Here is a 55,439-nt window from a genome sequence, read left to right as displayed (position 1 = left end):
CCAGGCTCTGGGCGGCTCCGGTGACCAGCCCGTCGTTCGAGAGCACCAGCGCATGTCGTACCGAAGGCATCCGCTGCGTCAGATCGTCCAGCAGCCAGTCCAGCTCACTGCTCAGGGCCATCCCCGATTCCCCCTTCTCATGGTCACGCGGTGCCAGCCTTACCCACGACGGGCCCCGGGGCAACCACCGATCTCGGCCGCCCGCCGCCCGGTCGGAACAGGAAGGAAACCGGAAGCAGGGGTACCGGGATCGGTCAACGGGAAAGGCACCGGCAGTGGACGATGACGACCGTATGACGAAGTACGACGGGACACGTGTGCTGGAGTTCTTCACCGAGCGGGCTGCCGGCTGGGACGCCCGCTTCCCCGACGACGGCCCCGCCTACGACGCCGCCGTGGCCGAGCTGGGACTGTTCCCCGGCGACACGGTGCTGGACGCCGGCTGCGGCACCGGGCGCGCGCTGCCCGCGCTGCGCGCGGCGGTGGGCAGACAGGGCACGGTGGTGGGCGTCGATCTCACCCCGGCGATGCTGGAGGTCGCCGTCCTGGCCGGACGGCACCGCGGCGCACTGCTGACCGTCGCCGACGCCGCCCGGCTGCCGCTGCGCGGCGGAGTGCTCGACGCGGTGTTCGCGGCCGGCCTGGTGTCGCACCTGCCCGACCCGGCCGGCGGCCTGCGGGAACTGGCCCGGGTGGTCCGGCCCGGCGGCCGTCTCGCGCTGTTCCATCCGGTCGGGCGCGCCGCTCTCGCCGCCCGGCACGGGCGCCCGCTCAGGCCCGACGACCCGCGGGCCGAGCCGAACCTCCGCCCCCTGCTGGCGGCCGCGGGCTGGCGCCTGGTCTCCTGCGCCGACGAGGACCACCGCTACTTCGCGCTGGCCGTGCGCGACTGAGCACCGCTCGCGGTCCCCCGGGCTCACGGGCCGAGGAGGGCGCCCCGGTGTGTCCCCGGTCTCTCGACGCCGCCCCCCTGACATGGCTAGGGTGCGCGGACGATGTCCGGAGAGTCCGGAGAGGAGGCCGACGTGGCAGAGGCACAGGACGCGCGCGGCGGGAGCGACGACGCGCTGTACGTGCTGACCGCGGCACTGCTCACCCCCGCACAGTTCCCGAGCGTCCTCGGCGACGACTACCCCGAGGCGTGCGCCGCTCTGGGGCTGGAGCCGTACGCGGAGGGCCACGGCCTCGTTCTCGGCCAGGACGGGCAGGGCGCGCGCTGGACCGTCGTCACGGAGGACGTGTCCCTCGTGGCGTGCGCGATCGCCGCCTGGGACTGCGGCATGGAGTACGACCTGTCCCCGGACGAGCGGACGATCGCCGCCGTGCTGCCCGGCTGGCCGCTGGCGCTGGCGGTTGCCGCGCCCGGTGTCCCCGCCCCCCACGACCCGGAGCCCGATCCGGAACTGGACGGCGGCCGGGCACCGCTGTCCCCGCCGGACACCTCGCGCTGGGGCCCGGCGCAGCGACGGCTGGGCGCGGACGAGATCGCGTTGCAGTGGACGGACTGGCGCGCCCGGGTCGAGGCGGACGTGACGTTCGTCGAGCCGGGTGAGAACCCCGACAGCAGGGTCCGGCACGTTCTGGAGGAGGCTCGCGGCTACGTGCACTCCCCGCCGCCGCCCGGCCGGATCCGTTCCGCCTTCGCCACCGAGGAGGCGCGGACTCTGCGTGCGGACGGGCCCGGCTGGAGCCTGGTGGCGCGCACCGACGACATCGCGTTCGTCCTGCTGGACGACGAGCCCGGCGAGGTGCTCCCGGTGGGCCGCGGTTCGGAGCTGCCGGGGCTGCTCAAGGCTCTGGACGAGCTGGCGGTGCGGCCTGACGCTGCGGTCTGAGTTCCGGCCGGTCCGCGCGGGCCGCCGGCCGCGCCCGGGTCAGCGCCCGAGCTCCTTGCGGCCCACCCGCCGCACCCTGCGCCGCTGCGAGGGGTCGAGGGCCAGGTAGGCGATCGCCGGCACACCGACCACCACCGCCAGTGCTATCAGGAAACTGCCGGTCAGCGCCCACAGCAGCAGCCCCACCGCCACACCGCCGACGGCGGCCTTTCCACGGTTGGTCATCTTCCACGCCTCCTTTGGCGACGGTACGACCGCCGCTCACTTGGGAGAACGTACGTACGGGCCGCCTGGTTCCACGCCTCCGCCGCCGTACCGGAGAACAAGGAGCGGCGCCGGTGGCCGCCCGCGGCTTCCGCGGGCGGCCACCGGCCACCGTTCCGGCCGGGTTCCGGCCGGGTTGTGTCAGGCGTGGATCAGGCGTGGATCAGGCGAGGCCCTCCATCACGGGGTAGTAGCCCCCGGACTGGCCGGCCGCCTTGGGGTGGTACGAGTTGGTGATGTTGAGCCAGTCGACGCTGTGCAGCCACGAGTCGCCGGAGCAGATCTCGTGCCCGGTGAACCTGCCGCGGACGTCGCCGAAGGTGAAGCCGTGGTTGGCGACGCGCTTGGCGATGGTGTCGCTCAGGTGGTCGGACGCGTCGTTGATGGCCGCGCGCGAGGTCTCGCTGAGTCCCGCCCAGCAGCTGCCGTTGAGCTTGTAGAAGCGGGGGTAGTTGAGGACGACGACCCGGGCGTTGGGCGCCTTGCTGCGGATGGCGTTGTAGACCGCGTCGAGCTTCCCGGGCAGGGTGTTGGAGATGTAGGTGCGCGCCTCGTTGATCCGCGCGACGCACGCGTTGGTGCCCTGCAGGACACAGGTGGTCATGGCGTCGGCGAAACCGGCGTCGTTGCCGCCGATGGAGATGCTCACCAGGGTAGTGCCCGACGTCAGGGGGCCGAGCTGGTTGTTGATGACGTCGCCGGTCTTGGCGCCGGAGCAGGCGGTGAAGTGGAAGGAGGCGGGGGCGTTCGCGTTCTTCCACAGCACCGGATACGCCTTGGTGCTGCGCTTGCAGGATCCGCTGGAACTGTCGTAGCTGCCGGCGCCGACTCCGGAGGAGTAGGAGTCGCCGAGCGCGACGTAGGAGGTGGCCGCGGCTTCCTGGGCGGATGCCACGCCCGCGCCGCCGAGTCCGAGTCCGACCAGGGCGGCGAGGGTGGCCGCCACGGACGCGAGACGGGACAACTTCATGAAGTCTCCTGGGTGTGGAGGGAAGAGGGGGGAGGTGCGCCTACTACGTAGTAGCAGCGCGGAGCGCTTTCAGGAAGTGTCCATGCCAAAACTGATCCAACATTCGGTTGAACAACCGCCCCGCGTCGCCGCAGGTAACAGCCTTTTCCCGACAAACAATCAAGTGTGCGGCCCCGGGAGCCGCGAGGGCCTGCCGGCCGCCGGAGGGTGCGTCCCCGGGCGGCTCCCGTCCCACCGGAAGCGGACCGTCAGGTCTGCACCTCCGGCTCGTACGCGTCGGGATGCAGGCCGAACGTCCAGGCGACGCCCTCACGGGCGGTCCGTGTGGACGGCGGCACCCTCAGCCAGTACGTGCGGTGCGTACCGTCCGGCTCGGGAGTGGAGTTGACCACCTCGACCGTCAGCACGGGCTCGTCGCCCTCCAGGTCGATCCGCCACAGCACGCCGGTGGGGTCCCGGTGGACCGGCCGGGCGCCGGACTCGGCCAGGTAGCGGTCGTAACCGTAGTGCTCCAGCATCACGCGGCGCAGTTCGGCGTTCCCCTCCGCACGGATGCGTTCGGGGGTCAGTGCGTCCAGCCCGGCGAGGAAACCCGCCGGGACCGGCATGCCCTTCCAGGCGTACAGGGCGAAGCCGTCGGGGAAGAGCAGTGCGGGGCCGTCGCTCCGGTCGAGCCGTCCGGCCTCGTCCCGGTGGAGCTCCACCGGGCGCTCCGCGACGACCGCCACCCGCTCGTAGGGCCACCACCAGCCCGCGGCGCGGGCGACCGCCGCAAGCCCTCCCAGCGGACCGGTCCCGTCCCCGCCGCCGAGAGCGGCCAGCCAGGGTGCGTCGTGCTGGCCGAGTACCGCGTCCAGCAGGGCCAGCCGCACCGCGGGCTCGTCCGCGGGCGAGGGCGACGACTCCTCGACGACTCCGGTGCGTACCCGCTCCACCAGGAGTCCGGTGGTGTCCCACAGCGGTGCGCCGGTGCGCGCCCAGTGCTCCGCCCACCCCACCGGGCCCAGCCTCCCGTGCAGCCGTTGCCGCTCCGCCGCCCACGGCAGGGTGCGGACCTCCCGCCGTACGCTGCGCCCCGCTCCCCGCAGGGTTCGTACGGCGGCCACGGCCGCGCGCGGCGAGCCGGCCCACACGATGCGCTCGGGCTCGGCGAGCCCGGCCGTGCGGTACGCCAGACGCACCCCGGCCTCCGCGGCGGGCCGGTCGGCCGGGCCGGTCCGTGCCGCGATCCGGCGCCACCGCTCCGTCTCCCCCGTCAGGTCCGCCGTTTCACTCGTCCGAGTGTTCGTCACCGTCGTCATCGCCACTTTCTCCCCGCTCGTTCCCGTCCGGCCCACGACGCTCAGTCGGCGACGATCCGCACGGCGCCCGGGACGTACTCGCGCTGCCGGACCACCCGGTACCAGCCTCTGGGCAGCGGTATCGCGGCGTGCTCCTCGTGCACCACGCGCCCGCCGTCGGGGAGGTGGAGCAGCAGCGGCCCGGAAGGCCCCGCTTCCCGCACGAGCCTGCCCGGTCCCACCACGGCGTGCGCGTGCCCGGTGACCTCGCCCAGGGCCAGCACCATCCGCCCCCGGGCGTCCCGCGGCAGCCCGGACTGCTCCGCGGCGGTGACCGGCACCGCCCCCTCGTCCACCGGCACGATCAGCACGTCTCCCTGGCGGTACACGGAGTTCTCCCCTCGACGTCCGCACCGGCCCGTCCGGCGGCGGTGGAAGAAAAGCTAGGACAGGGGTCTGACAGAGCGCCCCGAAGGGCCCGGGCCCGCACATCGGGCTGTCAGCGGCGGTTGATAGAACGTTCCGTACTGTCGGCACACGTTCGGGGGAGTCTCATGACCACCGTCGACCACCTGCAGGAGCTGTACGCCCTGCCCGCCCACACCTACATGCCGCCCGGCGCGGACGGCGGCCCGGCGGACCCCCTGCCCGCGGCCGCCTCCGTGGCCTGGCGCCTGTCCTACGACCCCTACGACGACGACTTCCCGGCCGAGGACTTCGAGGACGTCTGGCGCGGCTTCCTGGCGGCCGTGGACACCACGGCCGTCCGCGCCCTGATCATCGGACAGTGGGGCGAGGCCTACGAATCGGACTCCGGATTCGTCGTCGAGCTGCTCGCCTCGAACGCGGACCGGTTCCCCGCCCTGGAGGCCGTGTTCATCGGCGATGTGGTGGCGGAGGAGGCGGAGATCTCCTGGATCGAGCAGACCGACGTCACCCCGGTCCTGGAGGCCTACCCCCGGCTGCGCGAGTTCGGGGTGCGCGGTGGTTCCGGCCTGACGCTCCGCCCTCTGCGTCACGAGCACCTGCGCACCCTGGTGTTCGAGGCGGGCGGACTGCCCGGCGGCGTCGTGCGCGCGGTCGCCGAGAGCGACCTGCCCGCGCTGAGCCGACTCGAACTGTGGCTCGGCGTCAGCGAGTACGGGGGCGACGCCACCGTGGAGGACCTGGCTCCGATCCTGACCGGGGAACGCCTGCCCGCACTGCGCGGCCTGGGGCTGAAGAACAGCGAACTGCAGGACGAGATCGCCGCCGCCGTGGCCGGAGCGCCCGTGGTGGCGCGGTTGCGCGCCCTGGATCTGTCCATGGGCACCCTCACCGACAGCGGTGCCGAGGCACTGCTGAGCGGGCAGCCTCTCACCCACCTGGCACGGCTCGACCTCGCCCACCATTTCCTGAGCGACGCCGTGATGGAGCGGCTGCGCGAGGAGCTGGGAAGCGCCGGGGTCGATGTGGACCTCTCCGACCAGGAGGAGCCGGACGAGTACCGCGGCGAGGTCTGGCGCTATGTCGCCGTCTCCGAGTGATCCCGGCGGCAGCGGCCTCGGCGGCGGGACGCCGCGGTTCGCCGTCGTCGGCAACCCCGGAAACCGCCGGGTGGAGTCGTTCGCGGCGGCCGTCACCGGTGCGGGGCTGCCCGCTCCCCGCGTGCTGCCGTGGGCCGAGGTGCTGACCGGCGGCGCGCGGTTCGCGGCGGGCGAGACCGTGCGGATCGATTCGCCCGGCGAGGACCCGCTGGTCGAGCGTCTGCTGCGCGGGGTGGACGATCCGGCGCGCGTGGAGGGCACGGCCCGCTGGTACGCGAACTTCACGGCGGCCGTACGCCGTGTCGCCGGGGCCGCCCGGTCCGCCGGGTGCGCGCTGCTGGACGGCCCGGACGATCTGGCGGTGCTCTTCGACAAGCGACTGTGCCACGGAGCGCTGTCCGGGGCGGGTGTCCCGGTGCCCCCCTCCCCGACCTCCGGCCCCCGCGCCGCGCCGGTGACGGGCTGGGAGGACGTGCGCGCGGCGATGCGCGACACGGGGATGCGCCGGGTCTTCGTCAAACTCGCCCACGCGTCCTCCGCCTCCGGGGTGCTGGCCGTCGAGTCGGGCGGGCGCGGCCGGTGGCGCGCCACCACGTCCGTCGAACGCGCCCCGGACGGAAGCCTGTTCAACTCCCTGCGGGTGCGGCGCTACGACGGCGAGTCCGGAATCGCCGCCGTGGTCGACGCCCTGGCGCCGGACGGCCTGCACATCGAGCGCTGGCTGCCCAAGGCCTCCCAGCGCGGCAGGGCGGCCGACCTGCGGGTGGTCGTGGTGGCCGGGGAGGCGACCCATGCCCTGGTGCGCACCGGCCGCTCCCCCATGACCAACCTCCACCTCGGCGGCGCCCGCGGCGATCTGGCCGCGGCCCGCGCCGCGGCGGAGACGGCCGGAGTGCCCTGGGCGCGGGTACTGGAGGTGTGCGAGCGGGCCGCGGCCTGCTTCCCCGCCACCCTGTGCGTCGGTGTGGACCTGCTGCCCGCCACCGGCTGGCGTCGTTTCGCCGTCGGCGAGGTCAACGCCTTCGGCGACCTGCTGCCCCGGCTGACCGGGCTGGCCGGCGGCCGGGCCGAGGGACTGGACACGTACGCGGCCCAGGTCGACGCCGTTCTGCGCGGTGCGGTACCGGGCGAGCGGGCTGCCGCCCGGCCGGTGACCGGCGGAGCCGGGGAGCAGGAGGAGGTCCATCGTGCGGCGGCCTGAGGACGCCGGGGCCCGCGCGGGTGCCCCGGACATGAACCGGATCGTCGGCAGCCACGACCTGCTGCTGGTCACCCTGGACACCCTGCGCCACGACGTGGCCCGCGACCTGGCGGCCGAGGGCGCCATCCCCAACCTGGCGCGGCACCTGCCGGACGGGCGCTGGGAGGAGAGGCACTCCCCCGGCAGCTTCACCTACGCCTCCCACCAGGCGTTCTTCGCGGGCTTCCTGCCCACCCCCACCACCCCGGGGCCCCATCCGCGGCTGTTCGCGGCCCGCTTCGAGGGCAGTGAGAGCACCGCGGGGGGCACCTGGGTCTTCGACGCGCCGGATCTGGTGACCGGGCTGGCACAGGCCGGCTACCACACGGTGTGCATCGGAGGCGTGGGGTTCTTCAACAAGCGCGGCGCGCTCGGTTCGGTGCTGCCCGGTCTGTTCGCCGAGAGCCACTGGGAGCCGGAGTTCTCCGTCGCCTCCCCCACCTCCTTCGAGGCGCAGGTCGCCCGCGCCGAGGAGGTGGTGGCCGCGCTCCCTGCCGGGAAGCGGCTGTTCCTGTTCGTCAACGTCTCGGCGCTGCACCAGCCCAACTGGTTCCACCTGCCGGGCGCCACGGCCGGGGCCGGGGACTCCCGCGCCACCCACGCGGCGGCGCTGCGCTATGTGGACCGGCACATCGGGCGCCTGTTCGCCGCCGCGAGCAGCCGCCGCCCGTGCTTCACCGTCGTCTGCTCCGACCACGGCACGGCCTACGGGGAGGACGGCCACACCGGCCACCGGATCGGCCACGAGGTGGTCTGGACGGTGCCGTACGCCCATTTCACCCTCGACGCCTGCGAGCCGCGATGAGCACCACGACCGTTTCCGCCGCCGTTCCGTTCCCGGACGGCGCCCCGGGCCCGCACCGGGACCCGCACCGGAGCCCGTACCAGAGCTATGTGTACGCCTATCCGCACAAGACGGCCTACCGGCGGCTGCCGGAGCGGCCCGCGCTGCGCGGGCTGTGGGAGCGGGAGAGGACCGACGCGCTCTCGCTCTATCTGCACATCCCCTTCTGCGAGGTGCGCTGCGGCTTCTGCAACCTCTTCACCCGCATCGGCGCGCCCGACGGGCTGACCGGCGCCTACCTCGACGCGCTGGAGCGGCAGGCGGGTCCGGTGCGCGAGGCGCTGGGCGAGGGCGCCCGGTTCGCCACCGCGGCCTTCGGCGGCGGCACCCCCACCTTCCTGACCGCCGCCGAGCTGGAGCGGCTCTGCGACATCGCCGAGGAGCGGATGGGAGCGGATCTGCGCGCGGTGCCCCTGTCGGTGGAGGCGTCCCCGTCGACCGCCACCGCCGACCGGCTGGCCGTCCTGGCCGGGCGCGGCACCACACGGCTGAGCATCGGGGTGCAGAGCTTCGTCGACGCCGAGGCACGGGCCGCGGTGCGCCCCCAGCGGCGCTCGGACGTCGAGGCCGCACTGGGCCGCGTCCGGGAAGCGGGCATCCCGGTGCTCAACATCGACCTGATCTACGGGATCGAGGGGCAGACCACCGCCACCTGGCAGCGCTCCCTGGACGCCGCGCTCGCCTGGGAGCCGGAGGAGCTCTACCTCTACCCGCTCTACGTCCGCCCGCTGACCGGTCTGGGACGCGCCGTCGCGGACCCCGACACCTCCGGAGGGTCCGACGCCTCCGACGGGTCCGACGCCTCCGACGGGCCCGCCGTGCCCGACCCCCGGTGGGACGCGCAGCGGCTGGCCCTGTACCGCCACGGCCGCGACCATCTGCTGGCACACGGCTACGAGCAGGTGTCGATGCGGATGTTCCGCCGCACCGGGACGACGGCCGCCGCAAGGACGGACGGGGGCACGGCCGACCACGCCTGCCAGACCGACGGCATGGTGGGGCTGGGCTGCGGCGCCCGGTCCTACACCTCCGCCCTGCACTACTCCTTCGACTACGCCGTGGGGATGCGCCGGATACGCTCCATCATCGACGACTACGTCTCCCGCCCGGCCGAGTCCTTCGCCCACGCGGAGGTCGGCCGGTGGATGGACAACGACGAGGCCCGCCGCAGGCACCTGCTCCAGTCGCTGCTCCAGGCCGAGGGGATGGAGACGGCGCACTACACGGACCGGTTCGGTGCGCCGCCCGCCGAGCACTTCCCCGCCGAACTGGCCGGCTTCGCCGAGCGCGGCTGGCTGGACGAGGGCGGGGCCCCCGGGCGGCTGCGGCTGTCGGCGGAGGGCCTGGCCCACTCCGACGCGGTCGGCCCGGCCCTGTTCTCCCCGTCCGTGCGCGCCGCGATGGCCGCGTACGACCCGAGGTGACGGAGGCCGCCGTGGATCTGACCCTGCTCTACCGCGGGCCGCTGGCCTCGTGCGACTACGACTGCCCGTACTGCCCGTTCGCCAAGCGGCGCGACTCCCGCGAGCAGCTGCGCGCCGACCGGGAGGCGTTGGAGCGCTTCGCCGGCTGGGTGGCGGAGCAGCGCGAGGACCGGCTCTCGGTGCTGTTCACCCCGTGGGGCGAGGGCCTGGTGCGGTCGTGGTACCGGCACACCCTGGCCGGGCTGAGCCGGCTGCCGCACGTGGCACGGGTGGCGATCCAGACCAACCTGAGCTGCCGCACCGGCTGGCTGGACGACGCCGACGCGGACACCCTCGCCCTGTGGTGCACCTACCATCCCGGCCAGACTCCCTACGGGCGTTTCCTGGCCAGGTGCCGCGAGCTGGCGGACAAGGGCGTGCGCCACAGCGTCGGAATCGTCGGCCTGCCCGGCCATCTGCACCACGCCCGGCGGCTCCGTGCCGATCTGCCCGAGCACGTCTACCTGTGGGTCAACGCCGCCGAGGGCCACACCTACACGGACGAGGAGGCCGACCGGTGGACGGCGATCGACCCCCTCTTCCCGTACAGCCGCCACCCCCACCGCAGTGCAGGGCTCCCCTGCCGCACCGGTGAGTCCGTGGTCTCGGTGGACGGTGCCGGCACGGTGCGGCGCTGCCACTTCGTCCCGGCCCCGCTGGGCAACCTCTACAACGGCTCCTGGCGTGCGGCACTGCGGCCCAGGCCCTGTCCGCTGGCCGTCTGCGACTGCCACATCGGATACGTCCACCTGGAGTCGCTGCCGCTGTACGACGTCTTCGCGGGCGGTGTCCTGGAGCGGATACCGGCCTCCTGGCCGGGCGACGGGGCGCGGACTCAGCGCTTGACGCCGACCCCGCCGTAGAGCGCCACGCGGCGCAGCTCGCCGGGCTCGGGCACCGGTCCGTCCGGCCGCCACAGCGGAAGCTGCACCAGCCCGGGGTCGGTGAGGTCCCAGCCGTCGAAGAACGACAGGATCTCGGCATGGCTGCGCAGGCTGACCTGGGCGGTGGCGTTCCGGTAGACGTCGGTGCCCTCCTCCACCCGCTGCTTCTCGTGGAAGTCCGAGGTGCCGTGGGTGAGGACGAGGCAGCTTCCGGGGGGCAGCGCGCCGCCGAGCGCGGCCACGAGCGCGGCGGGGTCCTCCTCGTCCTTGACGAAGTGCAGGACCGCGATGAGCAGGAGGGCCACCGGACGGTCGAAGTCGATCAGTTCCCGGACGGCCGGATGCTCGATGACGGCCTCGGGCCTGCGGGCGTCGGCCAGGACGAACTCGGCGTTGCCCGCACCGGTGAGCTTGGCGCCGGCGTGGACGGAGACGATGGGGTCGTTGTCGACGTACACCACACGGGTGTCGGGGGCCGCGGCCCGGGCGAGTTCGTGGGTGTTGGGCGAGGTGGGGATGCCGGTGCCGACGTCGATGATCTGACGGATGCCCAGTTCCTCCACCACCGTCCGCACCGCGCGGCCGAGGAAGTCCCGGTTGGCCCGGGCGCTCACCCGCACGTCCGGGGCCATCCTCATCAGGCGTTCGGCGGCCTCACGGTCCACCTCGTAGTTGTCGCTTCCGCCGAGGTAGTAGTCGTACATACGGGCCGGGTGCGGCCTGCTGGTGTCGATCTGCTCGGGCGTGAAGCCCCCGTGCGCCTGGTGGATCAGGTGGGGCTGGTCAGTCATGCCGTCGCCGTCCTCGTCATCGTCATCGTCATCGTCTCGTCGGTTCTCAACACGTGCTCTGCCTCTGCGCGGGATGTGCGGGGCGCGCGGGCCGCGGTGCGGGACCCGCGCTCTCCTGGACGAGCAGGAAGTCGGCCTCCCCCGCCTTGACGCCCCGGATGAACCCGGCCATCGCGTGGTGGGCGTATATCAGAGCGGGTCCGTCGGGGTCGGTGGACTGGCGCAGCGCCACCCTTCCGTCCGCGAGCCGCATGGCCTCCACGCAGCTGCCCCCGTTGCCGCCGCTCCACGGCTTGCGCCAGCCCTCACTCCCCAATTGCCGGGCGGGCATGCCGTTGTAGACGCGTTTTCCCATGGGGTGGTTCACAGCTCCTTGCGCAGGCCGTCCAGGACGGCCTCGGTCCGTCGCACCGGCGCCGCCTGTGCGCACATCCGGTCCAGCGCCTCCTGGAACGCCGAGACGTCGTCGCGCTGGTCGAAGTAGACGGCGCCCACCAGGCTCTCGCTGTAGGCGACGTCGGGCAGTTCCGGGATGGGGAACCGGAAGATGTGGAAGGGCCCGTACATGGCCGGGTGCGGCCCGGCGTCGAAGGGCATGACCTGCAGGCGCACCGTCGGCATCGAGCACGCCTCGATCAGACGGGAGATCTGCCCGCGCATGACCTCGGGCCCGCCGATGGGCCTGCGCAGCACGGTCTCGTCCATCACCACCCACAGCAGGGGCGGTTCGTCCCGCGTGAGCAGCCGCTGGCGTTCCAGCCGCAGCGCGATGCCGCGCTCGATCTCCTCCTCGGCGACGTGCGGCATGCCCGCGCGCAGCACGGCGCGGGCGTACTCCTCGGTCTGGAGGAGTCCGGGCACGTAGTGCGGCTCGTAGGCGCGGATGACGTGGGACTCGCTCTCCAGGCTGACGAAGGCGCTGAACCAGTCGGGCAGCACGTCACGGTAGCGGTGCCACCAGCCGGGCCGGTTGGCCTCGCGGGCGAGGGAGAGGAAGCTGTCGATCTCCGCCTGCTCGGTGATGCCGTAGGTGCGCAGCAGCTTCTCGACGTAGGGGATCTTCAGACCGACCTCGGCCCGCTCCATCCGGCGGATCGTGGCGTGTGTGACGTCGAGCGCCTCGGCGGCCCGCTCGTAGGTCAGTCCCGCCCGCCGCCGCAGATCGCCCAGCCGCCGGCCGAGCACCACCCGCAGAACCGTGGGGGCGCCGCCCGCCCTGGTGTCAGCCACCGCACCCCTCCCGCACTCCAACTCACTTGTCCGCAGCGGCAGTTTGTCATGCCATCGGATCTTCCCGACAGGGTGGCATGCACGTTTGTGCAAACAACAGATTGATCCTTGCCAGATGTTGCTCACGCCCTTCACACTGAGGGCGTGGCTTACTTTTCCGATGTTCGCCCGCTGGAGCGCGCCGGGGGGTCCGTCGAGAGACCCCTGCGAGACGTGTTCCGCCTCCCGGCCATAGGCGCCTCCGTGGCCGAGGCCCGCAGAAGGGTCCTCGCCCGGCTGACAGAGTGGGACATCGGGGCGGTGGTCCGCGACGACGCGCAGCTGGTCGTCTCCGAGCTCTTCACCAACGCCGTGCGTCACACCGACAGCGAGAGGGTCGACTGCGAGCTGCGCGTCACGGGCGTACGGCTGCGGCTGGCGGTCACCGACCAGGGATCCGGCCCCGCCCGGCACGCCGGGGGCGCGGCGGGGCTCTGCCCGGAGGGCGGCGGCGCGGAAGGGGAGAACGGACGCGGACTGCTGCTGGTCAGCGCCCTGGCCGAGGCCTGGGGGGTACGGCCGGGCGCCGGCGGCAGGGGCCACACGGTCTGGGCGGAACTGGGCTTCGGCACCTCCGCCCCGTGATGCGGGACCGCCCGGCCTTGGCGGGGGAGGCCGGGCGGTCCCGCGTCGAACACGGCGCCGCCGCGCGGAGGAACGCGCTGCGCCCCGCGGGCGGCCGCGGATGGCGTGGCCGTATGACCAACGTGTCCGACGAAGAACTGATCGCCTCCGCCGAGGCGGTACTCCATCCGCACCCCGTCGGCGGCCGGCTCTTCGGCAACGTGGCCTCGACCCTGGTGGCGGAAACGGGCCGCCTCCACTCGGGCGTGTGCATCGACACCGGCTCGGGAACGGGTTTCCGCGCCGAGCACGCGGCCATCGCCGCCATGGTCACGGCGCGCGAGTACCGGATCGCGAAAATCGTCGCCGTATGGCGGGACGACGAGGGCACGCTGCGCGTGGTGCCGCCGTGCGGACGGTGCCGGGAGTTCATCCGGCAGATCGATCCGGGCAATCTCGACACCGAGGTGGTGCCGGGGCCGCGGCACTCGCTCCGGCTGCGGGAGCTGCCGCCGTATCAGGAGTGGCCGAGCGCGTACGGCTGAGCCCGTCCGCACGCCTCCCCGCGAGCTGTGCCACGGGTGTACGGTAAGCGCTTGCTAGACCGCGCCCGTCCCGCCTCCCCGTCCTGGAGCCGCAAGTGAGCACGGACCACCGCCCCGCCCACCCCGGCAGCCCGGCCCCCGGTGAACTCCGCCTGTGGTACCCCCGCCCCGCCTCCGAATGGCTCCAGGCCCTGCCGGTGGGCAACGGCCGTCTGGGAGCCATGGTGTTCGGCGGCACGGACGGCGAGCGGCTTCAGCTCAACGAGGACACCCTGTGGGCCGGCGGCCCGCACGACTACGACAACCCCCGGGCCCTCGCCTCCCTCCCCGAGGTCCGCCGGCTGGTGTTCGAGGGGCGGTGGGACGAGGCGCAGGCCCTGGCCGACTCCGACCTGATGGGCGTCCCCGTCAAGCAGCTCCAGTACCAGACCGTCGGCGATCTGCGTCTGTCCTTCCCCGAGGGCGGCGAGACCACCGGCTACCGGCGCGAACTCGATCTGGCCACCGCCGTCGCCTCGGTGGAGTACACGCGTGGCGGGGTGCGTCACCGCCGCGAGGTGTTCGCCAGCGCGCCGGACCAGGTGATCGTGGTCCGGCTGACCGCCGACTCCCCCGGCGCCATCTCCTTCACGGCCCGCCTCGACAGCCCGCTGCGCTCCGTCTCCCGCTCCCCCGCCCCGCACACCATCGCCCTGGACGGCGCCGGCGACGACGCCCAGGGCATCACGGGCGTGCTGCGCTTTCACTGCCTGGTGCGGGCGGTCGCCGAGGGGGGCGCCGTGCGCTCGGCGGACGGTGAGCTGCGCGTCGAGGGGGCGAACGCCGTCACCCTGCTGGTCTCGGCCGCCACCAACCACCGCGACTGGCGCGGTGTGGAGGAGGATCCCGGCGCGGCCGCCCGCCGCGCCGCCGCCCCGGTGGACGCGGCGGCCGCCCGGCCCTGCGCCGAGCTGCGTGCCCGTCATATCCGGGACCATGCGGCGCTGTTCGACCGGGTACGGCTGGAAGTGCCGCCCACACCCGCCGCCGCGCTGCCGACCGACGAGCGGGTGGCGCGCTTCGCGCGCGGTGAGGACCCGCATCTGGTGGCGCTGTACTTCGCCTACGGCCGCTACCTGCTCATCGCCTGCTCCCGTCCCGGCACCCAGCCGGCGAACCTCCAGGGGCTGTGGAACGACCTGACCGACCCGCCGTGGGGCGGCAAGTACACCATCAACATCAACACCGAGATGAACTACTGGCCGGCCGCCCCCGCCAACCTCCTGGAGTGCTGGGAGCCGCTGTTCGGCCTGCTGGACGATCTGGCCGCCGCCGGCGCCCGTACCGCCCGGGCCGTGTACGGCGCGCGCGGCTGGGTCGCCCACCACAACACCGACCTGTGGCGCGGCACCGCTCCGGTGGACGGGGCGTTCTGGGGAATGTGGCCCACCGGCGGCGCCTGGCTGGCGCTGTCGATCTGGGAGCATCACCGCTTCACCGGCGACGAGGCGAAGCTGCGAAAGCGCTATCCGGTCCTGGCCGGCGCGGCGCGTTTCTTCCTGGACGCCCTGGTGGAGGACCCCGCGACGGGGGAGCTGGTCACCTGTCCGTCGATCTCCCCCGAGAACGCCCACCACCTCGGCCCCGGCGGCTCGCTGTGCGCGGGTCCGGCCATGGACAACCAGATCCTGCGCGATCTGTTCGACGCCACCGCCGCGAGCGCCGAGCTGCTGGGCGTGGACGAGGAGCTGGTGAAGGAGGCGCGGGCGGCTCGCGAGCGGCTGGCCCCGCCGCGGATCGGGGAGCTGGGGCAGCTCCAGGAGTGGCGCGAGGACTGGGACGCGGCCGCGCCCGAGCGCGGCCACCGGCACGTCTCGCATCTGTACGCGCTGCACCCGGGCGGCCGGATCACCCGGCGCGGCACCCCCGAGCTGTTCGAGGCGGCGCGCACCACGCTGGAGCTGCGGGGCGACGCGGGCACGGGCTGGTCGCTCGCCTGGAAGATCAACTTCTGGGCGCGGCTGGAGGACGGCGCCCGCGCCCACAAACTGCTGACCGACCAGCTCACCCCCGAGCGCACCGCCCCGAACCTCTTCGATCTGCACCCGCCCTTCCAGATCGACGGCAACTTCGGCGCCACCGCGGGGATCTGCGAGTGGCTGGTGCACAGCCACGCCGGTGAGATCCATCTGCTGCCCGCCCTGCCGCCCGCGCTGCCCGAGGGCTCGGTGCGCGGGCTGCTGGCGCGCGGCGGTTTCGAGGTGGGCCTCACCTGGCGCGGCGGTGCGCTGGCCGGAGCCGAGCTGCTCTCCCGGGCCGGACGCCGGGCGCGGGTGCGCACGGCCGGCGAGGTCGCGGTGTCCTGCGAGGGGCGGCCGGTGGAGACCGTACGGCCTGAGGCCGGGGTCGTGGAGTTCGGGACGGCTTCCGGGCGCGTCTACCGGCTCGTCCCGGGCTGAGAAGCGCCCGCACGGCGGGAACTCCACGGGGGCCGCCGTCCGTTCTCCGTGACCAGGAGGTGCGCTGTGGGTAGTGGACACGCACGACGGGGAGAGGGCGGCGACGGCGACGACGCCAAGAGAGGCGCCTGGGACGACGTCGTGCTCGACGAGGACTTCATACGCGGTGCCGAGGTGAGCGAGCCGGCCGCGCGTACGCGCATGCTGCGGGCCCGCTGGCGGGACGATCCGCCCGAGCCGCAGCCGTGGCGGGCGGACGAGCCCCCGGCGGGGTGGTTCTGGAGCAGGGGCCGCCGCAAGGGGCGCCGGTGGCGCCGCCGCCGCAAGGACGGCTGACGCCCCCGGCCGCAGCTCTCGCGGCGGCGGACCGTGCGGGGGCGCGGGCCGCCACCCGCGCCCCCGCACGGGGCCTCACCGGCCGGGCCGACCAGGCGGCCCGGGTCGGCCGTTTCAGCCGCGGACGCCCAGCAGGTGCTCCAGCGCCAGCTGGTCCAGCCGCTCGAAGGCCATACCGCGCCCGGCCGCGGCGTCCACGTCGAACTCCTCGAAGGCGGCGGTGTCGGCCAGCAGATCGGCGGCGGTCTCGCCCTCGTTCAGGGTCGGCCGCGCCAGCTCGTCCAGGCGCGAGGCGCGCAGCGCCTCCCGGACCTCGGGGTCGGCGCGGAAGGCGGCCGCCTTCTCCTTGAGGATCAGGTAGTTGCGCATGCAGCCGGCCGCCGACGCCCACACTCCGTCGAAGTCCTCCGTGCGCGGCGGCTTGAAGTCGAAGTGCCGCGGGCCCTCGTAGCCGGCCGACTCCAGCAGGTCCACCAGCCAGAACGCCTGGCGCAGGTCGCCGGCGCCGAAGCGGAAGTCCTGGTCGTACTTGATGCCGGACTGGCCGTTGAGGTCGATGTGGAAGAGCTTGCCGTGCCACAGCGCCTGGGCGATGCCGTGCGGGAAGTTCAGTCCGGCCATCTGCTCGTGACCGACCTCGGGGTTGAGGCCGACGCGGTCGGCGTGCTCCAGCTCGTTGATGAACGCCAGCGCGTGGCCGACGGTCGGCAGCAGGATGTCGCCGCGCGGCTCGTTGGGCTTGGGCTCGATGGCGAAGCGCAGGTCGTAGCCCTGGGAGACGACGTAGTCGCCGAGGAGGTCGAAGGCCTCCTTGAGGCGGTCCAGCGCGACCCGCACGTCCTTGGCGCCGCCCGACTCGGCGCCCTCGCGGCCGCCCCAGGCGACGTAGGTGGTGGCGCCCAGTTCTGCGGCCAGGTCGATGTTGCGCAGGGTCTTGCGCAGCGCGTAGCGGCGCACGTCCCGGTCGTTGGCGGTGAAGGCGCCGTCCTTGAACACCGGGTGCTTGAAGAGGTTGGTGGTGGCCATCGGCACCTTCATGCCGGTGGCGTCCAGCGCCTGGCGGAAGCGCTTGACGATGCCCTCGCGCTCGGCCTCGGAGGAGCCGAAGGGGATCAGGTCGTCGTCGTGGAAGGTGACGCCGTGGGCGCCCAGCTCGGAGAGCTTCTGGACGGTCTCGACCGGGTCGAGGGCCGGTCGGGTGGCGTCGCCGAAGGGGTCGCCCCCCTGCCAGCCCACGGTCCACAGACCGAAGGTGAACTTGTGCTCGGGTGCCGGCTCGTAGCTCATGTCATGCCTCTCGGGTATTTCGTCAGGCCCGTTGACAAATTAGTATGCGCCCAGAAGCCCCAGAGAGGAAGAGGCGACATGGCCGCACCCGAAGGTCCGCTCGTTGTCGGTGTGGACAGCTCGACGCAGTCCACCAAAGCGCTGGTCGTCGACGCCGCCACCGGCGAGGTGGTCGCGCGCGGCCAGGCGCCCCACACCGTCTCGCCCGAGCACGAGAGCGATCCGGAGCAGTGGTGGCAGGCACTGCGGCAGGCACTGGAGCAGTGCGGGCCGGCCGTCCACCGGGCCGCCGCGGTCTCCGTCGGCGGCCAGCAGCACGGGCTGGTGACGCTGGACGGACGGGGCCGCCCCGTCCGCCCCGCCCTGCTGTGGAACGACGTGCGCTCGGCCCCGCAGCGCGACCGCCTGGTGGCCGAGCTGGGCGGGCCGAAGGCCTGGGCCGAACGCTTCGGCAGCGTCCCGGCGGCCTCCTTCACCGTCACCAAGTGGCAGTGGCTGCGCGAGAACGAGCCCGAGGCGGCCGCCGCCGTGAAGGCGGTGCGGCTGCCGCACGACTACCTCACCGAGCGTCTGTCCGGCCAGGGCGCCACCGACCGGGGCGACGCCTCGGGCACCGGCTGGTGGTCGACGGCCGACCAGGCCTACGACCAGGAGATCCTGGGGAAGGTCGGCCTCTCCCCCGAACTGCTGCCCCGCGTGCTGGGCCACGGCGAGGCGGCCGGCACGGTGCGGCCTCAGGAGGGGCTGCCGCTGCCCCAGGGCACACTGGTGGCCACCGGCACCGGCGACAACATGGCCGCCGCCCTCGGCCTCGGCCTGCGGCCGGGCCGGCCGGTGCTGAGCCTGGGCACCTCCGGCACCGTCTACGCCGTCTCCACCCGCCGCCCCGCCGACCCCACCGGCACCGTCGCCGGCTTCGCCGACGCCCGCACCGACTGGCTGCCGCTGGCCTGCACCCTCAACTGCACCCTGGCCGTGGACCGCGTCGCGGCCCTGTTCGGCCTGGACCGCGAGGCCGTCGAGCCGGGCGGCGGCGTGACCGTCCTGCCCTTCCTGGACGGCGAGCGCACCCCCAACCTCCCCTACGCCTCCGGCACCCTGACCGGCCTGCGGCACGACACAGGCGCGGGCCAGATCCTCCAGGCCACCTACGACGGCGCGGTCTACGCCCTGCTGGCCGCCCTGGACCTGGTCCTGGACGAGGACGCCGAGCCGGACGCCCCGATCCTGCTGATCGGCGGCGGCGCGAAGGGCACCGCGTGGCGCGAGACGGTGCGGCGCCTGTCGGGGCGGCCGGTGGTGGTGCCGCGCGCGCAGGAGCTGGTCGCGCTCGGCGCCGCGGCGCAGGCCGCGGCCCTGGTGCTGGGCGAGGACGCGGCGGCGGTCGCCCGTCGCTGGTCCACCGCCGAGGGCCCCTCCTACGAGGCGGTGGAGCGCGACGAGGAGGCGCTGACCCGCCTGGCGGCCACCCTGAGCGACGCCGATACGCTGCTGCGGCGGCACTGACCGGCGGCGCCGTCCCGCACCCCGCCGGCACAGCCTTGCCGCGCGAGCCCCGCCGCGCAGGTCCCGTCCCGTGCCACCACCGTCCGCGGCACCGTCCGCACAGCCCTTGAGGAGTACGCCACCGATGGCAGCACCCGCGCCCAACACCCAGCAGGAGATGCGGCGGCGGAACCTGGCGCGCGTACTGCACGCGGTGGCCGACGGCGGTCCCCAGTCGCGGGCCGCCGTCGCGGCGCGGATCGGGCTCACCCGCACCGCCGTCTCCACCCTCGTGGACGAGCTCCTGGGGGTCGGGCTGCTGGTGGAGCTGGGGCCGGGCCGCTCCGGCGCGGTCGGGCGGCCGGGCACCGCGCTGGCGCTCAGCGACGGCGGCCCCTGCGGGATCGGCGCCGAGATCGGCGTCGACCACCTCGCCGTGTGCGCCGTCGACCTGCGCGGCGAGGTCCGCGCCCGCACCGCGATGGACGCGGCCAACCGCGACAGCGATCCCGGCCCGGTGCTGGAACGGCTGGCCGGTCTGGTCGGGGAGGTCGCGGACGAGGCCCGCGGGCTGGGACTGCGCCCGGCCGGGCTGGCCGTGGCCGTACCCGGCCTGGTCGCCCGCGGCACCACCACCGTCGTCCAGGCACCCAACCTCGGCTGGACGGACCTCGACCTGGCCCCCCGCCTGGCCGAGAAGGCCCTCGGCGGCGGTGCCCTCACCGGCGGCGGTAGCGGCAACGGTGGCGACAGTGGCGGTGTCGGTGCCGGCGGCACGGCCGTGTGCTCCATCGACAACGAGGCCAACCTCGGCGCCCTGGCCGAGCTGTGGCTGGGCGGCCACACCCCGCCGCCCGACGACTTCGTGCACGTCTCGGCCGAGATCGGCATCGGTGCCGCGATCGTGGTGGACGGGGAACTCCTGCGCGGCACCCGCGGGTTCGCCGGCGAACTGGGCCATGTACCGGTGCGCCCGGAGGGCCGCCCGTGCGCCTGCGGCGGGATCGGCTGCCTGGAGCAGTACGCGGGTGAGGAGGCCGTCCTGCGGGCCGCCGGGCTCGACCCGCGCGCCACCGCCGCCGGGCACCCCGGCCCCGGCGCCCGTATCGACCTGCTCGCCACTCGCGCCGAGGGCGGCGACCGCGCGGTGCTGGGAGCGCTGGCCGAGGCCGGAAGCGCGCTGGGCACCGCCCTGACCGGCGCGGTCAACCTGCTCGACCCGCAGACCGTGGTCCTGGGCGGCGCCCTCGCCCGGCTGGCGCCCTGGCTGCTGCCCTCCCTGGAGCACGAACTGGGCCGCCGTCTGGCGGGCCCCCCGCCGGTGTCGGTCTCCCGCCTCGGCGCGGACGGCCCGCTGCTGGGCGCGGCCCACTCCGTCGTCCGCGCGGTCCTGGACGACCCGCTGGCCCACCGCGCCTGACGGGCCGCGGCGCAAGGAGGGCGGGCAGAGACGGCGACGCTCCCGTACACGGTGACTCGCCCCCGCGGACGTCAACACCGACGCCCGTCGTTCATCACTACGGGGGATTCGATGTCCGTTTCACCATGACGGCGGTTCCACCTGCGCAGAGAACCCTCCGTGTACCGAAGGCACAGCAGGTGGGGAGCGGGAGCGGGAGCGATCGCCCTGGTGCTCGCCGCGGCGGGCGGGGCCCGCGCCGACGGAACGGCCGTTCCACGGCCCTCTCCGGCCCTCGGCCCGGGCATCGAGATCCGAACCGACGGCGGGACCGGGATACGGTCGGCCGACGGTGACACGTCGGTGGCGGTCGTGAAGCGCCCCGACTGCCCGAGCCTGTCCGTGGTGATCACGGCCGGCGGCGAGGACGGCATGAGGCTCGACGCGTTCCTGGGGCGCCCGTGCCCGCCCGCGCCTGCCCCGACACCGACACCCACACCCACACCCGTACCGCCACCTCGGGCGTCGCCGTCGCCCGTGCCGCCCGCGGCTTCCGAACCACCGCCCGTCCGGCCCACCGCGAAGCCGCGCCCGACGGCCGGGGCCGTCGCCACGCCGACCGTCCCCGCGCCCAGCGGACCGGTGTCCGCGCCGCCCGCGCGGGAGAGCGCGCCGCCGAAGCGCCCCTCCCCGCCGCCGAGCGCCTTCCCCCTGCCCGCGCACCGCCCCGGGGCCGGGCGCCACCGCTCCGACGCGGGGCTGCCGCTGACCGGACGCGCCCTGCTGATCGTCGCCCCGGCGGTGCTGGCCGCCGCCGCGCTGCGCCCGCGCTCCGGTTCCCGATCCCGCTGACCTCCAGGCCCAAGGCCCCAAGGAGCCCCCGTGACCGAATGGCTCTTCCTGTTCCTCGCCGTCGCCGCCTCCTGCGCCACCGTCGTGACCGTCATCCTGCTGCGGCGGCGCCGGGCGGGCGAGGACGACGACCCGTCCGAGACGCCCGATGTCATCGAGTACATGACCATGATGATCGGCGTGGTGTACGCGATCGTCCTCGGTCTGGCCATCGCGGGCGTCTGGGAGGGACGCTCCGCCGCACAGGAGTGGACGCGCCAGGAGGCTCAGGCGCTGTACGAGGTGCGCGAGCGCGCCCAGGCCTACCCCGCCGCGGTCCGCGACCGCGTCCGCGATGACGTCGACGCGTATGTCCGCCATACGGTCGCGGTGGAGTGGCCCCACATGGCCGAGCACGGCGAGACGACCGAACGTGGCACGGCGTTCCTGGCGGACCTGCGGCGGACCGTCACCGGCCACGAGCCGGTCACCGTGCGCGAGACACAGACGTACCAGGCCCTGGTGGACCAGGTGGCCCTGGCCGACGAGGCCCGTGCCGCCAGGTCGCAGGGCGCCGAGCCGACGCTGCCCGGTGTCGTGTGGCTCGGCCTGGTGTCGGGCGCCGTGATCGCGGTGGGCATGGTGTTCGCCCTGCAGATCCGGCGCTCGGGCCGGGAACTGGTGCTGGCCGGTCTGTTCACCGCGCTGATCGCGTTCCTGCTCTTCCTGGTCTGGTACTTCGACTCGCCGTTCACCCGCGGGTTCGCGGACTCGGTCGAGGCGTTCACCGCGCTCTTCCCCGGCACCGCGGGCGACTGAGATCACACCGCGCACCCCGGGCTGCGCACGGCCGGATGGGTAGGCACCCTGGAGACCGACCGCACGGCCGTGAACCAGACGAGGAGCCCCGGGTGCCCGCACTCTTCCCCAGCCTGTACCAGGCGCCGGACAAACCCGCGCTGCACTTCGGAGACCGGGTGATCGACTACGGCCGGCTGGCCGGGGCCGCGCACGCGCTCGCCCTGGAGATCGCCGACACCGGGCGGGTGGCGGTGTGGGCGACCCCCTCGCCGCACACCTGCGTCGGCGTTCTGGCCGCCCTGCTGGCCGGGGTCCCCGCCGTCCCCGTCAACCCGCGCATCGGCGAGGAGGAACTGGCCCACATCCTCGGCGACAGCACACCCACCCGGGTACTGGCCGCCTCCGGCGACGAGCTGCCCCCGGCACTGGACGCGCTGCCGCGCACCGATGTCGCGCTGGAACCCGCGGCCGACCCCAGCCCCGACGGCACCACGGCCGCGCCCGACGAGAACGGCCCGGCGCTGATCGTCTACACCTCCGGCACCACCGGACCGCCCAAGGGCGTGGTGGTGCCGCGCCGCGCGATCGCGAGCACGCTGGACGACCTGGCCGACGTCTGGCGGTGGACCGGTGACGACGTACTGGTGCACGCGCTGCCGCTGTTCCACGTGCACGGGCTGGTCCTGGGCGTGCTGGGTCCGCTGCGGCGCGGCGGCACGCTGCGCCACCTGGGCCGCTTCTCGCCCGAGGCCGTCGCGGCGGCGCTGGAGGAGGGCGGCACCATGATGTTCGGGGTACCGACGATGTACCACCGGCTGGCCGAGGCCCTGGAGATCGGCGGCGGGGCAGACCACGAAAAGGACGGCGAGGAGGACGGCGGCCGGCTGGCCGAGGCCCTGCGCGGGGCCCGGCTGCTGGTGTCCGGCTCGGCCGCGCTGCCCCTGCACGACCACGAGCGGATCACGGCCGCGACCGGGCAGCGCGTCGTCGAGCGCTACGGGATGACCGAGACCCTGATGATCACCAGCGTCCGGGCGGACGGCGAGCGCCGCGCCGGCACCGTGGGCGTCCCGCTTCCCAGCGTGGACGTACGGCTGGTGGACGACGAGGGGCGGCGCATCGAGGGCGGCGACGACGAGACCGTGGGCGAGGTCCAGGTGCGCGGACCCAACCTGTTCACCGAGTACCTGCATCGGCCCGACGCCACCGCGCAGGCCTTCGCGGGCGGCTGGTTCCGCACCGGCGACATGGCCACCCGGGACGCCGACGGCTTCTACCGGATCGTGGGCCGCAGGGCGACGGACCTGATCAAGAGCGGCGGTTACCGGATCGGCGCCGGGGAGATCGAGAACTGTCTGCTGGGCCATCCCGGCGTCGCCGAGGCGGCGGTCATCGGCGAGCCCGACCCGGACCTGGGCGAGCGAATCGTGGCGTGGGTGGTGCCGGCCGGTGGGCGGCCGCCCACCGAGCAGGAGCTGATCGACCATGTGGCGCAGCGGCTCACGCCGCACAAGCGGCCCCGTGCCGTGCGGTTCACCGACGCCCTGCCCCGCAACGACATGGGCAAGGTCATGAAGCGGGAGCTGGGCCGTGACTGAGCGGCCGGCCGGCGAGGGGCCGAAGGGGCCGGGCGGGCGGCTGCCGGCCCGTGCGGTGATCGACGCGGTGGCCGACGGCTTCACCGAGCTGCCCGGCACCGGCGTCGGCGGTGCCTACGGGGACGGGCCGATCGCCTGGGAGGGCTACGGCCGGGCGCTGGCCCGCGCGCACGAGCGCACCGGCGAGCACGAGTCGGTGGTGTGCGGCACCGGCACGGTCGGCGGTGTCCCCGCGGTCCTGATCGCCTTCGAGTTCGCCTTCCTCGGCGGCTCCCTCGGGCAGCGCACCGGCGACCGGATCGAGGCCGCCCACCGGCACGCCCGCGAGGCACGGCTGCCGGTGGTGTCCCTGACGGCGACCGGCGGCAGCCGTATGCAGGAGGGCATGCGGGCCCTGGTCCAGCTCCAGCGCGTGGCGCGGCAGTCGGCGCTGACCCGGGCGGCGGGCCTGCCGCAGATCGCCGTCGTACGGGACCCGACGACCGGCGGCGGCTGGGCGACGCTGGGTGCGGGCTCCGACGTGGTGCTGGCCCTGCCGGGCGCCCAGGTCGCCTTCGCCGGCTCCCGGGTGCGCCCGCCGGACGCCGATCCGGCCGCGTACGGCGCCGAGGAGAAGCTGGCGGCCGGGCAGGTCGACCGGGTCGTGGCGCCGGAGGAGCTGCCCGGCGTCCTGGGCCGCTGGCTGTCCCTGCTCTCCTCCCCCGACGGCTCCCCCGGTGCCGCGGGCGGTCCCGCCGAGCCGCCGCGCGCGCTGGGCGGCGCGGGCGCGCCGGGCCTGCCGGAGACGGGCTGGGAGGCGGTGGAGCGGGCCCGCTCCGCCCGCCGGCCGCGCGCGGACGCCTATCTGGACGCGTACTTCGAGGTCCGCGAGGAGATGTCGGGCGACCGCTGCGGCGGCACCGACCCGGGGGTGCGCTGCGGTTTCGGGCGCAGGGACGGCCGCACCGTCGCCTACGCCGCCCAGTGCGGCACGCCGACCCTGCCGGCGGGCTTCCGCACCGCCACCCGGCTGATCCGGCTGGCCGACCGGCTGGGCATCCCGGTGCTCACCCTGGTGGACACCCCGGGTGCGGCCAACGACGAGGCGGCGGAGCGTTCCGGCGCGGGCACGGCCATCGCCGATCTCTTCGCGGCGGTGGCCGAGGCCCGGGTCCCGGTGACGACCCTGGTCGTCGGCGAGGGCGGCTCGGGCGGCGCCCTGGCGCTGGCCGCGCCGGAGAACACCTGGGTCACCCCGGACTGCTACTTCTCCGTCATAGCCCCGGAGTCGGCCGCGGCCATCCTCAAGCGCGGCCCGGAGCACGTCCGCGAGACGGCCGGCGAACTGCGGCTGCGCCCGCAGGACCTGGTGGATCTGGGCGTGGCGCGCGGCATCGTGCGCACGTAGCGCCGGCGGTCATGGCCTTCCCGGCGCGGCCTTCCCCCTGTCCTGCCCGGTGGTGCGCAACTGCCGCCGGCCGGCCGCGCGGACGGCCGCGGTGATGCGGTTCAGCCGCTCGGACTCCAACGACCAGGTCTGCCAGTGGAGCGCGACGTCGCGGTGGGCCTGCTCCTCGAGCAGGATCAGCGTCCCGTCGGCGAGGTCCGTGTCCAGCTGGAGCTCCGGGATCATGCCCCACCCCAGGCCGGCCCTCAGGGCCGCGAGGAACCCCTCGGAGGACGGGATGGTGTGGGTGGGCGGAGTCCGGTCGACGCCTCGGGAGCGGAGCACCTGGCGCTGCAGGTCGTCCTTGGCGTTGAACTCCAGCATGGGCATGCCCGCCCAGTCGACGCCGGCTCCGTTGGTGAAGCGCCGGTGCAGCGCGGGGGCGGCCACGGGCACGTAGCGCATGAAGCCCAGCCGCTCGACCCGGCATCCGTTGACCGGCGCGGGGTCGGCGGTGACGGCTGCGATGACGTCCCCCTGGCGCAGGAGCCGGCTGCTGTGGTCCTGGTCCTCCACGTGCAGGTCCAGTGTGGTGTCCGTCCAGCCGGCGGCCTCGTGGAGGACGGGCACGAACCAGGTGATCAGGGAGTCGGCGTTGACGGCCACCGGTGTCACCGTCCGGGAGGAGACCCCGTTGCCCAGCGCGTGCCGGGTCTCCGCCTCCAGCACCTGCACCTGGCGTGCCATGCGCAGCAGCACCGCTCCGGCCTCGGTGGGAGCGCACGGCACGCCCCGGCGCACCACTGTCCGGCCCACGGAGTTCTCCAGGGCCTTGATGCGCTGGCTGACGGCCGAGGGGCTGATCTTGAGCAGGTCCGCGGCGGCCTCGAAGGTTCCCTCGTCGATGATCGCGGCCAGGGCGCGCAGATGCTCGAAGTTCATGAAGCAAATCTAATGCATCCGTCATTCTCTTCATTTGTCTGTACCCAGAGGGCTGGCTAGCGTCAGGGCCATGTGGGGTACCTGGGGTGCCGGGCTTGCGGCCGGCCTGGCTTTGATCATCGCCATCGGCGCGCAGAACGCGTTCGTGCTGCGGCAGGGCATCCGGCGGGAGCACGTCGGGGCGGTGGTGGCGCTGTGCACGGCCGGCGATGTCGTGCTGATCCTCGGCGGCACCGCGGGGATCGGGGCGCTGGTGTCCCGGTTCCCCGGCGTCCTGGAGGTACTGCGGTGGGCGGGAGCCGCCTACCTGGCGTGGTGGGCGGTGCGCTCCTTCGTCTCCGCGGTGAAACCCGCCTCACTGAAAGCCGACGCCGCCCGGTCGCGGAGGTCGGTGATCACCACCACCCTGGCCCTGACCTTCCTGAACCCCCATGTCTACCTCGACACCGTGGTGCTGCTGGGCAGCCTCGCCAACCAGCAGGGCCCCGACGCCCGGTGGATCTTCGCCGCCGGGGCGGTGACGGGCAGCGTGGTGTGGTTCTCCGCTCTCGGTTACGGCGCCCGGGCGCTGTCGGGCGCGCTCAGCAGTCCGCGCACCTGGCGGGTGGTGGATCTGGTGATCGGCGTCGTGATGCTCGTCCTGGCGGTCAATCTGGTCCTGGGGTGACCCCGCCGGGGGCCGCCCCGCCCGCGGTGCGTCACCGCGGCGGGAGGGCCTCGAAGTCCACCGTCCTGTCGCACCAGCGCTCCAGCAGCACCCGGTCGTGGCCGACCGCGAGCAGCGCCGCGCCGTGTTCGCGGCGGTACTCCTCCACCGCGGCGACGAGGGCGGCGGTGGTGGAGGCGTCGAGCATGGCGGTCATCTCGTCGCAGACCAGCAGCCGGGGGCGCAGGACGAGCGCGCGGGCCAGGCAGGCGCGCTGGAGCTGCCCGTCGCTGACCTCGTGGGGGCGGCGGGCGAGCAGGTCGCCGCCGAGGCCGGCGGAGGCGGCCAGCGCGGGCAGCCGGCCGGGGATCTCGGCCCGACGGCCTGTGGCGCGCAGGGGTTCGGCGATCAGATCGGCGAGGGTCAGGCGCGGGTCGGCGGCGAGACGGGGCTGCTGGAAGACGACGCCGACGGTCGTGCGCAGCTCGCGGGGGGCGCGGTGGCGGAAGCCGTGCGCCGTCCGTCCGGCCAGCCGTACGGTGCCCGCCCACGGCCGGTGGAGCAGGGCGGCGACGCGGGCGAGGGTGGACTTGCCGCAGCCGCTGGGGCCGAGCAGCCCGACGGCCTCGCCGTCGTCCACGGTCAGGGACGCCCCGTGCAGCACGGGTGCGCGGCGGTCGTATCCGGCGCTGACGCCGCGCAGTTCCAGCGCGGCTCCGGGCGCCGGCTCATGCGTCGGTCCGGGTATCGGTTCGGGCGTCGGTTCGGGCGTCGTTTCGGAGGTCGCTTTGGATGTCGGCTCAGGCATCGGCGGTCTCCGGGGCGTGGGAGTACGCGTGGTGGCAGGCCACCGCTCCGGAGCGGGATCCGGCCAGGGCCGGCACGGCGGCGCAGGCGTCGGTGGCGCGGTCGCAGCGCGGGGCGAAGGCGCAGCCGGCGGGCAGGTCGTCCAGCTCGGGCGGCATGCCGGGGACGGGGGTGAAGGACCGCTCGGGCAGCGCCTCCAGCAGCCCGCGGGCGTACGGGTGCCGGGGGCCGGGTGCGTCGAAGAAGCCCGCGGCGTCGGTGAGCTCGACGATGCGTCCGGCGTACATCACCGCCACCCGGTCGGCGATGCGCTCGGCGGCGGCCAGGTCGTGGGTGATGAGCAGCAGGCCCCTTCCGGCGTCCACATGGCGGCGCAGTTCGTCCGCGGTGCGGTCCACCAGGTCGCGGTCCAGGCCGGTGGTCGGTTCGTCGGCGATCAGCAGCGGGGCCTCGCCGACGAGGGCGAGGGCGGTGGCGGCGCGCTGGGCGAGGCCGCCGGAGAGCTGATGCGGATACCGGTCGAGGTGGCCGGCGGGGAACGCCGCGCGCTCGGCGGCCGCCCCGGCGGCCCCGCGCAGCTTCGGCCCGGATGCGCCGGTCAGCTCCCGCACCGTCTCCTCCAGCTGGGAGCGGACGGTGCGCACGGGGGTGAGGTGCGAGGCGGGGCTCTGCGGCACCAGGGCGATACGGCGGCCCCTCACGCGCCGGGCCAGCTCCTTCTCCCCGGCGGTGAGCAGGTCCAGGCCGTCCAGCAGGGCCGCACCGCCCACCCGTGCGTTGCCGGGCAGCAGCCCCAGCAGCGCGGAGGCCAGCACCGACTTGCCGCAGCCGCTCTCCCCCACCATCGCCAGGCACTCGCCGGGAGCCAGGTCGAAGGAGACCCCCGTCACGGCGGCGACGGCGCGCCCGCCGCGCAGCGGGAAGCGTACGGACAGCTCGCGTACGGACAGTTCGGCCGTCACAGCGTCAGCTCCGATCGGACGCGCGGGTTGATCCGCTCGCGCCAGGCGCCGGCGAGTCCGGCGATGGCGAGGGTGGGGACGACGATGAACAGGCCCGGCCAGAGGGTGGGCCACCAGGCGCCGGCGAGCAGCGATCCGCGCGCTGCCTCGGCCATGGTGCCGAGGCTGGCCTGGTGGGCGGGGATGCCCAGGCCCAGGAAGGACAACGCGGACTCGTGCCAGATCGCGTGCGGCACCATCAGCACCGCCGCGAGCCCGGCCTGCGGCAGGACGCCGGGCAGCAGATGGCGTACGGCCACCCGCCACCGCGAGGAGCCGCCCGAGATCGCGGCGTCCACGTACGGGCGGTTGCGCAGGGAGTGGGTCTCGGCCCGGACGATGCGGGCGGTGGACAGCCAGTGGGTGAGGCCGACGGAGGCGATGACCGGCCAGATCCCGGGCCGGAACATCGCCACCACGAAGATGCCCAGGAGCAGGTGGGGCACGGAGGCGAAGACGTCCACGATCCGCATCACCAGCCGGTCGGTGCGCCCGCCCAGTGCCCCGGCCAGACCGCCGACGGCGATGCCGACGACCGTGGCCACCAGGGCCGCGACCACGCCGACCAGCAGCGAGACGCGCAGCCCGTGGACGCAGCGCAGCAGCAGGTCGCGGCCCAGCTCGTCGGTGCCGAAGGGGTGCTCCCAGGAGGGGGGCCGGAGTTTGGCCGCGAGGTCGACGGCCTGCTGGTCCAGGGGGAAGGCCGCCGGCACCAGCAGCGCGGCCAGGACGGTGGCGGCGGTGAGGGCGGCCGAGACGCGGGTGCGCCGGGCGCGGGCGCCCGGCGGGCGTCCGGGGCCGCGCCGCGGGACGGCAGCGGGGACGGGGGCGGGAGTGGGTGTCTTGCCGGGGGCTTCGGTGGGGGCGGGGACGGGGGCGGTCACATCTCCTCCGGGTCGATCCGGGGGTCGGCCAGCACGTAGAGCAGGTCGGCCAGCAGGTTTCCGGCGAGTACGGCGGCGGTGGCCAGGACGGTCACGGCGGCCAGGAGCGGGAAGTCGGTGGCGGTGGCGGCGCGGACGGTGGCCGAGGCGATGCCGGGCCAGCTGAAGACGGTCTCCACCAGCAGGGCGCCGGTGATCAGTTCGGGTATGCGGGTGCCGATGAGGGTGAGCACCGGCAGCAGCCCCGAGCGCAGGGCGTGGCCGAGCAGTACGGTGCGCTCGCGCAGGCCGCGGGCGCGGGCGCCGCGCACCGGGTCCTCGTGGAGCGCGTCGGCCACTCCCTGCCGTACGTACAGGGCGAACCACGGCAGCTGGGACAGGGCGAGCACGGTCACCGGCAGCGTCAGATGGCGCACCAGCGAGCCGGCGGTGACGGTGTCCTCTCCGCTGTCGGTGAGTCCGCCGGCGGGCAGCACGCCGAGCCGGAGGGCGAAGAACCAGACGGCCAGCAGCCCGAGCCAGAACGGCGGGGCGGCCTGGAGGACGTAGGAGCCGCCGGTGACGCAGCGGTCGAGCCATCCGCCCCGGCGGCGCGCGGCGGCGACGCCGAGCACGGCGCCGAGCACCACCGCGAGGAGGAACGCGAGCGCGCACAGCAGCACGGACCAGCCCAGGCGTTCGCCGACCACCTGGGCGACCGGCTGGCGCAGGGAGACCGACTGCCCCAGGTCGCCGGTCGCGGCGGAGGTGAGCCAGCGCCACCACTGCTCGGTGAACGGGCCGTCCAGGGCGAGGTTCTCGCGCAGTCGGTCGAGGGTGTCCTGGGAGGCGCGCAGTCCGGCGCTCCCGGCGTACTGGCGCACCGGGTCGAAGGGGGAGGCCGCGGCGAGTGCGAAGACGCCGAGGGTCACGGCGGCCAGGACGGGGACGGCGGCCAGCGCCCGCCGTCCCGCCAGGCGCGCCATCGGGGCCCAGGGCGGGCCCGTGCGCGGTGTCGCCCTCACTTCTTCGGCCGCCAGTCCTCGACGTTCCACCAGGGGCCCGTGCCCAGACCGTGGTCGTGGGGTTCGACCTGGGTGGTGACGTCCTGCCAGGCGTCGTCCATCACGTACACGTGGTCGATGTGGGTGAGGAAGGTGTAGCCGGGGTTCCGCGCCAGTTCGCGCTGGACGGTGGCGTACGCCTCGATGCGGGCGGCGCGGTCGTTGGTGCGGCGCGCCTCCTCCAGCGCCCGGTCGACGTCCGGGTTGTCGTAGGCGGCCATGTTGTTGAAGCCGTCCAGGGCCAGGGAGGAGTGCAGCAGGGGGTAGAGGTCGAAGTCGGGGTCGGCCGGGCTGCCGCCGCCGGAGAGCACGGCGTCGTCCTTCAGGCGCGGCTCGATGACCTCCCAGGTGCCGGACTCGACGGTGATGTCGATGCCGATCTCCTTGGCGTCGGCTGCGTAGGCCAGGGCGTGCTCCTGGCGGAGCCGGTCGCCGGAGGGGTACCAGAGGGTGAAGGCGGCGCGGCGGCCGTCCCTGCGGCGCACCCCGTCCCCGCCGGCCTTCCAGCCGGCGTCGTCCAGGATCTCCCGTGCCTCGTCCGGGTCGTGGCGGCGTTCGGTGCCTTCCGCGAACCAGGGGCTGCCGGTGGGCACGGGGCCGTACGCGGCCCGGCCGGCGCCGCTGAGCACACTGTCGACGATCGCCTGCCGGTCGACGGCGGTGTCCAGGGCGCGGCGCACCGCGCGGTCGCCGGTGACGGGGTTCGCGGTGGGGAGGGTGACGGCGCGGAAGTCCGCGGTCCTCGCCCGGATCACGCGCCGGCCGTCCTCGCCGGCGAAGGTGTCGGCGAGGGCGGGTGGCAGGACCGCGGCGTCGAGGTCGCCGGAGCGCAGCCGGGTGGCGCGTATGTCGTCGTCCTCGATGACGGCCATGGTGAGCTTCTCCACCTCCGGCGCGCCGCCCCAGTAGTCGGGGTTGGCCTCGAAGGTGAGCTTCTCGCCGCGGCTCCAGCCGGTGAGGACGTAAGGTCCGGTGCCGACCGGTTCGGTGTTGTAGGGGCCGGTGTTGACGTCCTGTCCGGCGGCGGCCTCCTTGGAGGCGATGGGCAGCACGGTGCGCTCGGCGAAGGCGGCGTAGGGGTACTTGAGGCGGAAGACGACGGTGTCCTCGCCCTCGGCGGTGACGCTGTCGAGGGCGTCCAGCTCGCCCCGGGAGGGGTTGTTGGTCCTCTCGTCGAGGATGGTCTCGTAGGTGAAGACCACGTCCTCGGCGTCGAAGGGCGTGCCGTCGCTGAAGGTCACCCCCTCGCGCAGGGTGTAGGTGTAGGTCCGGCCGCCGTCGCCGGTCTCGGGGAGCTTCGCGGCGAGGGCGGGCCGCAGTTCCATGCCGGCGTCGTGCCGCAGCAGCCCGTCGAAGATCTTGGAGTTGCCGTCCTTGCCGTAGCCGAGCAGGGGGCTGAGGGTGTCCGGTTCCTGGGCGATGCCCACGACCAGGGAGTCGCCCGTACCGCCGCCCGCGCCGTCCTTCCCGCCGGACGGCGCGGAGCAGGCCGCCGTTCCGGCCAGCACCGCGCCGGCCGTCACGGCGGCGGCCGTCCGTATCACCCGCAGTCTCATGGTCCACACCCTTGTTGCTTCTAGGTGGTTGTTGCGAACAGCTTGCAATTAAACCGCAGGGGAGCGCCACCCCGCCCCCACCCCTCCCCCCCCGGCCGGACCCGACGTCCGGCATCCGGTGCCCGGCGTCCGGCGCTTCGATCACTCTTCGGTCACCCCGTGATCACGAAAGACCTTCCGAACCGGTTTATCCGAGGCTTCTGTGGACTAGACCTTGACTCCCTGATTGGTCTGCGCCAAAGCTGTGCAGACCCCACGCTCGCCCCCCACGCCCGTACCGTCGGCAACCTCCCAGGGGACAGCCATGCCCGTCCGTCGCCCTTTCCGCCTCCTCGCGTCCGCCCTGTCCGCCGCACTGCTGCTGAGCGGATGCGGTGCCTTCGCCGACACCGGCGACCAGGACCGGGACCGGACCCTCGACGTCTGGTTGATGCGGGGCAGCCTCTCCGGCGAACTCACCGACGCCGCCGTCCGGGACTTCGAGCGGCGCAACCCCGGTGTGGAGGTGAAGGTCACCGTCCAGGACTGGCCGGGAATCGACAAGAAGGTCACGGCGGCCCTCGGCTCCGGCGACGCGCCCGACGTGATCGAGGTGGGCAACACCCAGGTCGCCCAGTACGTGGAGGCCGGCGGAGTCTCCAACCTCACCATCAAGGTCTTCGACCTCGGCGGCGACCACTGGGTCCCGGGACTGGAGGAGCCGGGGAAGATCGACGGCTACCAGTACGGCGTCCCCTTCTACGCCGCCAACCGCGTCGTCATCTACCGCAAGGACCTCTTCGAGCACGCCGGGATCACCCAGCCGCCCACCACCCGCGAGGAGTGGATCGAGACCACCGCCCAGCTCAACCAGCCCGGGCGGCAGGGCATCTACCTGCCGGGGCAGAACTGGTACGTGCTGGCGGGCTTCATCTGGGACGAGGGCGGCGACCTCGCCGTCGAGCGCAGCGGCCGGTGGGCCGGCACGCTCGACACCCCCGAGGCGCTGCGCGGCATGGAGTTCTACAAGGAGCTCCAGTCCTACGGCCAGGGCCCCGTGGACTCCGACGAGTCCAGGCCGGAGCAGCGCGAGTTCTTCGCCGGGAACGAGATCGCCCAGATCATCGACGTGCCCGGCGCCGCGGAACTGATCGTCGAGAAGAACCCGGAACTGGCGGGCAAGCTCGGCTTCTTCCCGATCCCCGGCAAGGACGCGAAGGAGCCGGGTGCGGTCTTCACCGGCGGTTCGGTGCTGATCATCCCCGAGCGGGCCGCCGAGCCGGACGCGGCGTACTCCTTCGTCAAGCTGCTGACCGGCGAGAAGTGGCAGCGGAAGCTGGCCCAGACGATGAGCGTGGTACCCAACAGCACCGAGCTGGCCGACGCGCTGGAGGACGACCCCGGTGCCGCGGCGATGGCCGAGGGCGCCCGCAACGGGCGCGCCACCCCCAACTCGCCGCGGTGGGGCCGTCTGGAGGCGGACAATCCGATCAAGGCGTACCAGACGCGGGTGCTGCGCGGCGCCGACCCGAAGGCGGCGGCGCGCGAGGCGTCCCGGCGGATCACCGCGATCCTGAGCGGGCGCGGCTGACGCACGGCCGGCCGCGCGCCGAACACCGACGGCAGGCCGCCGATGCTCCGGCGTCCCGGATCCGGTGCGGAGCCGGGCGCCGGAGCCGGGCGCCGGCGGCGCGGCACCGGGGTCACGGCACCGCGGCCATGTCGCCTGCGGCCCCGGGCGCCGGGCTCGCCGCCCGGGGCCGCAGGGCCGGGGAGTCGGGCGGCCAGGAGGCGGGCGGCCCGGGGTCAGGCGGACGCCAGACCGCGCCCGCGCAGCCACAGAAGCTGCTCGCGCTGCTGCGAGGAGCCACCCCCGGCGTGGTCGCCGAAGTGCCAGACCCTGATGTCCTTGTCCTCCCCCGCGTAGCGGTGGTAGGCGGCGAAGACGGTCGACGGCGGGCAGACCGGGTCCATCAGCCCCACGCTGAACAGCGTTGGAGCGGTGGCGCGGCGCGCGAAGTGCAGGCCGTCGAAGTAGTTCAGCGTGGCGAAGACGGCCTCGGGGTCGATGCGCTGGTGCACCCCGAGGTAGTGGGCGATCTCCGGGTACGGGCCGGCCGCGGCCAGTTCGGCGCCGCGCCGGAAATGGCACAGGAAGGGCACGTCCACCAGCGCCGCCGCCACCTTCTTCGGCGCCAGCCCGGCCACGGCCAGGGCCAGTCCGCCCCCCTGGCTGCCGCCCACGACCACCACCCGGTCCGGGTCCACCGCCGGGTGCTCGCGCACGGCGTCCACGGCGCGCACGCAGTCGGCCATCAGCCGCCGGTAGTAGTGGTGGGCGGGGTCGTCCAGGCCGCGGGTCATGAAGCCGCCGACGTACTGCGGGGTGGTGTCCGGATCCGGGTCGGGGGTGTCGTGGCCCTGCCCCCGGCTGTCGACGACGAGGGTGGCGTAACCGGCCGCGCTCCACAGCAGGTGCTCGATGTACAGGCCCCGGCCGCCGCTGTAGCCGATGTAGTTGACCACCGCCGGCAGCGGCCCGTCCGCACCGCGCGGCAGGATCAGCCAGGCCGCGACGGGCTGGCCGTCCCAGCCGGGGAAACGGACGTCGAACACCTCCACGGTGCTCAGCGGCGCCTCCTCCACCCGCCGGTACTCCGCCGGTCCGGACGCCGCCGCGCGGGCGGCCGTCAGCGTCTTGGACCAGAAGGCGTCGAAGTCCGCGGGCTCGGCCACCTCGGGCCGGTAGGCGCGCAGTTCCTCCAGCGGAAGATCGGTCAACGGCATGCGGGCGTCCGTCCCCTCGTAGCGACAGCGGTAGTAAGCGCTTTCTCCGGAAATCTACGTTCCGCCGAGCCCCCGGTCAACGGTATCCGCCGCGCCGCGGGCCGGACGGATCTGACGGGTCGGTGACATCAGCCCGCGACACGGCTACGGAAGCTCCGCCTCCGCCTAGCGTGAACCGGGTGAGCATCCCACCCGTCCGCCCGGAGAACGCCTCCCCGCCCGATACCCCGGTTCCCGCCCCCCACCCCTGCCGGCTTGCGCCGCACCGCCGTGAACCGCGCCGTGAGCTGCGCCGGGACCTGTGCGCGGCCGGCGCCGCCGCGGCCCTGTTCGCCCTGGCCGCGCTCGTCGGCCACCTCCTGTACGACTTCGAGGTCCTGCGGCTGCGCTGGCCGCCGCTGTACGCGCGCTGGCTGCCCCACGCCGGTCCGGGCACACCCGCCGCCCTCTGCCTCGCCGTCCTCACCGTCGCGTACGGCCCGCCGCTGGCGCGCCGGCTGCCCTGGCGGCGCCTGCTGTTCGCCGCCTGGGGCGGCGCGATGGCCTGGTCGTGGTCGCTGGCGCTGGTCGACGGCTGGGACCGGGGGGCGGCCGGGCGGCTGACGACGAAGTACGAGTACCTCCGTTCCGTCGGCGACGTCCACGACGTCGGCGCGACGCTGCGCACCTTCACCGACCACATCCTGATGGACTCCCCCGGCAACTGGCCCGCCCACGTCGCCGGCCACCCGCCGGGCGCGCTGCTGACCTTCGTCGGGCTGGACCGCGTCGGACTCGGCGGCGGCGCCTGGGCGGCGGCCTGGTGCGTCACGACCGGCGCGTCGGCCGCGGTGGCGGTCCTGGTGGCGCTGCGGGTGCTGTGCGACGAGGGGACGGCCCGGCGCGCGGCGCCCTTCCTGGTGCTCGCCCCGTCCGCCGTGTGGATGGGCGTCTCGGCGGACGGCCACTTCACCGCCGTCGCCGCCTGGGCCGTCGCCCTGCTGGCGCTGTCGGCCACCGGCGCCGTCCGCGCCCCGCGCGCCGCTGCGCTGGGTTCGGGGGTGCTGTTCGGCTGGCTGGTCTACCTCTCCTACGGGCTGACGCTGATGGCGGTGGTCGCGCTGGCCGTCCTGGCCGTGGCCCGCACCGCGCGGCCCGTGCCGTACGTGCTGCTGGGCGCGGCCCCCTGGGTGATCGCCTTCACCGCCGCCGGCTTCTGGTGGTACGAGGGCTACACCACTCTGGTCGAGCGCTACTACCAGGGGGCGGCGGGCGTGCGGCCGTACGCGTACTACGTGTGGGCCAACCTCGCCGCGCAGGTGCTGACGGTGGGGCTCGCCACCGTGGCCGGGCTGCGGCGGGCGGCGACCGGGCCCGGGCGGCGGCACCGCGCGCTGGTGGTGCTGCTGGCGGGCGCGGTGTGCGCGGCGCTGGTTGCGGACCTGTCGGGGATGAGCAAGGCCGAGACCGAGCGCATCTGGCTGCCGTTCACCCTGTGGCTGCTGCCCGCCGCCGCGCTGCTGCCCGAGCCCGGCCACCGCTGGTGGCTGGCGGCGCAGGCGGCCGTGGCGCTGGCCGTCAACCACCTGCTGATCACCGGGTGGTGACGCCGTGAGCCCCACTCGCCGCACCGTCCCGTTCCGCTTCCGGGGCGGGCTGCACGACCCGCGCACCGCGACCGCGCTGGGCCGCTGGCTGGGCGCGGCGGTCCTGGTCTGCTTCGTCACCGGGCTGGTCGGCCACGTCCTCCAGGAGCCGCCGGACGCGCTGGCCGACCGGTTGCCGCCGAGGCCGGTGTGGGGCTACCGCCTCACCCAGGGCGTGCACGTGGCGGCGGGCATCGCGCTGGTCCCGCTGCTGCTCGCCAAGCTGTGGACGGTCTATCCGCGGCTGTACGTCCGGCCCGCCGTGCGCTCGCCGTTGCACGCGCTGGAGCGGCTGTCGGTGGCGGTGCTGGTGGCGTCCGCGCTGCTGGAGGTCTTCCTGGGCCTGATGAACACCGCCCAGTGGTACGTCTGGCCGTTCTCGTTCCGACGGGTGCACTGGGCGCTGGCGTGGGTGCTGACGGGCTCACTGCTGCTGCACCTGGCGGTCAAGGCGCCGGTGATCGCCGCGCACTGGCGGAGCCGGTCGGCGGGTACGCGGGCGCTGCCCGCGTCCGGGGCGGGCGACCGGCGGTCGCTGCTGCTGGGCGTGGGCGCGGCGGTCGGCGCGGTGACGGCGGTGACCGCGGGCCAGACCTTCGCCCCGCTGCGGCCCCTGCTCCTGCTCGCGCCGCGCCACCCGGACATCGGGCCGCAGGGGCTGCCGGTCAACCGCACGGCCGCCGCCGCGGGCGTCACCGACGCGGCGGTGCGCGACTGGCGGCTGGTGGTCGACGGCCCCCGCCCGTACACGCTGACGCTGGAGGAGCTGGCCGGGCTGACCCAGTGGGAGGTGGAGTTGCCGATCGCCTGCGTGGAGGGCTGGAGCGCGTCGGCCCGCTGGGGCGGGGTGCGGCTGCGCGACCTGCTGGAGCGGGCGGGCGCGCCCGCCGGCGCCCGGGTGCGGGTGGTCTCCCTCCAGCGGCGCGGCGCCTACGCCGTGACGGAGATGGGGGCCTCGTACGCCCGTGATCCGCTGACCCTGCTGGCGCTGCGCGTCAACGGCGAGACCCTGAACCGCGACCACGGCCATCCGGCGCGCGTCATCGCCCCGAACCGGCCGGGCGTGCTCCAGACCAAGTGGGTGTCCCGGCTGGAGGTGCTGTGATGACGGCGGTACGGGCGGCGCTCGGCGTCGTGGGCGGCGCGCTGCTGGCGGTCGGCGGATGGCTGCTGCTGTTCGCCACCCGCGAGGGCACGCCGCCGCGGGTGGCGGTGTGGCTGGCGGGCGCGGTGCTGGCGCACGACCTGCTGCTGGCCCCGCTGGTGCTGCTGGCCGGGTGGGCGCTGGGCCGCCTGCCCGCCCGGCCGGTGTGGCGGGGCGGGCTGGTGGTGGCCGGGTGCCTGACGCTGGTCGCGCTGCCGGTGATGCTGCGGCCCGGTCCGTACCACACCTCGCTGCTGCCGCTGGACTACGAGCGCTCGTGGCTGCTGGCGGTGTCGGCGACGGCGCTGGTGACGGCCTCGATCGCGGCGGCCGGGGCGGCCGCGCGCAGGCTGAGGAAGAAACGCCCGTAGGCGCTCCACTCCTCCACCACCGTCCAGCCCTCCCGTCCGGCCAGGGCCCGCAGGGCCCTCCGGCCCAGCCGGGCCCAGGGGAAGAGGGGGGCGTGCCGCTCGCTCCGGGCGCCGCTGCCGTCGTCCAGCCGGACCTGGAACCGCTCCTCGACCTCCGCCGGCGCGGCCTCGGCCAGCAGCAGGCCGCCGGGGGCCAGGAGTTCGCGGACGCGCGCCAGGAGGGCGGCCGGATCGCCGCCCACGCCGATGTTGCCGTCGATCAGCAGGGCGCTGCCCCAGCGTCCCTCCCCCGGCAGCGGTTCGAACACCGAGCGGCACAGCGCCGCCCCGCCTCGCTCGCGGGTGTGGCCGACGGCGGCGGGCGCGGTGTCGACGCCCAGGGCGGGGCGGCCCAGTTCGGCCAGGGCGGTGACCAGCCGTCCCGGACCGCAGCCGATGTCGAGCACGGCGCCGGTGCAGCGCCGCAGCACCGTCAGGTCGGCCTCGTCCGCCCCGGCGCACCAGCGCTCGACCTCCAGCGGCAGCAGCCGGCCGTCGGCGCGCCGCAGGAAGAGGGGCCCGCGCCCGGCGCGCAGCGCGCGGGTGTACGGGTCGGTGCGCCAGGGGTGCCGGCCCGTGGCCTCGGCGGCGTCCCCGGGGTTCTCGGGTGCCGCGGTCCGCGGGCGCGGGGTCGACGAATGCGGGGTCGACGAATGCGGGGTCGGAGGGTGCGGGGTCGGAGGGTGCGGGGTCGGCGGGTGCGGTGAGACGGTCACCGGACCACCGCCTGCCGCAGCCGGGCGTGCTCGACGGCGAAGCGGCCGCTGGTGCGGGCCGCGATCTCGGCCGCGTCCTCGGCGGTGTCCACGTCCCGCAGTACCGGCAGGTCGCGCACGACCAGTCCGGCGTCCAGCAGCAGCCGCCGCTGGAGGGCGCCGGTGCGCTCGGTGGACATCGGCACGCCGCGCACCAGTGCGGGGTCCGGGGCGGCCAGGCCCAGGGCCCAGAATCCGCCGTCGGCGGCCGGGCCGAACCAGGCGGTGCGGCCGGTCCAGGCGTCCGGCGCGAGCACCGGGGCCAGCAGGTCGGCGGTGAGCTGCGGGGTGTCCATGCCCACCAGCAGGGCGGGCCCGTCGCACGCACCGAAGGCCGCGGCGATCCGCTCGTCCAGCCCGCCCGCGCACTGCGGCAGCACCTCGTAGCCGTCGGGCAGCCAGGGGCCGGGGCGTCCCTGGAGCACCAGCACCCGGCGGCGGGCGGGCAGTTCGGCCACCGTCGCCAGGGTGTCGGCGAGCGCCGCCTCGGCCAGCCGGGCGGCCTCCTCCGGGGTGAAGGGCGGGGTGAGCCGGGTCTTGACCCGGCCCGGCACCGGCTCCTTGGCGATGACCAGCAGTGTCGTCATCGGGCCCGGGGCACCGTACAGAGGGCTCACCGCAGTACCTTCCGCATGTCGTGGACGGTCTGCCAGGTGCCGCGCCAGGTGCCGGTGACCTTCGAGCGGCCCGTGCGCGGCCGGTAGGGCACCTCGGTCTCCTCCACCCGCCATCCGGCGTCGGCGGCACGGACCACCATCTGGAGGGGGTAGCCGCTGCGCCGGTCGGTCAGCCCCAGTTCCAGCAGGGCGCGGCGCCGGGCCGCCCGCAGCGGTCCCAGGTCGCGCAGTCCCAGTCCCGTGCGCCGCCGCACCATCCGGGCCAGCGCGAGGTTCCCGGCCCGCGCGTGCAGCGGCCAGGCGCCGCGCCCGGTGGGTCTGCGGCGGGCCAGGACGAGGTCGGCGGAGCCCTGCCGTACGGGGGCGGCGATCCGTTCGGCCGCGCCGGGGTCGAGGGAGGCGTCGCAGTCGCAGAAGGCGACGATCTCGGCCTCGGCGGCCAGCAGCCCGGCGTGGCAGGCGGCGCCGAAGCCGCGGCGCGGCTCGTGCACCACACGGGCCCCGAGGTCGCGGGCGATGCCGGCCGAGCCGTCCGTCGAGCCGTTGTCGACGACGACGGCCCGCCAGCCGTCCGGGATCCGGGACAGCACCCAGGGCAGCGCCCGGGCCTCGTTCAGACAGGGCAGCACGATCTCCCCGAGGGGGATTGCGGGGTCGGTCATCTCCCTCACCTTACGAGAGCAAAACCGGCATTCCGGTCAGCCGACCTTACGAAACGCGGACGCCCTCCGACCGCCCGTCCCCGCCCGGCGACACGGCCGGACGGCCGGTGCCACACTCCCCTCCATGGCCGCCGTCCCGCCCCAGCCCGCCGCCCCGCCCCACCGTGTGCTCATCGTCGACGACGACCCGACCGTCACCGAGGTCGTGACCGGCTACCTCGGCCGCGCGGGTTTCACCGTGGACCGGGCGGCCGACGGCCCCGGCGCCCTGGCCCGCGCCCGCGCCGCACCGCCCGACCTGGTCGTCCTGGACCTGATGCTGCCGGGCCTGGACGGGCTGGAGGTCTGCCGCAGGCTGCGCGCGTCCGGCCCGGTGCCGGTGGTGATGCTCACCGCGCGCGGCGACGAGGAGGACCGCGTCCTGGGCCTGGAGGTCGGCGCGGACGACTACGTCACCAAGCCGTTCAGCCCCCGCGAGCTGGTGCTGCGGGTGGCCTCGGTGCTGCGCCGGGCCGGCGCACCGCCCGCCGCCGGACCGCTGCTGCACGGCGGCGGCATCACCCTGGACCCGGCCGCGCGGACCGCCCGTGACGGGCGCGGGCCGCTCTCCCTGACGCTGCGCGAGTTCGACCTGCTGGCGTACCTCCTGCGCCATCCTGGCCGGGCCTTCGGCCGCGAGGAGCTGATGTCGGCGGTGTGGGGCTGGGACTTCGGCGACCTGTCGACCGTGACCGTGCACGTACGGCGGCTGCGCCACAAGGTGGAGGCCGACCCGGCCCGGCCCCGGCTGATCACCACGGTGTGGGGCGTGGGCTACCGCTTCGACGGCGCGCCGGATGCCGCGCCCGAAGGGAGCTGAGCGGCATGCGCGATCTGCTGATCATCGCCCTGTACGCCGCGGCCGGCGCCGCCGCGGCCGGGCTGGCGGGCGCGCTGGCGCTGCGCGCGCTGCGCCGTCGCTCGGTGGCCGCCTCCCTCGCCGTCCTGGCCGCCGTCGCGATCGGCGCGATGCTGGCGGGGACGCTCTCGGTGGCCTGGGCGATGTTCCTCAACCGGCACGACCTGACCGTGGTGACGACCGTGTGCGCGATGGCCGCCGCCGCGTCCGCCCTCACCGCGCTGCTGCTGGGACGCCGGCTGATCGCCGGGCACCACGCGCTGGAGCGGGCCGCCCGCACCCTGGGGGAGGACGGCGGCTTCACCCCGCCCCCTTCCCCCATGCCCGCCGAACTCGCCTCTCTGGCAAGCCAGCTGGCCGAGGCCGGCGCCTCCCTGACCGCCGCCCGCGAGCGGGAGCGCGCCCTGGAGGCGTCCCGGCGCGAGCTGGTCGCCTGGATCAGCCACGACCTGCGTTCCCCGCTGGCCGGGCTGCGCGCCATGGCCGAGGCGCTGGAGGACGGCGTCGCCGAGGACCCCGGCCGCTACCACCGGCGGATCCGCGACGAGGTCGAGCGGATGGGCGCGATGGTCGGCGACCTGTTCGAACTCTCCCGCATCCAGGCCGGATCGCTCGCCCTCGTCCCCACCCGGATGTCGGTCTACGACCTGGTCAGCGACGCCATCGCGGGCGCCGACCCGCTGGCCGCCGAGCGCGGCGTGCGGCTGGCCGACGACGGCGTGGAGGCCGTCCCCGTGGAGGTGGACGGCGGGGAGATGACCCGCGTGCTGGCCAACCTCCTGGTCAACGCCATCCACCGCACACCGGCCGACGGCACCGTGGCGGTCGCCGCCCGCCGCGAGGAGGACGCGGTGGTGCTGTCGGTGACCGACGGCTGCGGCGGCATCCCGCCCGAGGACCTGCCGCGCGTCTTCGACACCGGCTGGCGCGGCAACGGCGCCCGCACGCCCCCGGCCGGGGCGGGGCTCGGGCTGGCCATCGTGCGCGGCATCGTCGAGGCGCACTCCGGGCGCGCCTCGGTGCGCAACGTCCCCGGCGGCTGCCGCTTCGAGGTCACCCTGCCGGCTGCGGCTGCCTCGGCGCCCGCCCCAGCGGCTCCCTCGCGAAGCGTGCCATCCCCTCGCCGAAACCGACCTCCGGCCTCCAGCCCAGTTCCCGGCGCAGCCGCTCGGAGGAGGCGGTGATGTGCCGTACGTCCCCCAGCCGGTACTCCCCCGTCACCACCGGCTCGGGCCCGCCGTACGCCGCGGCCAGCGCGCGGGCCATCTCGCCGACGGTGTGCGGCTCGCCGCTGCCGGTGTTGTAGGCGCGCAGCGTCCCCTCCGACCGCTCGCCGAGCGCCTCCAGGACCGCCACGTTGGCCGCGGCGACATCGCGGACGTGGACGAAGTCCCGGCGCTGCGCGCCGTCCTCGTACACCCGCGGCGGCTCGCCGCGCTCGAGCGCGGAGCGGAAGAAGGAGGCCACGCCCGCGTAGGGGGTGTCGCGGGGCATCCCGTCGCCGTAGACGTTGTGGTAGCGCAGGCTGACGGCCCGGCCGCCGGTGGCGCGGGCCCAGGCCGCCGCCAGGTGCTCCTGCGCCAGCTTGGTGGCGGCGTAGACGTTGCGCGGGTCGGCGGGTGCGTCCTCGTCCACCAGGCCGGGCTCCAGGGCGGCGCCGCACCCGGGGCAGGGCGGCTCGAAACGGCCCGCGTCCAGGTCGCGCGGCGAACGGGGACCGGGCCGCACCGCGCCGTGACGGGGACAGACGTACCGCCCCTCGCCGTACACGACCATCGACCCGGCCAGCACCAGGCGCCGCACACCCGCCCGGGCCGCCTCGGCCAGCAGCACGGCGGTGCCCAGGTCGTTGGCGCCCACGTACGCGGGGGCGTCCGCGAAGTCCCTGCCCAGACCGACCATCGCGGCCTGGTGGCAGACGGCGTCCACCCCGCGCAGGGCCCGCGCCACCGCCGCCGCGTCGCGGACGTCGGCCCTCGTCCCGCCCTCGCCGGCCGCGGTGTCGAGCACGGCGGGCTCGTGGCCCGCCGCTCGCAGGGCGTCGACGACGTGCGAGCCGATGAAGCCCGCTCCTCCGGTGACCAGTACGCGCATACGGCCACGCTAGGACCGGTCCGGGGGTCGTGCCCGTCACCGGCCGGGCGCGTCAGCGATTCGTAAGGATCCGGTGCCCGTGCCCACCCGTCCGGGGCAACGGGTGTGGGATCGGCCATGTGTGCCGACCGCTTCTGGTCATCGGACGGCCGTCCTGCCAGGATCGCTGCCATGGCCAACGATCTCCTGCGTGATGTGTATGTCGTCGATGCGGTGCGCACCCCGATCGGCCGGTACGGCGGAGCACTGGCCCGGGTCCGCCCCGACGACCTGGCCGCCCACGTCATCCGCGCCCTGGTCGACCGCACCCCCGACCTCGACCCCGCCCGAATCGACGACGTCGTCTTCGGCAACGCCAACGGCGCCGGCGAGGAGAACCGCAACGTCGCCCGCATGGCCGCCCTCCTGGCCGGCCTCCCCGTCACCGTCCCCGGTGTGACCGTCAACCGGCTGTGCGCCTCCGGTCTGGAAGCCGTCCTCCACGCGGCCCGCGCCATCGCCTGCGGCGACGCCTCCGTCGCCATCGCCGGCGGCGTGGAGTCCATGTCCCGGGCCCCCTGGGTGCTGCCCAAGCCCGAACGCGGTTTCCCGGCCGGGCACCAGCAGATGTACTCCACCACCCTGGGCTGGCGCATGACCAACCCCGCCATGCCCCCCGAGTGGACCGTCTCCCTGGGCGAGGGCGCCGAGCAGGTCGCCGACAAGCACGCCATCACCCGCGAGGCCCAGGACGCCTACGCGCTGGCCGGCCACCGCAAGGCCGCCGCAGCCTGGGCCGAGGGCGCCCACGACGCCCAGACCGTGCCCGTTCCCGGCACCGACCTGGCCCGCGACGAGTCCATTCGCGAGGCCACCTCGATGGAGGCGCTGGCCAAGCTCAAGCCCGCCTTCCGCACCGACGGCGGCACCGTCACCGCCGGCAACTCCTCCCCCCTCAACGACGGCGCCGCCGCCCTCCTGCTCACCGACGAGGCCGGCCTGAAAGCCACCGGCCGCGCCCCCCTGGCCCGCATCGGCGCCTCCGCCACCACCGCCATCGAACCCAACCTCTTCGGTCTCGGCCCCGTCCAGGCCGTGACCCGCGCGCTGGACAGGGCCGGCCGCGCCTTCTCCGACCTGGACGTCGTCGAACTCAACGAGGCCTTCGCCGCCCAGGTCCTGGGCTGCCTGGCCGAATGGCCCGACCTCGACCCCGCCGTCGTCAACCCCCACGGCGGCGCCATCGCCCTCGGCCACCCGCTGGGCGCCTCCGGCGCCCGTCTGGCCGGCGCCGTCGCCCACCACCTGGCCGCCACCGGCGCCCGCACCGGCCTCGCCGCCCTGTGCATCGGAGTCGGCCAGGGGCAGGCCCTCCTGCTGGAGCGCTGAGCGGGCCCGTACGGCCCCGCGCCCGCCCGTACGCCCACCCGCGCGACCGCGTGTGCGGCCACCGGGGCCCGCCGCATGACGGTGGGCCCCGGTGGTACACGTCTGCGCCATGGAGTGGGAATGGTTCGCGGCACCCGACTACTGGCTGAGCCGCCTGGTCCTCCAGCGGGGCCTGGCCGCCGTCTACCTCGTCGCCTTCGTCTCGGCGGCGCTGCAGTTCCGGGCGCTGTTCGGCGAGCGGGGTCTGACCCCGGCCCCGGACTTCCTGCGCCGGGTGCCCTTCCGCGACTCCCCCGGCCTGTTCCACCTGCGCTACTCCGACCGCCTCTTCGCCTCCGCGGCCTGGCTGGGCACGGCACTGTCGGCGGCGGTGCTGCTGGGTGCCGCCGACCGGGTGCCGCTGGCGGTGTCCATGGCGATGTGGGCGCTGCTGTGGGTGCTGTACCTGTCGATCGTGAACGTCGGGCAGACCTGGTACGCGTTCGGCTGGGAGTCGCTGCTGCTGGAGGCCGGCTTCCTGGTCGTCTTCCTCGGCAACGCCGACGTCGCCCCGCCGCTGCTCACCCTTGTCCTGCTGCGCTGGCTGCTGTTCCGGGTGGAGTTCGGCGCGGGGCTGATCAAGTGGCGCGGCGATCCGTGCTGGCGCAGGCTGACCTGCCTGGAGTACCACCACGAGACCCAGCCGATGCCGGGTCCGCTGAGCTGGTTCTTCCACCGGCTGCCGCGCCCGCTGCACCGGGTGGAGGCGGCCGCCAACCACGTCACCCAGCTCGTCATCCCCTTCCTGCTGTTCCTCCCCCAGCCGGTGGCGGGCGCCGCCGGACTGGCCGTGGTCGTCACCCAGCTGTGGCTGGTGGCGTCCGGCAACTTCGCCTGGCTCAACTGGCTGACGGTTGTGCTGGCCTTCTCCGCGATCGACGGCTCCGCGGTCGTCGACGCCCCCGCCCACGGCCCCACGCCCCTGTGGTTCGGTGCCGCCGTCATCGCCGCGACCGCGCTGGTGTCGGTGCTCAGCTACCGGCCCGCGCGCAACCTGCTCTCGCGCCGCCAGCGGATGAACGCCTCCTTCGACCGGCTCCACCTGGTCAACACCTACGGTGCCTTCGGCAGCGTGACACGCGTGCGGCACGAGGTGGTGATCGAGGGCACCGACGAGGAGCGGATCACCGATGCCACGCGCTGGCGCGAGTACGGCTTCAGGGGCAAGCCGGGGGACGTGCGCCGGCTGCCGCGCCAGTACGCGCCGTACCACCTGAGGCTGGACTGGCTGATGTGGTTCGCCGCGCTCTCGCCCTCCTACGCGGCGCCCTGGTTCACCCGGCTGCTGCACAGGCTGCTGGAGAACGACCCCGACACCCTGCGGCTGCTGCGCTCCAACCCCTTCCCCGGCGCCCCTCCCGTCCACGTACGGGCCCTGCTGTACCGCTACCGCTTCACCACCTGGCGGGAGCTGCGCTCCACCGGGGCGTGGTGGGACCGCGAGCTGATCGGCCCCTACGGGCCACCGGTCTCCCGGCGGCCCTCGGACGCGGACACGAGCACGGACAGCACGGACGCGGACAGCACGGACGCGGACACGCCGTGAGGGCGGCCGTCAGCCGCGCAGCCGGGCCGTCTCGGGCGAGGCGGTGTCCAGCGGCACCGACCAGGCGTCCAGCACGCCGAGCTGGACGGCCTGCCGCCGCAGCACGGCGTCCAGCGCCCAGTCGGCGGCCACCCGGATCCGGTTGCCCGGCATCGCCGCGAGGTGGTAGCCGCGGGTGACGAGGTTGGCGACCGGGCCGGACAGCGGAATGCCGAAGGGGTTGGCCGCGGCCTGCACCCCGCCGAGATCCACGACGAAGCCGAGGTCGCTGTGCTTGTAGGGGCGACGGGCGCCGACCCCGTAGGAGGCCATGACGTTGTTCGCGGCCGTCTTGCCCTGCCGGTGCGCGTGCTGGGCGGTCATCGCCGTGTACTGGCCGGGGTCGGTCAGGTCCGGCACCGCCGCGGCGTCGCCGCAGGCGAACACCTCGGGGTGGCCGGGGACGTTCAGGTACTCGTCGACGATCAGCCGCCCCTTCTCGGTCGGCAGGCCGAGCTGCTCCACCAGCGGGTCGGGCCGCACCCCGACGCACCAGATCAGCGACCGGGTGGGGACGAACTCCCCGGTGTCCAGGAGGACGCCGTCCTCGGTGGCCTCCTTCACCGAGGTCCCCGTGCGCACCTCCACCCCGCGTTTGCGCAGCACCCGGTCGGCGGTCTGCGCCAGCTTCTCGTCCAGGCCCGGCAGCACCCGGTCCGCGATGTCCAGCAGCATCCAGCGGGGCCGGGCGTCGGCCCGCATCCCCGTGGCGCTGCGGGCGTGCTGGCGGGCCAGGGAATCGGTGAACATCTTGCCGTGGGCGGCCACCTCGGTTCCGGTGTAACCCGCGCCGACGACCACGAAGGTGGTGCGCGCCCGGCACTCCTCCGGGTCCTCGGCGTTGGCGGCGAGGGCGACCTGCCGGCTGATGTGGTCGCGCAGATACAGCGCCTCCGGCATGCCCCGGAACCCGACCGCGTGCTCGGCCACCCCGGGAATGGGCAGCAGCTTGTTCACGCTTCCGACGGTGAGGACGAGCCGGTCGTAGCCCAGACTCTTCTCGGCCCCCTCGGGGTCGGTGTAGGTGATCGAACGCCCGTCGAGGTCCACGCCGTGCACCTCTCCCAGCACCAGCCGCACCTTCGGCAGCGTCCCGGCCAGCGACACCGAGACCCGGCGGGCCTCCAGGAGCCCGGCCGACACCTCGGGCAGCAGCGGCAGGTACAGGAAGTAGTCGTTCGGGTTCACCAGCACGATCTCGGCCGCCCCGCGGAGCTTCCGCGACAGCGTCCTGGCGGTCTGGTAACCGGCGAACCCGGCTCCGACGATCACAATCCGGGAACGGCTCACGTGCGACTCCAGTCCTCGGGACCAACGACCAGGGCAACCGCGTTTCCCACCTGCGTCCCGGCAAACCCGTCCCGGCCCCGGCCCCGGCCCCTGCCGCGGCCTTCCGCCGCCGCCCGCCCCTCCCCCACCACCGACAGGGCCGCCCCCTCGTACGCACCTGTCCTTCCGGCCGACGGGGCACACCGCCGCACACGGTGGGTGACGAAGTCGGCTTCCCAGGGCCCGGCCGGGAACGAAGATGATCTTCCGGCCCCGGCCCCCGAGGGGTGAGCGAGCACTCCCCGGAATGCGGTATGGTTTCTGTGCGCGAACGGCGAGGGACAAGATCCCGAACCGGGAGAGCATCGGGACGTGGCGCAGCTTGGTAGCGCACTTGACTGGGGGTCAAGGGGTCGCAGGTTCAAATCCTGTCGTCCCGACACTGTCGGAAGGCGCTTCGGCCGGGGAGAAATCCCAGGTCGGAGCGCCTTTCTTCGTCTGACGGAACACCAGGCCGACCGAGGCGCCGCCGCCCCCTTGGGGACCACTTGGGGACCAGCCGCGGGAAGAAACCGCAGATCAGAGCACGTTTCCTTGGGGACCAAGATCGCCTGGGTTCTCCACCCGATTGTGGGATGCCTACAACACCCGGCGTACCGCCCCCGGCGGCTTCGGCGGGCCGGCCGCCACCGCCGGGTGGGCGCTGAGCGAGCGGCCCGCCTCGGTGATCGACCGCGGATCCGGGTGCGGACAGCGCTGGGTGGTGGCCAGTGATCCGGACTTGGAGCAGACCCTGGTTGTCGCAGGCCATGACATCGGTGGCACGGGCCTGCGGCGGTGAAACCGGGGTGCTCCGGCGGGCGCCGACCGGGTAACGTGCGGGCCATGTCGAGTCCTGAGTCGGACAGGGTGGGGGCTTTCGGTCACGCCGTCAGCCCCCTGCACCACTGAGTCCGCAGCTCTCCGCCGTCCCGCCGCGTTCCGCGGCCGGGCGCGCGCGTGCCTTGGGGGCGGCCGCGGTGACGAGATGACCTCCTCTCGTACCTCTCCTCACCCCGGAGCCACTCGATGCCTCTCGCGCTGTATCTGCTCGCCCTGGCCGTCTTCGCCATGGGCACCTCCGAATTCATGCTCGCCGGCCTCCTGCCGGACCTCGCCGCCGATCTCGGCGTCACGGTCGGGGCGGCGGGCACGCTCACCTCGGCCTTCGCGGTCGGCATGGCCGTCGGCGCCCCCCTGATGGCCGCGCTGGCCCGCGCCTGGCCCCGGCGCGCCACCCTGCTCGGGTTCACCCTCACCTTCGCGGCGGCCCACGCCGTGGGCGCCGTCACCGCCAGCTTCCCGGTGCTGTTCGCCACCCGGATCGTCGCCGCGCTGGCGAACGCCGGATTCCTGGCCGTTGCCCTGACAGCCGCCGCCGCACTGGTCCCGGCCGACCGGAAGGGGCGGGCGCTGGCCGTGCTGCTGTCCGGCACCACGCTGGCCACAGTCGCCGGTGTCCCCGGCGGATCGGTGCTGGGCACGCTGCTGGGCTGGCGGGCCGCGTTCTGGGCCGTGGCCGTGCTCTGCCTGCCCGCGGCCCTCGGTATCCTCACCGGCGTCCCGGCCGACCGCGGGCGGCGGGAGACAAGCGGCGGGCCGGCGCTGCGGGTGGAGTTCGCCCAGCTCACCGGGGTGCCGCTGCTGCGGGCGATGCTGCTGGGCGCACTGGTCAACGCCGCCACGTTCGCCGGTTTCACCTTCCTCGCCCCGGTGGTGACCGGCCCCGCCGGGCTGGGCGAGTGGTGGGTACCGGTCGCCCTGGTGCTCTTCGGCGCCGGTTCCTTCGCCGGGGTCACCGTCGCCGGACGGCTGGCCGACCGGCGCCCCGGCTCGGTCCTCGCCGTCGGCGGCCCGCTGCTGCTGCTCGGCTGGCCGGCCCTGGCGCTGCTGGCCGAGCGGCCGGCCGTGCTGCTCGCCCTGGTGTTCGTGCAGGGCGCGCTGTCGTTCGCGCTGGGCGCCACCTTGATCACCCGGGTTCTGTACGAGGCCGCCGCCGCTCCCACCCTGGCCGGGGCGTACGCCACCGCCGCCCTCAACACCGGCGCGGCCACCGGGCCCCTGATCGCCGCGGCTGCCCTCACCACCGCCGCCGGGGTCCTCGGACCGCTGTGGACGAGCGGGCTGCTGGTCGCGGCCGCACTGCTCACCGCCCTCCCCGCACGGGCCGCGACCACACCCGGCCGAAACCCCGAAGCGGCCCGCTGAGCGGCACGCACACGCACACGCGTCCTCGCCGAGGGACCGAAAGCCCCGGGACGTGGTCAGCGGTGGGCCGGCGCGGTCAGGCGCCCGGGCGCGGCATGGCCGGACGGGCCCCAGGTGGGTTTGCCTCCGGGGCGGCCGTGCACGCCGGTGTCTGTGACGAGGACGCAGGTGAGTGCCTTCGACATCGCCCGGCCACGGGCCGGCGCAGAGAGGAGCAGCCGCGTCCCTGCGCAGAACCCGCGGGGGCACGCCGGTCCTCGACATGGACGATGCGCGGTTCGGGTACCGGCGATTCGGCCAACTCCCGCCGCGAGGCGAGGGCTTCGGCACGGCGGTCGCGCGGTCGCACCCCTTGCCGCGCAAGGGGTGCGACACGTCCGAAATCGAGCGCGTTCGGTTCCGTCGCCGCGTCGTTATGCCGTGCATCGCCGATGCCAACCGGGTGCGGCGCCGACCCGCGAGGAGAGACGCAGATGACGGTGACCAACGCCCCGACCACGCACACGGATACGGATACGCCTCCCCCGCCACCACCGGCCACCATCACCTTCGAGGGCAAACACGGAAAGAACCCGCTGGCCCAGGCCGGTTTCGGGGCGATGTGCCGGCGTCTGCCCACCGTGCTCGGACACACCGCGCGCATGACCTGGGCCGTCGACAGATCCTGCGTCGTGCTCCTGCTGGCCTGCCAGCTGCTGGCCGGCGCCACGGCCGCGACCGTCCTGGCGTTCACCGCGCAGGCCATGACCCATCTCCTGGGCACCGGCACCGCGTCCGAACGCCTGCACGGCGCGCTGCCCGCCCTGGCCGTGGTGACGGCCGCCGCGGGACTCGGCCGGATCAGCGGCGCCCTGGCCTCCTACGCCGACGGACGGATCACCCCGCGGCTGATGACCGAGGCGGACATCGCGCTGGTGGCCGCCGTATGCCGCGTGGAGGCCTCCGCGTACGGCGAGGACGGGTTCGCCGACCGGCAGGAGGCCGCCGAGGTCGGAGTCACCCGCACCCGGCTGATGGTGCAGGACAGCCAGCGGTTCATGGCCGCCCTCATCCGCATGACCGCCGCCGGCGGCGTCATCACCGCCCTGCACCCGATGATGCTGCCCCTGCTCCTGCTGGCCGTGATCCCCGCCGGCGTCGGCGCCGTGCTGTCCGCCCGCGTCGACTACGAGACCCACTACCTCAACGTCGGTGACCGCAACGTGCGCTCCATGATGCGCTGGTGGGCCACCTACCCCCGCCACGGCGACGAGGTCCGCGCCAACGGCATGACCGGCTACCTCGTCCACTGGTACCGCGCCCTGTCGGACCGGATCGACCGGCGCACCCTGACCGCCGCGCCCCGCATGCTGCGCATCACCCTGGCCAGCAGCGCCCTGGGCGGCACGTTCCTGCTGGGTACCTGGGCCACTCTCGCCTGGCTGGCCATCACCGGACGAGTGGCCCTGCCCGTCGCCGCCACCGCGGTCGTCGCCGTCCAGACCACCCTGGCCGCGCTCTCCCAGTTCGTCGTCCACGGCGCCGCGATGTTCCACACCTCGCTCTACCTGGCCGACATGCGCTCCTTCCTCGACCTGGCCGCCGACCGCGCGCCCCGGCGCGGCCGGGCGGCCATCCCCGAGCGGGTGGAGGAGATCCGGCTGGAGGAGGTCCGCTACCAGTACCCCGGCAAGGACGAGCCGGCCGTCGCCGGCGTCTCCCTCACCCTGCGCCGCGGCGAGATCCTGGCCGTCGTCGGCGAGAACGGCTCGGGCAAGTCCACCCTGGTCAAGCTCATCACCGGCATCCTCCTGCCCGACAAGGGCCGCATCCTGTGGGACGGCACCGACCTCGCCGCCGCCGACCCCGACGCGGTGTGGAAACGCACTGCCCTCGTCCCGCAGAACTTCGCCTGCTGGCCCCTGCGCACCCGCGAGAACATCACCCTCGGCCAGCCCCGGACGTACGACGACGCCCCCGTGTGGAAGGCCGTCGACGCCGTCGGCATGCGCGAGGCGGTTGAGAAACTGCCCCGCCGGCTCGACACCCTCCTGGCCAGGGAGCTGTGGGGCGGCGCCGAGCTGTCCGGCGGCCAGTGGCAGCGCCTGGCCTGCGGCCGGGCCCTGTACCGGCAGACCCCTCTGTTGATCCTGGACGAACCGACCTCCCAGATGGACGCGCGCGGCGAACACCGGATCTTCCTGGAGATCAAACGCATCGCCGCCGAGCGCATGACCATCGTCGTCACCCACCAGCTGGAGAACACCCGCCTGGCCGACCGCATCATCGTCATGCGCGAGGGACGCGTGATCGAGCAGGGCCGGTACGAGGAACTGGCCGACTCCGGCGGCCTGTTCGCCGAACTCGTCGCCCTCTCCCAGGACCGGTGAGGAACACGACGCCCCCGGCCCGACCTCCACCGGACCACCACGGCCGGGGGAGACACCACCGCTCCCCTGGCCGCACCCCCCGCACCCCCCGGCCACGGCCCGGCGGACAGCCCACCCGCCTCCTCGCATACCCGGTTCAACCGGGTGTTGACGAACCGGCTAACGCACCACGCGTTGACATCCTCGCTGCCCTGAAGGACGGCGATTCCCGCCTACCGCGCCGTTGAAGGCTGCGGTGTCGAGTGGGTTCCTGCTTCGCCGCGCGGTGCCGGGACGAGTCCCGGTCTTACCTGCGCTCCACAGGCTGATGCCGCCAGTCCGGCGGCCTTGGCGACGTTGACCGCCGCGTTGATGTCCCGGTCCAGGACCGCCCCGCACGCCTGGCACGTCCACTCTCGGATGTGGAGGGGCTTGGGGCCGTCCTTGACGCCGCACACGGAGCACACCCGGGAGGTCGGCTCGAACCGGCCGATCTTCACGAAGGTACGTCCGTACCGGGCGGCCTTGTACTCCAGCATGCTCACGAACGCCGACCATCCGGCGTCGTGCACGGACTTGGCCAGGCGCGTGCGCGCGAGTCCCTTCACCGCCAGGTCCTCCACGGCGACCGCTTGGTTGTCGCGGATCAGCTGTGTGGAGAGCTGGTGGTGGAACTCGCGGCGCGCGTCCGCGACACGGGCGTGTGCCCGTGCGACGCGGATCCTGGCCTTGTCCCGGTTCTTGCTGCCCTTCTCCTTGCGAGAGAGGGAGCGCTGCGCCTTCTTCAGGCGTTTTTCGGCCCGGCGCAGGAAGCGCGGGCTGTCGATCTTCGTCCCGTCGGAGAGGACCGCGAAGTGTCCGAGCCCGAGATCGATGCCCACCTCGGGCGCGACCTGGGGCAGGACTTCCTCCGGGCCGGTCTCCACGACGAAGGACGCGAAGTACCGGCCTGCCGCGTCCTTGACCACGGTCACCGTGGACGGCGTCGACGGCAGGGAGCGGGACCACTTCACCTTGACGTCGCCGATCTTCGGCAGACGCAGCTTCTGCCCCGGCGTGATCGACCAGCGGGCGTTCGCCGTGAACCGGACCGACTGCCGGGTGTCCCTCTTCGACTTGTACCGGGGCGCGCCCATGCGCGGGCGCTTGCCCTTCAGGCCGTCGAAGAAGTTCCGGTACGCGGTGTCCAGGTCGCGCAGCGACTGCTGGAGAACGACCGCCGACACCTCGCCGAGCCACGCCCGCTCCGGGGTGCTCTTCGCCTCGGTGATCAGCGCCTTCGACAGGTCGCCGGTCTTCGGGAACGGCAGCCCCTCGCTGCGGGCGGTCTCCCGAGCGCGAAGCGCGTCGTTGTAGACCACCCGCGCACACCCGAACGCCCTCGCCAACGCCATGCGCTGACCGACGCTCGGGTACAAGCGGAAGCTGTACCGAAGCTGCATGCGGATCATGGTACACAGTTGGTTTATGGGTATCGATGAGAACGTTCGTACTGGTCGTCACTGCGTCTTCCGCATGCATGTCCACTTGGTTTTCGTGACGAAGTACCGGCACTCCGTCTTCGTTGACCGGCACTTGACGCGGTGCGAGGAGATCATGCGGGCCGTGTGCGAGGACTTCGAGGCCGAGCTGGTCGAGTTCAACGGCGAGAACAACCACGTCCATCTCCTCGTGAACTTCCCGCCGAAGGTTGCCGTGTCCAGGCTGGTGAACTCCCTCAAAGGCGTGTCCTCCCGCAGGCTCCGCCAGGAGTTCCCCGACCTCGTCCGCCACTACTGGCGGGCACAGCGCCTGTGGTCCGGCTCGTACTTCGCCGGGTCCGTCGGCGGCGCGCCGCTCAGCATCGTGAAGCAGTACATCGAGCAGCAGAACCGGCCGCTCTGACCCGGGCTGAGGTGAACAGTGCAGATCCGTGCCCACAGCTGAGGTCAGAGCAGCTCTCAGATTCGCTTCACCACCGGGCTGAAGCCCGGTGCACTGCGAATAGTCCCGGTAGCGGAGGTAGACGACTCCCGAGCCGAAGGTGCGGGTCTCGACGAGTTCGAGGTCCACCCGGCGCTCGCGTTGGGGAAAGAACGGAATGCCACCGCCGACCAGCACTGGGTGGACCACGGTCCGGTACTCGTCGATCAGATCCGACGCGGCCGCCTCGGCGGCGAGAGTCGCGCCGCCGATCGCGATGTCACCCTCCCCCGGCTCGGCGCGCAACCGCTCGATCTCCTCCGACAGGCCGCCGGAGGCCAGGCGGGCGTTGCCCTGCACCGCCGGCAGCGTGGTCGAGAACACCACCTTCGGGAGCGGCTTCCAGAGCGCGGTCCACTCGAGCATTGAGTCGTCCAGCGATGGGTCCTGGTCGGCGGTCTCCCAGTACAGCATCGTCTCGTACAGCCGTCGTCCCAACAGGTGAACGCCGACCTCTCGAATCTCGTCGATCCAGAAGCGGAAGACATCCTCGTCGGGCGCCGTCCAGTCGAAGTCGCCGTCCGGTCCGACGATGTAGCCGTCAAGTGAGACGCCCATCGAGTAGGTCACGCTGCGCATCGGAAGCCCTCCTCGGTAACGGGTTCGACAGTACGACCGCCGAACGCCGCAGGACTCATCGCGGCTCGCGGAATCCCCTGGGCGGAGTCACCTCACGAGGTCATTTCGCCGGGAGAACCTCCGTGGCGTCGGTGGCGGTCACGGTGGCCATGGTGAATCTCCTTGTACCTCGGTGTAGGGGTGGGGGTGGGGTGGGGTCTCAGAGGGCGGCGGCGGCCGCGGCCCGGTCGGTCTTCTCCGGCTCGGCGTGGTGCTTCTCGGGGGCGTCGACCAGGGCGGCCAGATAGCGCTCGGCGTCCAGGGCGGCCGAGCAGCCGGTGCCGGCGGCGGTGATGGCCTGGCGGTAGGTGTGGTCGACCACGTCGCCGGCGGCGAAGACCCCGGGAATGTTGGTGCGGGTGGAAGGCGCGTCCACGGTCAGATAGCCCTCGCCGTCCAGGGTGAGCTGGCCGTGGAACAGCTCGGTGCGCGGATCGTGGCCGATGGCGATGAACAGCCCGGTCACCGGCAGCTGGGAGGTGGTGCCGGTGGTGGTGTCGCGCAGGGTCAGTCCGGACAGCTTGCCGCCGTCGGCGTGCAGCTCGGCGACCTCGCTGTTCCAGGCGAACTCGATCTTGTCGTCGGCGAAGGCCCGCTCCTGCATGGCCTTGGAGGCCCGCAGGGTGTCGCGGCGGTGGACGACGGTGACCTTCTCGGCGAAGCGGGACAGGAAGGTGGCCTCCTCCATGGCGGTGTCACCGCCGCCGACCACCGCGATGTGCTGATTGCGGAAGAAGAACCCGTCGCAGGTGGCGCACCAGGACACTCCGCGGCCGGACAGCTCCTCCTCCCGGGGCAGGCCGAGCTTGCGGTAGGCCGATCCGGTGGCGACGATGACGGCGCGGGCCCGGTGGGTGGTGCCGGCCGAGTCGGTCACGGTCTTGATCTCGCCCTCGAGGTCGACGGCGGTGATGTCGTCGGCGATCAGTTCGGCGCCGAACCGCTCGGCCTGGGCGCGCATGTTGTCCATCAGGTCCGGTCCCATGATGCCGTCGCGGAAGCCGGGGAAGTTCTCCACCTCGGTGGTGTTCATCAGCGCGCCGCCGGCGGTCACCGAGCCTTCGAAGACCAGCGGCTTCAGGGCGGCGCGGGCGGTGTAGAGCGCTGCGGTGTATCCCGCCGGCCCGGAGCCGATGA

General features: G+C 74.2%; 52 protein-coding genes, 1 tRNA gene and 2 pseudogenes (1 of these 55 running past the window's edge). 31 read left to right on the top strand and 24 right to left on the bottom strand.

Features of this window, described 5'->3' with window-relative positions; all coding sequences use genetic code 11:
- Positions 1–121 carry the start of a roadblock/LC7 domain-containing protein gene (locus tag BM237_RS14630; RefSeq protein WP_093850079.1) on the bottom strand. 272 nt of this gene lie to the left of the window's left edge, so only the first 121 of its 393 coding nucleotides appear in the window; it begins with the start codon at positions 119–121; its stop codon lies off the left edge, out of view.
- 172 nt (positions 122–293) lie between these two features.
- Here BM237_RS14630 and BM237_RS14625 point away from each other — a divergent pair, with 172 nt between their 5' ends.
- Together BM237_RS14625 and BM237_RS14620 are read left to right on the top strand one after the other, a co-directional pair.
- On the top strand, positions 294–893 hold the full coding sequence (locus BM237_RS14625) for a class I SAM-dependent methyltransferase (protein ID WP_093850232.1): 600 nt from the start codon (positions 294–296) through the stop codon (positions 891–893).
- Positions 894–995: 102 nt separating this feature from the next.
- Positions 996–1,835, top strand: coding sequence for a hypothetical protein (locus BM237_RS14620; RefSeq protein WP_245793626.1), 840 nt, complete (start codon positions 996–998; stop codon positions 1,833–1,835).
- Positions 1,836–1,874: 39 nt separating this feature from the next.
- On the opposite strand, the gene BM237_RS14615 is transcribed toward BM237_RS14620, so the two are convergent.
- The 4 genes from BM237_RS14615 to BM237_RS14600 form a co-directional block, all read right to left on the bottom strand.
- Positions 1,875–2,060 (bottom strand): tail-anchor membrane protein, encoded by a 186-nt coding sequence (locus BM237_RS14615; RefSeq protein ID WP_093850078.1) that lies wholly within the window; start codon positions 2,058–2,060, stop codon positions 1,875–1,877.
- Between the two features lie 202 nt (positions 2,061–2,262).
- Positions 2,263–3,069: an SGNH/GDSL hydrolase family protein gene (locus tag BM237_RS14610; RefSeq protein WP_093850077.1), complete on the bottom strand. Its 807-nt coding sequence runs from the start codon at positions 3,067–3,069 to the stop codon at positions 2,263–2,265.
- A 248-nt stretch (positions 3,070–3,317) separates the two neighbouring features.
- The gene (locus tag BM237_RS14605) at positions 3,318–4,370 is read right to left on the bottom strand and encodes a DUF6745 domain-containing protein (RefSeq protein WP_093850076.1); all 1,053 of its coding nucleotides are present in this window, start codon (positions 4,368–4,370) and stop codon (positions 3,318–3,320) included.
- A gap of 41 nt (positions 4,371–4,411) precedes the next feature.
- A complete protein-coding gene (locus BM237_RS14600; protein ID WP_093850075.1) occupies positions 4,412–4,738 on the bottom strand; it encodes a DUF8820 family protein in 327 nt (108 codons plus the stop codon).
- Between the two features lie 165 nt (positions 4,739–4,903).
- Between BM237_RS14600 and BM237_RS14595 the strand changes: the two genes are divergently transcribed.
- From BM237_RS14595 to BM237_RS14575, 5 genes are read left to right on the top strand one after another with little or no spacing between them, the layout of a single operon-like run.
- Complete coding sequence (locus tag BM237_RS14595; RefSeq protein WP_093850074.1) at positions 4,904–5,875, top strand: STM4015 family protein; 972 nt, start codon at positions 4,904–4,906, stop codon at positions 5,873–5,875.
- Complete coding sequence (locus BM237_RS14590; protein WP_175541010.1) at positions 5,856–7,076, top strand: STM4014 family protein; 1,221 nt, start codon at positions 5,856–5,858, stop codon at positions 7,074–7,076. Before BM237_RS14595 ends, BM237_RS14590 begins: the two co-directional genes overlap by 20 nt.
- A 31-nt stretch (positions 7,077–7,107) precedes the next feature.
- Entirely contained in the window at positions 7,108–7,920 is an 813-nt protein-coding gene (locus tag BM237_RS14585) for an STM4013/SEN3800 family hydrolase (protein WP_093850230.1), read from the top strand.
- On the top strand, positions 7,917–9,383 hold the full coding sequence (locus BM237_RS14580) for an STM4012 family radical SAM protein (RefSeq protein ID WP_093850073.1): 1,467 nt from the start codon (positions 7,917–7,919) through the stop codon (positions 9,381–9,383). The genes BM237_RS14585 and BM237_RS14580 overlap by 4 nt, the downstream gene beginning before the upstream one ends.
- Positions 9,384–9,394: 11 nt before the next feature.
- Positions 9,395–10,285 (top strand): STM4011 family radical SAM protein, encoded by an 891-nt coding sequence (locus BM237_RS14575; protein WP_093850229.1) that lies wholly within the window; start codon positions 9,395–9,397, stop codon positions 10,283–10,285.
- On the opposite strand, the gene BM237_RS14570 is transcribed toward BM237_RS14575, so the two are convergent.
- The 3 genes from BM237_RS14570 to BM237_RS14560 are packed head-to-tail and all read right to left on the bottom strand — an operon-like array spanning position 10,258 to position 12,327.
- A complete protein-coding gene (locus tag BM237_RS14570; RefSeq protein WP_093850072.1) occupies positions 10,258–11,097 on the bottom strand; it encodes an SAM-dependent methyltransferase in 840 nt (279 codons plus the stop codon). The two genes, BM237_RS14575 and BM237_RS14570, sit on opposite strands and share 28 nt — an antisense overlap.
- A gap of 46 nt (positions 11,098–11,143) precedes the next feature.
- The gene (locus BM237_RS14565; RefSeq protein WP_093850071.1) at positions 11,144–11,452 is read right to left on the bottom strand and encodes a DUF397 domain-containing protein; all 309 of its coding nucleotides are present in this window, start codon (positions 11,450–11,452) and stop codon (positions 11,144–11,146) included.
- 8 nt (positions 11,453–11,460) lie between these two features.
- Complete coding sequence (locus tag BM237_RS14560) at positions 11,461–12,327, bottom strand: Sco1979 family transcriptional regulator (RefSeq protein ID WP_093850070.1); 867 nt, start codon at positions 12,325–12,327, stop codon at positions 11,461–11,463.
- 213 nt (positions 12,328–12,540) lie between these two features.
- Here BM237_RS14560 and BM237_RS14555 point away from each other — a divergent pair, with 213 nt between their 5' ends.
- From BM237_RS14555 to BM237_RS14540, 4 genes are all read left to right on the top strand, one after another.
- Positions 12,541–12,951 (top strand): ATP-binding protein, encoded by a 411-nt coding sequence (locus BM237_RS14555; protein WP_245793625.1) that lies wholly within the window; start codon positions 12,541–12,543, stop codon positions 12,949–12,951.
- Positions 12,952–13,064: 113 nt separating this feature from the next.
- Entirely contained in the window at positions 13,065–13,475 is a 411-nt protein-coding gene (locus BM237_RS14550; protein ID WP_139238111.1) for a cytidine deaminase family protein, read from the top strand.
- A 95-nt stretch (positions 13,476–13,570) separates the two neighbouring features.
- On the top strand, positions 13,571–15,913 hold the full coding sequence (locus tag BM237_RS14545) for a glycoside hydrolase family 95 protein (RefSeq protein WP_245793624.1): 2,343 nt from the start codon (positions 13,571–13,573) through the stop codon (positions 15,911–15,913).
- A 66-nt stretch (positions 15,914–15,979) separates the two neighbouring features.
- The gene (locus BM237_RS14540; RefSeq protein WP_093850067.1) at positions 15,980–16,249 is read left to right on the top strand and encodes an SGM_3592 family protein; all 270 of its coding nucleotides are present in this window, start codon (positions 15,980–15,982) and stop codon (positions 16,247–16,249) included.
- A gap of 114 nt (positions 16,250–16,363) precedes the next feature.
- On the opposite strand, the gene xylA is transcribed toward BM237_RS14540, so the two are convergent.
- Positions 16,364–17,536 (bottom strand): xylose isomerase, encoded by a 1,173-nt coding sequence (gene xylA / locus BM237_RS14535; protein WP_093850066.1) that lies wholly within the window; start codon positions 17,534–17,536, stop codon positions 16,364–16,366.
- A gap of 78 nt (positions 17,537–17,614) precedes the next feature.
- Between xylA and xylB the strand changes: the two genes are divergently transcribed.
- The 6 genes from xylB (at position 17,615) to BM237_RS14505 (ending at position 25,037) form a co-directional block, all read left to right on the top strand.
- Positions 17,615–19,042 carry a xylulokinase gene (xylB, locus tag BM237_RS14530; RefSeq protein ID WP_093850065.1) on the top strand — a complete coding sequence of 476 codons (1,428 nt, stop codon included), beginning with the start codon at positions 17,615–17,617 and terminating at the stop codon, positions 19,040–19,042.
- Positions 19,043–19,166: 124 nt separating this feature from the next.
- Complete coding sequence (locus BM237_RS14525; protein ID WP_093850064.1) at positions 19,167–20,441, top strand: ROK family protein; 1,275 nt, start codon at positions 19,167–19,169, stop codon at positions 20,439–20,441.
- 621 nt (positions 20,442–21,062) lie between these two features.
- Positions 21,063–21,272 carry a hypothetical protein gene (locus BM237_RS28980; RefSeq protein ID WP_139238110.1) on the top strand — a complete coding sequence of 70 codons (210 nt, stop codon included), beginning with the start codon at positions 21,063–21,065 and terminating at the stop codon, positions 21,270–21,272.
- A gap of 30 nt (positions 21,273–21,302) precedes the next feature.
- Positions 21,303–22,070, top strand: a complete 768-nt coding sequence (locus BM237_RS14515; protein ID WP_093850062.1) for a bestrophin-like domain — start codon at positions 21,303–21,305, stop codon at positions 22,068–22,070.
- Positions 22,071–22,162: 92 nt separating this feature from the next.
- On the top strand, positions 22,163–23,650 hold the full coding sequence (locus BM237_RS14510) for an acyl-CoA synthetase (RefSeq protein WP_093850061.1): 1,488 nt from the start codon (positions 22,163–22,165) through the stop codon (positions 23,648–23,650).
- Positions 23,643–25,037, top strand: coding sequence for a carboxyl transferase domain-containing protein (locus BM237_RS14505; protein ID WP_093850060.1), 1,395 nt, complete (start codon positions 23,643–23,645; stop codon positions 25,035–25,037). Before BM237_RS14510 ends, BM237_RS14505 begins: the two co-directional genes overlap by 8 nt.
- Positions 25,038–25,046: 9 nt before the next feature.
- On the opposite strand, the gene BM237_RS14500 is transcribed toward BM237_RS14505, so the two are convergent.
- On the bottom strand, positions 25,047–25,958 hold the full coding sequence (locus BM237_RS14500) for a LysR family transcriptional regulator ArgP (RefSeq protein ID WP_093850059.1): 912 nt from the start codon (positions 25,956–25,958) through the stop codon (positions 25,047–25,049).
- A gap of 70 nt (positions 25,959–26,028) precedes the next feature.
- Here BM237_RS14500 and BM237_RS14495 point away from each other — a divergent pair, with 70 nt between their 5' ends.
- The gene (locus BM237_RS14495; RefSeq protein ID WP_093850058.1) at positions 26,029–26,625 is read left to right on the top strand and encodes a LysE/ArgO family amino acid transporter; all 597 of its coding nucleotides are present in this window, start codon (positions 26,029–26,031) and stop codon (positions 26,623–26,625) included.
- Positions 26,626–26,656: 31 nt separating this feature from the next.
- Here BM237_RS14495 and BM237_RS14490 read toward each other — a convergent pair whose 3' ends face one another.
- From BM237_RS14490 to BM237_RS14470, 5 genes are read right to left on the bottom strand one after another with little or no spacing between them, the layout of a single operon-like run.
- Positions 26,657–27,412 carry an ABC transporter ATP-binding protein gene (locus BM237_RS14490; RefSeq protein WP_093850057.1) on the bottom strand — a complete coding sequence of 252 codons (756 nt, stop codon included), beginning with the start codon at positions 27,410–27,412 and terminating at the stop codon, positions 26,657–26,659.
- Positions 27,405–28,373: an ABC transporter ATP-binding protein gene (locus BM237_RS14485; protein ID WP_093850056.1), complete on the bottom strand. Its 969-nt coding sequence runs from the start codon at positions 28,371–28,373 to the stop codon at positions 27,405–27,407. Before BM237_RS14485 ends, BM237_RS14490 begins: the two co-directional genes overlap by 8 nt.
- Positions 28,370–29,296, bottom strand: coding sequence for an ABC transporter permease (locus BM237_RS14480; RefSeq protein WP_093850055.1), 927 nt, complete (start codon positions 29,294–29,296; stop codon positions 28,370–28,372). Before BM237_RS14480 ends, BM237_RS14485 begins: the two co-directional genes overlap by 4 nt.
- On the bottom strand, positions 29,293–30,261 hold the full coding sequence (locus tag BM237_RS14475) for an ABC transporter permease (RefSeq protein ID WP_093850054.1): 969 nt from the start codon (positions 30,259–30,261) through the stop codon (positions 29,293–29,295). The genes BM237_RS14480 and BM237_RS14475 overlap by 4 nt, the downstream gene beginning before the upstream one ends.
- Before the next feature lie 35 nt (positions 30,262–30,296).
- Complete coding sequence (locus BM237_RS14470) at positions 30,297–31,895, bottom strand: ABC transporter substrate-binding protein (RefSeq protein WP_093850053.1); 1,599 nt, start codon at positions 31,893–31,895, stop codon at positions 30,297–30,299.
- A 304-nt stretch (positions 31,896–32,199) separates the two neighbouring features.
- Between BM237_RS14470 and BM237_RS14465 the strand changes: the two genes are divergently transcribed.
- Positions 32,200–33,465 (top strand): sugar ABC transporter substrate-binding protein, encoded by a 1,266-nt coding sequence (locus BM237_RS14465; protein ID WP_093850052.1) that lies wholly within the window; start codon positions 32,200–32,202, stop codon positions 33,463–33,465.
- Between the two features lie 215 nt (positions 33,466–33,680).
- Here the strand turns inward: BM237_RS14465 and BM237_RS14460 are convergent, their stop codons facing one another.
- Positions 33,681–34,661 (bottom strand): acetylxylan esterase, encoded by a 981-nt coding sequence (locus tag BM237_RS14460; protein WP_093850051.1) that lies wholly within the window; start codon positions 34,659–34,661, stop codon positions 33,681–33,683.
- Between the two features lie 179 nt (positions 34,662–34,840).
- Here BM237_RS14460 and BM237_RS14455 point away from each other — a divergent pair, with 179 nt between their 5' ends.
- The 3 genes from BM237_RS14455 to BM237_RS14445 are packed head-to-tail and all read left to right on the top strand — an operon-like array spanning position 34,841 to position 37,801.
- On the top strand, positions 34,841–36,247 hold the full coding sequence (locus BM237_RS14455) for a hypothetical protein (RefSeq protein ID WP_139238109.1): 1,407 nt from the start codon (positions 34,841–34,843) through the stop codon (positions 36,245–36,247).
- 4 nt (positions 36,248–36,251) lie between these two features.
- Positions 36,252–37,391 (top strand): molybdopterin-dependent oxidoreductase, encoded by a 1,140-nt coding sequence (locus BM237_RS14450; protein ID WP_093850049.1) that lies wholly within the window; start codon positions 36,252–36,254, stop codon positions 37,389–37,391.
- Positions 37,391–37,801: a hypothetical protein gene (locus tag BM237_RS14445; RefSeq protein ID WP_093850048.1), complete on the top strand. Its 411-nt coding sequence runs from the start codon at positions 37,391–37,393 to the stop codon at positions 37,799–37,801. Before BM237_RS14450 ends, BM237_RS14445 begins: the two co-directional genes overlap by 1 nt.
- On the opposite strand, the gene BM237_RS14440 is transcribed toward BM237_RS14445, so the two are convergent.
- From BM237_RS14440 to BM237_RS14430, 3 genes are read right to left on the bottom strand one after another with little or no spacing between them, the layout of a single operon-like run.
- The gene (locus BM237_RS14440; protein WP_093850047.1) at positions 37,696–38,556 is read right to left on the bottom strand and encodes a methyltransferase domain-containing protein; all 861 of its coding nucleotides are present in this window, start codon (positions 38,554–38,556) and stop codon (positions 37,696–37,698) included. The genes BM237_RS14445 and BM237_RS14440 overlap by 106 nt on opposite strands.
- A complete protein-coding gene (locus tag BM237_RS14435; protein WP_093850227.1) occupies positions 38,553–39,182 on the bottom strand; it encodes a TIGR04282 family arsenosugar biosynthesis glycosyltransferase in 630 nt (209 codons plus the stop codon). Before BM237_RS14435 ends, BM237_RS14440 begins: the two co-directional genes overlap by 4 nt.
- A gap of 26 nt (positions 39,183–39,208) precedes the next feature.
- Positions 39,209–39,874 carry a glycosyltransferase family 2 protein gene (locus BM237_RS14430; RefSeq protein ID WP_093850046.1) on the bottom strand — a complete coding sequence of 222 codons (666 nt, stop codon included), beginning with the start codon at positions 39,872–39,874 and terminating at the stop codon, positions 39,209–39,211.
- 124 nt (positions 39,875–39,998) lie between these two features.
- On the opposite strand from BM237_RS14430, the gene BM237_RS14425 reads away from it, so the two are divergent.
- Positions 39,999–40,733 (top strand): response regulator transcription factor, encoded by a 735-nt coding sequence (locus tag BM237_RS14425; RefSeq protein ID WP_093850045.1) that lies wholly within the window; start codon positions 39,999–40,001, stop codon positions 40,731–40,733.
- Between the two features lie 5 nt (positions 40,734–40,738).
- A pseudogene (locus BM237_RS14420) lies at positions 40,739–41,842 on the top strand (sensor histidine kinase); the annotation flags it as partial.
- Here the strand turns inward: BM237_RS14420 and BM237_RS14415 are convergent.
- Complete coding sequence (locus BM237_RS14415) at positions 41,826–42,866, bottom strand: NAD-dependent epimerase/dehydratase family protein (protein ID WP_093850044.1); 1,041 nt, start codon at positions 42,864–42,866, stop codon at positions 41,826–41,828. The pseudogene BM237_RS14420 and the gene BM237_RS14415 overlap by 17 nt on opposite strands.
- A gap of 171 nt (positions 42,867–43,037) precedes the next feature.
- Here BM237_RS14415 and BM237_RS14410 point away from each other — a divergent pair, with 171 nt between their 5' ends.
- Both BM237_RS14410 and BM237_RS14405 read left to right on the top strand, forming a co-directional pair.
- Positions 43,038–44,234: a thiolase family protein gene (locus BM237_RS14410; RefSeq protein WP_093850043.1), complete on the top strand. Its 1,197-nt coding sequence runs from the start codon at positions 43,038–43,040 to the stop codon at positions 44,232–44,234.
- Positions 44,235–44,343: 109 nt separating this feature from the next.
- Positions 44,344–45,819, top strand: coding sequence for a lipase maturation factor family protein (locus BM237_RS14405; protein WP_093850042.1), 1,476 nt, complete (start codon positions 44,344–44,346; stop codon positions 45,817–45,819).
- A 9-nt stretch (positions 45,820–45,828) separates the two neighbouring features.
- Here BM237_RS14405 and BM237_RS14400 read toward each other — a convergent pair whose 3' ends face one another.
- A complete protein-coding gene (locus tag BM237_RS14400) occupies positions 45,829–47,148 on the bottom strand; it encodes an NAD(P)/FAD-dependent oxidoreductase (RefSeq protein ID WP_093850041.1) in 1,320 nt (439 codons plus the stop codon).
- A gap of 345 nt (positions 47,149–47,493) precedes the next feature.
- Between BM237_RS14400 and BM237_RS14395 the strand changes: the two genes are divergently transcribed.
- From BM237_RS14395 to BM237_RS14375, 4 genes are all read left to right on the top strand, one after another.
- Positions 47,494–47,567: transfer RNA gene (locus tag BM237_RS14395), tRNA-Pro, on the top strand.
- A gap of 188 nt (positions 47,568–47,755) precedes the next feature.
- Positions 47,756–47,968, top strand: coding sequence for a hypothetical protein (locus BM237_RS29335; protein ID WP_093850040.1), 213 nt, complete (start codon positions 47,756–47,758; stop codon positions 47,966–47,968).
- A gap of 227 nt (positions 47,969–48,195) precedes the next feature.
- Complete coding sequence (locus BM237_RS14385; RefSeq protein WP_093850039.1) at positions 48,196–49,374, top strand: Cmx/CmrA family chloramphenicol efflux MFS transporter; 1,179 nt, start codon at positions 48,196–48,198, stop codon at positions 49,372–49,374.
- Between the two features lie 473 nt (positions 49,375–49,847).
- Positions 49,848–51,743 (top strand): ATP-binding cassette domain-containing protein, encoded by a 1,896-nt coding sequence (locus BM237_RS14375; RefSeq protein ID WP_093850038.1) that lies wholly within the window; start codon positions 49,848–49,850, stop codon positions 51,741–51,743.
- Between the two features lie 212 nt (positions 51,744–51,955).
- Here the strand turns inward: BM237_RS14375 and BM237_RS14370 are convergent, their stop codons facing one another.
- The gene (locus tag BM237_RS14370; RefSeq protein ID WP_093850226.1) at positions 51,956–53,164 is read right to left on the bottom strand and encodes an RNA-guided endonuclease InsQ/TnpB family protein; all 1,209 of its coding nucleotides are present in this window, start codon (positions 53,162–53,164) and stop codon (positions 51,956–51,958) included.
- Positions 53,165–53,189: 25 nt separating this feature from the next.
- Between BM237_RS14370 and tnpA the strand changes: the two genes are divergently transcribed.
- Positions 53,190–53,606 (top strand): IS200/IS605 family transposase, encoded by a 417-nt coding sequence (tnpA, locus tag BM237_RS14365; RefSeq protein ID WP_093850225.1) that lies wholly within the window; start codon positions 53,190–53,192, stop codon positions 53,604–53,606.
- A 105-nt stretch (positions 53,607–53,711) separates the two neighbouring features.
- Here tnpA and BM237_RS14360 read toward each other — a convergent pair.
- Positions 53,712–54,263, bottom strand: a pseudogene (locus BM237_RS14360) (dihydrofolate reductase family protein); the annotation flags it as partial.
- A 199-nt stretch (positions 54,264–54,462) separates the two neighbouring features.
- On the bottom strand, positions 54,463–55,437 hold the full coding sequence (gene trxB, locus BM237_RS14355; RefSeq protein WP_093850037.1) for a thioredoxin-disulfide reductase: 975 nt from the start codon (positions 55,435–55,437) through the stop codon (positions 54,463–54,465).
- Between the last annotated feature and the right edge of the window lie 2 nt (positions 55,438–55,439).

Source organism: Streptomyces mangrovi, assembly GCF_900114215.1.
Lineage (GTDB): Bacteria > Actinomycetota > Actinomycetes > Streptomycetales > Streptomycetaceae > Streptomyces > Streptomyces barkulensis.
This window is presented reverse-complemented; position numbering and strand designations above follow the sequence as displayed.

Excerpts from the sequence above, each read along its gene's own strand:
- BM237_RS14410 (WP_093850043.1), top strand. The coding sequence starts at position 43,038 with ATGGCCAACGATCTCCTGCGTGATGTGTATGTCGTCGATGCGGTGCGC.
- BM237_RS14615 (WP_093850078.1), bottom strand. The coding sequence starts at position 2,060 with ATGACCAACCGTGGAAAGGCCGCCGTCGGCGGTGTGGCGGTGGGGCTG.
- BM237_RS14585 (WP_093850230.1), top strand. The coding sequence starts at position 7,108 with ATGAACCGGATCGTCGGCAGCCACGACCTGCTGCTGGTCACCCTGGAC.
- BM237_RS14385 (WP_093850039.1), top strand. The coding sequence starts at position 48,196 with ATGCCTCTCGCGCTGTATCTGCTCGCCCTGGCCGTCTTCGCCATGGGC.
- BM237_RS14590 (WP_175541010.1), top strand. The coding sequence starts at position 5,856 with ATGTCGCCGTCTCCGAGTGATCCCGGCGGCAGCGGCCTCGGCGGCGGG.
- BM237_RS14445 (WP_093850048.1), top strand. The coding sequence starts at position 37,391 with ATGACGGCGGTACGGGCGGCGCTCGGCGTCGTGGGCGGCGCGCTGCTG.
- BM237_RS14580 (WP_093850073.1), top strand. The coding sequence starts at position 7,917 with ATGAGCACCACGACCGTTTCCGCCGCCGTTCCGTTCCCGGACGGCGCC.
- BM237_RS14460 (WP_093850051.1), bottom strand. The coding sequence starts at position 34,661 with ATGCCGTTGACCGATCTTCCGCTGGAGGAACTGCGCGCCTACCGGCCC.
- BM237_RS14415 (WP_093850044.1), bottom strand. The coding sequence starts at position 42,866 with ATGCGCGTACTGGTCACCGGAGGAGCGGGCTTCATCGGCTCGCACGTC.
- BM237_RS14605 (WP_093850076.1), bottom strand. The coding sequence starts at position 4,370 with ATGACGACGGTGACGAACACTCGGACGAGTGAAACGGCGGACCTGACG.
- BM237_RS14405 (WP_093850042.1), top strand. The coding sequence starts at position 44,344 with ATGGAGTGGGAATGGTTCGCGGCACCCGACTACTGGCTGAGCCGCCTG.
- BM237_RS14370 (WP_093850226.1), bottom strand. The coding sequence starts at position 53,164 with ATGCAGCTTCGGTACAGCTTCCGCTTGTACCCGAGCGTCGGTCAGCGC.
- BM237_RS14500 (WP_093850059.1), bottom strand. The coding sequence starts at position 25,958 with ATGAACTTCGAGCATCTGCGCGCCCTGGCCGCGATCATCGACGAGGGA.
- BM237_RS14465 (WP_093850052.1), top strand. The coding sequence starts at position 32,200 with ATGCCCGTCCGTCGCCCTTTCCGCCTCCTCGCGTCCGCCCTGTCCGCC.
- BM237_RS14620 (WP_245793626.1), top strand. The coding sequence starts at position 996 with ATGTCCGGAGAGTCCGGAGAGGAGGCCGACGTGGCAGAGGCACAGGAC.
- BM237_RS14565 (WP_093850071.1), bottom strand. The coding sequence starts at position 11,452 with ATGGGAAAACGCGTCTACAACGGCATGCCCGCCCGGCAATTGGGGAGT.
- BM237_RS14435 (WP_093850227.1), bottom strand. The coding sequence starts at position 39,182 with ATGACGACACTGCTGGTCATCGCCAAGGAGCCGGTGCCGGGCCGGGTC.
- BM237_RS14475 (WP_093850054.1), bottom strand. The coding sequence starts at position 30,261 with ATGGCGCGCCTGGCGGGACGGCGGGCGCTGGCCGCCGTCCCCGTCCTG.
- BM237_RS14495 (WP_093850058.1), top strand. The coding sequence starts at position 26,029 with ATGTGGGGTACCTGGGGTGCCGGGCTTGCGGCCGGCCTGGCTTTGATC.
- xylA (WP_093850066.1), bottom strand. The coding sequence starts at position 17,536 with ATGAGCTACGAGCCGGCACCCGAGCACAAGTTCACCTTCGGTCTGTGG.
- BM237_RS14425 (WP_093850045.1), top strand. The coding sequence starts at position 39,999 with ATGGCCGCCGTCCCGCCCCAGCCCGCCGCCCCGCCCCACCGTGTGCTC.
- BM237_RS14490 (WP_093850057.1), bottom strand. The coding sequence starts at position 27,412 with ATGCCTGAGCCGACATCCAAAGCGACCTCCGAAACGACGCCCGAACCG.
- tnpA (WP_093850225.1), top strand. The coding sequence starts at position 53,190 with ATGGGTATCGATGAGAACGTTCGTACTGGTCGTCACTGCGTCTTCCGC.
- BM237_RS14430 (WP_093850046.1), bottom strand. The coding sequence starts at position 39,874 with ATGACCGACCCCGCAATCCCCCTCGGGGAGATCGTGCTGCCCTGTCTG.
- BM237_RS14470 (WP_093850053.1), bottom strand. The coding sequence starts at position 31,895 with ATGAGACTGCGGGTGATACGGACGGCCGCCGCCGTGACGGCCGGCGCG.
- BM237_RS14595 (WP_093850074.1), top strand. The coding sequence starts at position 4,904 with ATGACCACCGTCGACCACCTGCAGGAGCTGTACGCCCTGCCCGCCCAC.
- BM237_RS14550 (WP_139238111.1), top strand. The coding sequence starts at position 13,065 with ATGACCAACGTGTCCGACGAAGAACTGATCGCCTCCGCCGAGGCGGTA.
- BM237_RS14625 (WP_093850232.1), top strand. The coding sequence starts at position 294 with ATGACGAAGTACGACGGGACACGTGTGCTGGAGTTCTTCACCGAGCGG.
- BM237_RS14525 (WP_093850064.1), top strand. The coding sequence starts at position 19,167 with ATGGCAGCACCCGCGCCCAACACCCAGCAGGAGATGCGGCGGCGGAAC.
- BM237_RS14375 (WP_093850038.1), top strand. The coding sequence starts at position 49,848 with ATGACGGTGACCAACGCCCCGACCACGCACACGGATACGGATACGCCT.
- BM237_RS14610 (WP_093850077.1), bottom strand. The coding sequence starts at position 3,069 with ATGAAGTTGTCCCGTCTCGCGTCCGTGGCGGCCACCCTCGCCGCCCTG.
- BM237_RS14570 (WP_093850072.1), bottom strand. The coding sequence starts at position 11,097 with ATGACTGACCAGCCCCACCTGATCCACCAGGCGCACGGGGGCTTCACG.
- xylB (WP_093850065.1), top strand. The coding sequence starts at position 17,615 with ATGGCCGCACCCGAAGGTCCGCTCGTTGTCGGTGTGGACAGCTCGACG.